Raw genomic sequence first — 57035 nt, forward strand, 5'->3', positions numbered from 1 at the left:
CTGACCGTCGGGCGTGCTGTTGAGCTTGTTGACCAGGATGCCGTCGCGGTCCTGCGCGAGCAGCGGGTCCCAGCTGCGGTCCCACACCAGCTTGATGACGTTCCAGCCGGCGCCGCGGAACTGCGACTCCAGCTCCTGCATGATCTTGCCGTTGCCGCGGACCGGGCCGTCGAGGCGCTGCAGGTTGCAGTTGACGACGAAGGTCAGGTTGTCCAGGCCCTCACGGGCGGCGATGGACAGCTGGCCGAGCGACTCGGGCTCGTCCATCTCGCCGTCGCCGAGGTAGGCCCAGACGTGCGACTTGGAGGTGTCGGCGATGCCGCGCGCCTCCATGTAGCGGTTCATCCGTGCCTGGTAGATCGCGCCGAGCGGGCCGAGGCCCATCGAGACGGTCGGGAACTCCCAGAAGTCCGGCATCAGCCGCGGGTGCGGGTAGCTGGACAGGCCGTTGGGGGCCTTGGACTTCTCCTGCCGGAAGGCGTCGAGCTGGGCCTCGGACAGCCGGTCCAGGAGGAAGGCGCGGGCGTAGACACCGGGCGAGGCGTGGCCCTGGAAGAAGATCTGGTCGCCGCCGTCGCCCTCGTCCTTGCCCCGGAAGAAGTGGTTGAAGCCCACGTCGTAGAGGGAGGCGGAGGAGGCGAAGGTGGCGATGTGCCCGCCGACGCCGATGCCCGGGCGCTGGGCACGCGAGACCATGACCGCGGCGTTCCACCGGGTCGCGTTCAGGACCTTGCGCTCGATCTCCTCGTTGCCCGGGAAGAACGGCTCGTCCTTGGTCGCGATGGTGTTCACGTAGTCCGAGCTGCGCATCTCGGGCACGGCCACCCGCTTCTCGCGCGCGCGCTCGATCAGGCGGAGCATGAGGTAGCGGGCACGTTCCCGGCCCCGCTCGTCGACGGCCGCGTCGAGCGAGTCGAGCCATTCCTGGGTCTCTTCGGGATCGAAGTCCGGGACCTGGCTGGGAAGGCCGCCAATGATGATCGGGTTTCGATCGGATCCGGAAGCCACGCTGTTCCTTCGTGTTCGGTTCGTTTCGTGCTCTGCAAGTGATTGCTGCGGTGCACGGGACGAATGCTGTCGCTGCCTTGGTGTCGCGCCGTCTTCCATCGTGTACCGAGCCACTGGGATACGTCACCTCTACCGATGGGTAACCCATCCGTAGAGAGATGGCGCTGAAAAGGCCGATTTCTCGGGTCGGCCAAATCGCAACCATACGCCCATGTCGAAAGTGCTTCGCGTACGGACGTGCGGGCCCCGGAACCGGGCCCGTGATCGGCCGCCGCCCCCCGAAGGGACCAGTCCCGCGCAAGTACCCGATAAACTTCACAGAAAGCTGTGGCGTGAATCACTACAGCCTGGCCCGCGGGGGTCGTGCTTGCGGCGAGACGCCTCGAAACGTCACCGTTTCGGCGGTCTGGACCGCCGGGTACTTGCGCGATCCGCCCGGCCCGTGTGGACTACGCCCAATGCTCCGCGCACGCGCGGGGTCCCCGAGCATTTCCGAAACATGACAGGAGGCAATCCGTGAGCGCGACCGCGGACCACGCGGAGGAGCGGACCAACCCTGCCGCCAGGCTGGGGTTCGAGCCCGGACAGGTGGTCCAGGAGATCGGCTACGACGACGACGTCGATCAGGATCTCCGCGAAGGCATTGAGACCGTGATCGGCCAGGATCTCGTCGACGAGGACTACGACGACGTGTGTGACGTCGTGCTGCTGTGGTTCCGCGACGAGGACGGCGACCTCACGGACGCGCTGGTGGACGCCATCGGGCTGATCGACGAGGGCGGGCAGATCTGGCTGCTGACCCCGAAGACCGGCCGTGACGGCTACGTCGAGCCCAGCGACATCAATGAGGCCGCGCAGACCGCGGGTCTGTCCCAGACCAAGAGCATCAACGCGGGCAAGGACTGGGCAGGCAGCCGACTGGTCACGCCCAAGGCCGGCAAGCGCTGAGCCGCACGGTCTCACCATCCGCCACCGAGCCCCCTCCGCCTGTTCCGGAGGGGGCTCGGCCCTGTTCAGGACGGGTTCCCCGGACGTGCGCCGCGGCGCGTAGGGTTGGCCGCGTCCTGTTGAGCGTGAGCGGAAGGGAACCACCCCATGGCGATCGAGGTCGGCACGAAGGCTCCGGATTTCGAGCTGAAGAACCAGCACGGCGAGCTGGTCAAGCTCTCCGACTTCCGCGGCGAGAAGGCCGTCGTCCTCCTCTTCTACCCCTTCGCCTTCACCGGCGTCTGCACCGGCGAGCTCTGTGCGCTCCGTGACGAGCTGCCGAAGTTCGTCAACGACGACGTCCAGCTGCTGGCGGTCTCCAACGACTCCCCGTTCTCGCTGCGCGTCTTCGCCGAGCAGGAGGGGCTGGAGTACCCGCTGTTGTCGGACTTCTGGCCGCACGGCGAGGCCTCGCGGGCGTACGGCGTCTTCGACGAGGAGAAGGGCTGCGCGGTGCGCGGCACCTTCATCATCGACAAGGAGGGCGTGGTGCGCTGGACGGTCGTCAACGGCCTGCCCGACGCCCGTGACCTGAACGAGTACGTCAAGGCGCTCGACACCCTCTGAGGCGGCGCACTCTCCCCGGCGCCCCCCTCGTGCCTCCTGCGCCCACCGGACCGAATCCGCACTGATCCAGGTGCGATATCTGCAATCGGTGGGAACCGGTCACTAGGATCAATTCGTTGATCCGATGCCATGCACGATGGGGGCGCAATCTTTACGTACCCCTCGAATCTATGGGAGGACTCGTGGGAGTCAGCCTCAGCAAGGGCGGCAACGTCTCGCTGACGAAGGAAGCCCCCAATCTGACCGCCGTCGTCGTCGGTCTGGGCTGGGACGCGCGTACGACCACCGGTACGGACTTCGACCTGGACGCCAGCGCCCTGCTGACGAACGACCAGGGCAAGGTGGCCAACGACCAGAACTTCGTGTTCTTCAACAACCTGAAGAGCCCGGACGGTTCGGTCGAGCACACCGGTGACAACATCACCGGTGAGGGCGAGGGCGACGACGAGCAGATCAAGGTGAATCTGGCTGCGGTGCCGGCCGATGTCTCCAAGATCGTCTTCCCGGTGTCGATCTACGACGCCGAGACCCGCCAGCAGAGCTTCGGCCAGGTCCGCAACGCCTTCATCCGCGTGGTCAACCAGGCCGACAACAACGAGCTGGCGCGCTACGACCTGAGCGAGGACGCCTCGACCGAGACCGCCATGGTCTTCGGCGAGCTGTACCGCAACGGCGCCGAGTGGAAGTTCCGGGCCATCGGCCAGGGCTACGCCTCGGGTCTGCGCGGCATCGCGCAGGATTTCGGCGTCAACGTCTGACCGACCGGAGCCGACGGGACCCGTGGGGATCCGACGGGATCCGTCATCCGACCGTCGACGTCCAAACCGGGCAGCACCACCACAGGGGCTGCCGGGCCAGGAGTGACCGCGACCGGCGCCGTACGCCCCGCCCGGGGAGTGCGGCGCCGGACGTGCAAGGGACACGGGCCGCGCCGCACACGGCCCGCACGGACACAGGGGAGGAAGCGCACGATGAGCGTCACGCTCGCCAAGGGGGGAAATGTCTCCCTTTCCAAGGCCGCTCCGAATCTCACGCAGATCATGGTCGGCCTCGGCTGGGACGCACGGTCCACGACCGGGGCACCCTTCGACCTCGACGCCAGCGCGCTGCTGTGCCGGTCGGGCCGGGTGCTGGGGGACGAGTACTTCGTCTTTTACAACAACCTCAAGAGCCCCGAGGGCTCCGTCGAGCACACCGGGGACAATCTCACCGGCGAGGGAGAGGGCGACGACGAGTCGGTCCTCGTGGATCTCTCGCTGGTGCCCGAACAGGTCGACAAGATCGTTTTTCCGGTCTCGATCCATGAGGCCGAGGCGCGCGGCCAGAGCTTCGGCCAGGTCAGCAATGCCTTTATCCGGATCGTCAATCAGGCCGACGGCAGCGAACTCGCCCGTTACGACCTCAGCGAGGACGCCTCCGCCGAAACCGCGATGATCTTCGGCGAGGTGTACCGCCACAACGAGGAATGGAAGTTCCGGGCGGTGGGACAGGGGTACGCGTCGGGTCTGCGGGGCATCGCTCTAGACTTCGGGGTCAACGTTTCGTAAAGCGCCGCGCGCTGCGCGCGGGGGACCCCATACAGCGAGGGATTGGGTAGGCAGTGCTCCTGAAAACCTTTGGCTGGTCGTTCGCCATCACGGTGATAGGCCTCGCCTTGGCGGGCGTGCTCTGGGGGTGGCAGGGGCTCGCGATCGTCGGGATCCTGTCCGTCCTGGAGATCTCGCTCTCGTTCGACAATGCCGTGATCAACGCAGGCATCCTGCGCAAGATGAACGCCTTCTGGCAGAAGATCTTCCTTACCGTCGGCATCCTCATCGCGGTGTTCGGCATGCGGCTGGTGTTCCCGGTCGTCATTGTCGCGATCACCGCGAAGCTGGGACCGATCGAGGCGGTCAACCTCGCCATCAATGACAAGGCGCAATACCAGGAACTGGTCACCAGCGCGCACCCGGCCATCGCGGCCTTCGGCGGAATCTTCCTGCTGATGATCTTCCTCGACTTCATATTCGAGGAGCGCGACTACAAGTGGCTTTCCTGGATCGAGAAGCCCATGGCCAAGATGGGCAAGCTCGACATGCTGTCGGTCATCATCGCGCTGGTCGTCCTGCTGGTGAGCGCGATGACGGTGGCCACCGACGCCGCGCACGGCGCCGGTGACAAGAGCGCCACGGTCCTGCTGTCCGGCGTCGCGGGCATGATCACCTATCTCGTCGTCGGCGGCATCTCCGGCTACTTCGAGGACAAGCTCGAAGAGGACGACGAGGACGACGAGGACGACGAGGGGGCCGCGGCGGCTCCCGCGAAGAAGGGCACCGGCGCGGCCGTGGGCCTGGGCGGCAAGGCCGCGTTCTTCATGTTCCTCTACCTCGAGGTGATCGACGCGTCCTTCTCCTTCGACGGCGTCATCAGCTCCTTCGCCATCACCAACGACATCTTCATGATGGCGCTGGGCCTGGGCATCGGCGCGATGTACATCCGCTCGCTGACCGTCTTCCTGGTCCGCAAGGGGACCCTGGACGACTACGTCTACCTGGAGCACGGCGCCCACTACGCGATCGGCGCGCTGGCCGTCATCCTGCTCGCCACGATCAAGTACGAGATCCCCGAGGTCGTCACCGGCCTGGTGGGCGTCGCGCTGATCGGTCTCTCCTTCGCCTCGTCCTTGGTCCGGAACCGACGTGAGGGCAAGCCGGGAGATTCCTCCGGGGCACCGTCGGAAGTCGCGCACCGCGTGTGACGCGACGCTGATTGAGGAACGCTCTCTGCGGGGCGGCTGCGAGGTGCGGACCTCGGGCCGCCCCGCAGTGATGTGGGGCCGAGCTATGGGGTGGGCAGAGTGTCGTTCCTGGGGAATCTGTGGCGCGGTGGCGCCGCGAAGTTCGACTTCGACAGCGGCGGAGCGTCGTACGTCGTCGAGCTGACGAAACGCAATCCGGCCGTCTCCCTGACCAAGCAGGGGGCGGCCACCGGACATCTGCGGGTCAATCTGCACTGGCAGATGCGGCCCTCGGACCTGCACGAGCGGAGCGGGCAGGGCAGGGGCGGCCTGCTGCGGCATCCGGGCAAACTGTTCAAGCCCGAGATAGTGCAGGCGCAGGGGCCGGCCGTGGTGAATGTCGACCTGGACCTGGCCTGTCTGTACGAGCTCACGGACGGCACCCGGGGCGTGGTGCAGCCACTGGGAAACTTCCTGGGCGATCTCAACGGGGCGCCCTTCGTCAAGCTCAGCGGTGACGACCGCTTCGGTTCGGGATCCGGCGAGACGCTGTACATCAACCTGGACCACCGCGACGAGATCAAGCGCATGCTGATCTTCGTCTACATCTACGACGGCACACCGGCCTTCGACCGTACGCATGCGGTGGTGACGCTCTATCCGAGCAGCGGACCGCGGCTGGAGGTCAAGCTGGACGAGCGGGCGCCACAGGCGCGCTCCTGCGCCGTCTTCATGCTGGAGAACGTCAAGGGCGAGCTGACGGTGCGCCGCGAGGTGAAGTACGTCTACGGCTTCCAGGCGGAGCTCGACCGGCTGTACGGCTGGGGGCTGCAGTGGGGGCGGGGCTACAAGACGAACGCCTGAGCCGGGCACGCCGCGGCCCGCCGCCGGTGCGGCCCGCCGCCGGTGCGGCGCGCCGCTGGTTCCGGCTCCGGCCCCCGCGGCCGCCGGTCCGCGCCGCGTCCCCACGGCTATTCGTCCGTGCCGCGTCCCCGCGGCCTCACGTCCGTCCGTGCCCCCGGCTACCCGTCCGTGCCGTGCCCCCGCCGCCGGGGGCCTCCGCCCGGCCTCCCTAACGGCGCTGGAACTGCGGGCCCTGGGGCGGCAGGACGAAGGACGGGTCCGGCACGAAGGGCTGCTGTACCGGGTAGCCGTACGTCGAGGCCGGCGGATGCTGCGTCGGGTGCGGAGCGCCGTACGGGGACGGCGGCTGCTGCGGCTGGTACTGGGGCGGCGGTCCCGGGTAGCCGTAGGCGGGCTGGGCCGGGGGCTGCGCCGGCGGTGGCGGAACGTTCTGCGGATAGCCGTAGCCGCCGCCCGTGGGGGACGTTCCCGGCGGCTGGGGCGCCACGGTGGGTGGTGGGGGCAGCGGTGCGGACGAAAGGGGCTCCGGCATGGCGTCCGGCACATGCTGGGTGACCGCCTCCGGGTCCGATGCCGAAGCTGCCTGGGGGTCCGCCGCGGACGGGGGGCCGGAGGCCTCCTCGGGCCAGGTGCTGGGCGGCGGGGTCGCGGCGGAGGCGGCGGGGCCGGTCACCGCCGGGCCGGGGGCGGCCGTGGCGGCAACGGTCGGGTCGCCGGACGGGTCGGGGGCGGCAACGGTCGGGTCGCCGGACGGGCCGGACTCACTCCCGGGGGCCGGGGCGGTGGTCGCCGCCGGCTCCGGGCCGGGAGGTGCCGACACCGGGGCTTTTGAAGCCGGCGGAGCGTCGGCGGCGGCTTCGTTCTCCTCCACCGAGATCCCGAACTCCGTCGCCAGGCCGACCAGCCCGCTCTCGTACCCCTGCCCCAGGGCGCGGAATTTCCAGCTGTCGGCCCGCCGGTACAACTCCCCGCAGATCAGGGCCGTTTCCTCGCCCGTCTCGGGCACCACATCGAAGACCGCGATCGGCTCGCCGTCGCTCTGCGCCGCGTCGTACAGCACGACCCGCAGGTCCGTGACGCCCGCGAACGCGCCACCGTCCGACGACGCGGCCAGCACGACCCGGTCCACCGACGCGTCCAGCGCCGACAGATCCGCCTCGATGGTGTCGGTCAGGCTCTCCGCGAGCCGGGTCTTGGGCAGGTGCCGCACCAGACCGCTGGGGTGCCGTGGCTGGTTGTAGAAGACGAAGTCCTCGTCGGAGTTCACACGCCCCTCGGGTCCCACCAGCAGGGCCGAGGCATCGACATCGGGGACACCGGCGCCGGGGGTCCAGCGCAGGACGGCCCGGACCGCCGTGGCATCGAGGGGTACGTTCGACCCTTTCAGCATCGCGTGCGTCATGCCGCAATCCTGCCTTCCCGGAGGTCGCAGCGACAACGCGGGGGGCCGCGAGCCGTTCCCGGGGCGCGGCAGCGGATACCCGGGCGCCTCGTGGGGGTTAGGTGATTTTCCTGCACGCGGGAACTAACCGTGCCCCCACACACGTACGATTACCGGCTGGATCCAGACAGCGAGACGCAGCGGGGATGCCGGATCCCGCAGGGAGACGGGGAGTTGTATGCGTCATTTTGGGTACCTTCCGCCCGACATCCGGAAGGCACTGTTCCACCAGGAGCCGGTGGAGTTCACCGCCGGCTCTCCGGCCCGCACGCTCGCGGTCGCCCTGGGGGCGACGCTCTACAGCCCCGCCACCCGTCCGCGACTCGCCGCCGATGTCCTCAAGCAGGCCGCGTGTGGCGTGACCTCCATGGTCCTGTGCCTCGAGGACTCCATAGGCGACGGGGACGTCGAGGCCGGGGAGGAGAACCTGGTGCGGCAGCTCGGCCTTCTCGACGAGGCGGCCACCGCGGGCGCCGATCTCCCCCTGCTGTTCATCCGCGTCCGCGCCCCCGGCCAAATACCGGATCTGGTCCGCCGGATGGGCCCTGCCGTGCACAGGCTGTCCGGATTCGTACTTCCGAAGTTCACCGAGGAGCGTGGCATCCCGTTCCTGGAGGCGCTGAACGAGGCCGAGGGCGACCGCGCCCGGCGGCTGTTCGTGATGCCGGTACTGGAGTCGCCGGAGCTGCTGCATCTGGAGAGCCGCGCCGACACCCTTGCGGGCATCGCCCGGACCGTGGACAAATACCGGGACCGGGTGCTTGCCCTGCGGCTCGGCGTCACGGACTTCTGCTCCGCCTACGGCCTGCGCAGAGCCCCCGACATGACGGCCTACGACGTCCAGATCGTCGCCTCCGTGATCGCCGACGTGGTGAATGTGCTGGGGCGGGCGGACGGCACGGGCTTCACGGTCACCGGCCCGGTGTGGGAGTACTTCCGGCTGCAGGAGCGGATGTTCAAGCCGCAGCTGCGCCGCAGCCCGTTCCTCGGACGCGCCGAGGAGCTGCGCACGGCCCTGATCGAGCACGACATGGACGGCCTGCTGCGGGAGATCGAACTCGACCGCGCGAACGGTCTGCAGGGCAAGACCTGCATCCACCCCTCGCATGTCGCGCCGGTGCACGCCCTCTCGGTCGTCAGCCACGAGGAGTTCAGCGACGCGGTCGACATCCTGCGGCCCGAGCAGGGCGACGGCGGGGTGCTGCGCTCCTCGTACACGAACAAGATGAACGAGGTGAAGCCGCATCGCGCCTGGGCCGAGCGGACCCTGCTGCGCGCCGAGGCGTTCGGGGTGGCCCGGGAAGGCATCGGCTTCGTGGAGCTGCTGACGGCGAGCCTGCCGCAGACGTGAGCGAGCGGGCGTGGGCCGGCGTGAACGGAACTGAGCAGACATGAACAGACATGAGCAGGCGTGACCTGCGGGAAACAGCTGAACGGTACGACGGAGGAGACGGAACACGTGGTCTGGACGGGAGAATGGGTCGCCGGCCGGCTCGGGGTCTCGCTGAGCGGCGGGGACGAACTGCCGGAACTGCTGGGGCTGGCGCTGCGGCGTAACCCCAAGCGGGCCCATTTGCTCGTGTCGAACGTGCTCGGCAAGCACGTGCCCCAGCGGCCGGGTGTGGTCCATGGCGCAGGCGTCGGACTGGGGCGCCGGGTGCGGAAGCTGCTGGGCGACGAGGCCGCTGCCCGCTCCGTCGTCCTCGGCTACGCCGAAACCGCCACCGGCCTGGGGCATTCGGTGGCCGACGGCCTGGCGCTCGCGCCGTATCTGCACTCCACCCGCCGGCCGGTCGCGGGCGTGGCGCAGGTGGGCGGGTTCGAGGAGGAGCACAGCCACGCCACCTCGCATCTGCTGCTCCCGGAGGACCGTGCACTCCTCGCCGGGGACGGGCCGCTTGTGCTCGTCGACGACGAGTTCTCCACCGGCCGGACGGTCCTGAACACGATCACCGCGCTGCATGCGCACTTCCCGCGCGAGCGGTACGTGGTCGTCGCCCTGGTCGACATGCGCTCCGAGGCGGATCGCGGCCACCTGGAGAAGTTCGCGGCGGAACTGGGCGCCCGCGTCGACCTCGTGGCACTGGCCTCGGGGGGCGTGGACCTTCCCACGGACGTCCTGACCCGCGGACAGGAACTCGTCGCCGCGCAGGAGGGCCTTGCGGCGCGGGCGGCCGCGGACACCCCGGCGGCGCCCGGCGCGGACGTCGTACGGGTCGGTCTCGACTGGCCCGCCGGGCTGCCGGACGGCGGCCGGCACGGCTTCACACCGGCGCACCGCGCCCGGCTGGAGGCCGCGCTGCCCCCTATGGCGACCCGGATCGCCCGGCAACTGGACGGCGCCCGCCGCATCCTCGTCCTCGGCAACGAGGAGTTGATGTACGCGCCGCTGCGGATGGCCGAGGCCCTGGACACCCTCCTGGCCGGGGAGGCACGCGGCGCCGGGCCGGCGCCGCAGGTCTTCTTCTCCACCACCACCCGGTCGCCGGTGCTCGCCGTCGACGACCCCGGATACGCGATACGGACCCGGCTGTCCTTCCCCGCTCACGACAGCCCGGCCGACGGACCGGGGGAGCGGTACGCCTACAACGTGGCGGCCGGTGCCGGCCCGGAACGCGGCTTCGACGCCATCGTGGCCGTCGTGGACTCGCACGGGGACCGCCCGGAACTGCACGCCACCGACGGTCTGCTGCACCGGCTCGCCGAGCACACCGGCCGGCTGCTGCTCGCCGTCATTCCCTCGTACGCCCCGCAGCCGCAGCCGCAGCCGCAGTCGCAGCCAGGGCCCAACCCTCATCCCGCACCGCAGGCCCGTTCCCTGGCCCTCCCCGAGCCGCTGCGCGGCCCCGCCTTCTCCTCCTACACCGCTGACGAGGTCGGCTGGCTGCTGCAGGACCTCTCCGACGTCACCCTGGAAGCGCCGACCGAGGAACGCGAGGAGGCGATTCAGCGCGGCGGAGCTCACTACGCCGAGTCGCTGCCGGTCGAATACCAGCCGAGCGAGCGGTACCAGGAGCTGTTCCACAGCGCCCTGCTAACCTCAGCGAGCCGGATCGCCCGGGCGGTCGGGACCGTCACCGGGACCGTGCTCGCCGAACGCGGCCCTCGTCCCGTGCTGGTGTCGCTGGCACGGGCCGGCACCCCCGTCGGGGTGCTGATGCGCCGCTGGGCGCTGCACACCCACGGCGTGGAGCTGCCCCACTACACCCTCTCGATCGTCCGCGGCCGGGGCATCGACACCACCGCGCTGCGCTGGCTGGCCGACCGTCACGATCCGGCGGATGTCGTCTTCGTGGACGGCTGGACCGGCAAGGGCGCCATCACCCGCGAACTCGCCCAGGCCCTGGCGGACTTCCCGGGCTTCGATCCGCGGATCGCCGTGCTCGCCGACCCCGGCGGCTGCGTCGAGACCTATGGCACCAGGGACGACTTCCTCATCCCGTCCGCCTGCCTCAACTCCACCGTCTCCGGCCTCATATCCCGCACCGTCCTGCGCGACGACCTCGTGGGGCCGGACGACTTCCACGGCGCGAAGTTCTACCGCGACCTGGCGGCGGCCGATGTGTCGCACGCGTTCCTGGACGCGGTCACCGCCCGTTTCGACGACGTGGCCGCGGAGGTCGCGGCGGAGGTGAAGGAGCTGGCCGCCGCCGACCGGACCCCCACCTGGGAGGGCTGGGCGGCCGTCGAGCGGATCAGCGAGGAGTACGGCATCCACGACGTCAATCTCGTGAAGCCCGGTGTCGGCGAGACCACACGCGTCCTGCTGCGCCGGGTCCCCTGGAAGATCCTGGCCCGGCGGGGAGCCGGGGCCGATCTCGACCATGTGCGCCTCCTGGCGGAACAACGGGGCGTGCCGGTCGAAGAGGTGGGCGAATTGCCCTATACCTGTGTGGGGTTGATCCACCCCCGCTTCACCCGTGGGGCCACGGGCGCCGACGGCAAGGCGGTGGCCTCCTGATGAGCGGCCGGCCCCTCGCCCACCACCACCCTTCCCCGGAAGCGCTGCGCGCTGGCCCTCTTCTGGTCGCCAGCGACCTCGACCGCACACTGATCTATTCGGCCGCCGCCCTGGGCCTGGCCATGCCGGACGCCGAGGCTCCGCGGCTCCTGTGCGTCGAGACCTATGAGCGCAAGCCGCTGTCCTACATGACGGAGACGGCCGCCGCCCTGCTCGCCGAACTGGCCGCCACCACCACCTTCGTCCCGGCCACCACCCGCACCCCCGAGCAGTACGGCCGCATCCACCTCCCCGGGCCCGTCCCCGAGTTCGCCGTCTGCGCCAACGGCGGCCGTCTGCTCGCACGGGGCGAGTCCGACCGGGACTGGCAGCGCACCGTCGCCGGGCGCCTCTCCGCGCAGTGCGCACCCCTGGACGAGATCCGCGCGCACCTGGTCCGCACCGCCGACCCGGCCTGGCTGCGCAAGGAACGCGTGGCCGAGGACCTTTTCGCCTATCTCGTCGTGGAGCGACAGTTGCTGCCCGACACCTGGGTGAAGGACCTGACCGGCTGGGCGGACGAACGCGGCTGGACCGTGTCCCTGCAGGGCCGCAAGGTCTACGCCGTGCCGCGGCCGCTGACCAAGAGCGCAGCCGTGGCGGAAGTGGCCCGCCGCACCGGGGCGTCCCAGGTCCTCGCGGCCGGCGACTCCCTCCTCGACGCCGACCTGCTGCTGGCCGCGGACCGTGCATGGCGGCCCGGACACGGCGAACTGGCGGACTCCGGCTGGCACGCCCCCCATGTCACGGCACTCGACGAACGGGGCGTCGCCGCGGGCGAGGAAATCGTGCGGGCCTTCCTTCGCGGGTGAGACCGGGGAGAGAAGGGAGGCACGAGGGGAGGGAGCGAGCGCAAAGCGGTGGGTGAAGGGGGTGGCTCGGTTAGTCTCGCCGAGGCGGTTGGCTGCATCGTCCGGTGATCGCCCGAGACCGCGATCCTTGACCCAGGGGAGAGCCAGTGACCGAGTCCAAGAGCACGCCGATCACGGCGGAGATGTACGAGTACGTCCTCGCCCACAACCCACCGTTGAACGCCGCGCAGCGGGACATCGTGGAGCTCACCCGGCAGCAGTTCCCCGAGGCGGCGGGGATGCAGTCAGCGGAGGAACAGGGGCCCCTGCTGGCGTTCCTGGTGCGGCTGACCGGGGCTCGGCATGTCGTCGAGGTGGGCACGTTCACCGGGTTTTCGGCGCTGTCCATGGCCCAGGCGCTGCCCGCGGACGGCACGCTGATCGCCTGTGACATCTCCGAGGAGTGGACGGCGTACGGCCGGGAGGCATGGGAGAAGGCCGGTGTCGGGGACCGCGTCGAGCTGCGGATCGCGCCCGCGCTGGAGACGCTGCGGGCGATGCCGGCCGAACCGCATATCGATCTCGCCTACCTCGACGCGGACAAGGGCGGCTACATCGCGTACTGGGAGGAGCTGGTGCCCCGGCTGCGGCCGGGCGGCCTGATCGTGGCGGACAACGTCCTGTACCACGGGGAGGTCGCCGACCCGGCGGCGACCGGGTCGGCCCTGGCGATCAGGGCCTTCAACGACCACGTCGTGGCGGACTCCCGTATGGAGGCGGTCATTCTCACGGTGGCGGACGGCGTGACCCTGGCACGCAAGAAGGCGTGACCCCGGCACGCAAGAAGGAGCCGCCGGGCCCCAGCCCCGTGGTTGCCGTCCGTACTAGCCGCCGCAGCAACCGCCCCCGCAGCAGCCGCCGCCACCGCCTTGCGGGGCGGCAGCGGCCGCGGAGCCGCCGACGGCGACCGCGGAGAGGAGCTTCACGGTGTCCTCGTGGCCCTCGGGGCACACGGCCGGGGCGGAGGACTCGGCCATCGGCCGGTTCAGCTCGAAGGTGGAGCCGCAGGGGCGGCACCGGTATTCGTAACGAGGCATGGGCACAGATTAACCGCGCCGCCGCTCAGCGGACGACGGTGCCGGGCGGCGCGCCCAGCATGCCCAGCTCCGCACGGGCCGGCGCGCCCTCCCAGTCGCCAAGGGACGCGACCGCGAACGCTCCCGTGGTGACGGCCCGCTCCAGGCGTGCGGCCGGCCCGTCACCGTCCAGCAGCGCCGACAGGTAGCCCGCCACGAAGGCGTCGCCGGTCCCCACGGCATCGACGGCCCGTACGGCCTTGGCGGACCGGTGCAGGGAGCCGTCGTGGGTGAAGGCCGTTGCCCCCTGCGCGCCGAGTTTGACCACGACCTCGCCGACGCCCAGCTCCCGCAGCCGCCCGGCCTGGGACGCGATGCCGGCGGCGGAGCCACCGTTGCCCTCCCGGGGCGGCAGGCACAGCGGAAGCTCGTCATCGGAGGCGATGAGGAGATCCACGGAGGGGATCCACTCACCCAGGACCGCGGCGGCCTCCTCGGCCGTCCACAGCCGGGCGCGGAAGTTCACATCGAGGCAGACCGAAGAGCCGTACTCGCGGGCCAGTCTCAGGGAGTGCAGAGCTGCCGAGCGAGCCGTGGGGCTCAGGGCCGGGGTGATGCCCGTCAGGTGCAGAACGCGGGGCGGGGCGGCACGGAAGGCGCGCTCGATCGCGTCGGCCGTGAGCCGCGAGCCAGCCGATCCCGCACGGTAGTAGTGCACCCGGGTGACGTCGGGCAGCCGCGGCTCGAAGAGGAGCAGCCCGGTCGGGGCACCCGGGTCGGCCGAGGCACCGGACACCTCGACGCCCTCGGCGCGCAGCGTACGCAGCACCAGCTCCCCGGCCTCGTCCGCACCGACCGCACCCGCCCAGTGGACCTCGTGCCCGAGCCGGGCCAGCCCGATCGCGACATTGCTCTCCGCTCCGGCGATGGAGACCCGCATCGTGCCGCCGAGCTTCAGCGGGCCGCTGCCGCGTAGCGCGACCATGGTCTCGCCGAAGGTGAAGACGTCCGGACGGCCCGGTTGCCGGGGAGGCCGTGGACGGCCCCGGGCGGTGGTCCCGGCGCGGGCACCGGCGCCGCCCCCGCGCTGCGCGTCCCCGCCCCTTTGTCCGTACGCGTCCCCGTGATCGTGATCGTCCCCGTCCCGCTGGGCTTCGCCGCCCCCCGCAGCCGACTGCCCCGTCATCGTGCGCACACCGCCCTGAACTCCGCCGCGCGCTTGCGCAGCCCGTCCAGGTCACCGCCGTCCGCCGCGTCCCCGACCAGCGGCGAGCCGACACCCACCGCCACCGCCCCGGCGGCGAAGTACTCCTGCGCGGCGGCGGCGTCCACGCCTCCGACCGGCACGAACGGCAGCTCGGGGAAGGGCGCACGCAGCGCCTGCAGATACGCTGGTCCGCCGGCCGAGGCCGGGAACAGCTTCAGGGCCGAGACGCCCAGCGCGTCCGCCGCGATCACCTCGGACGGCGTCATCACCCCGGCGAGCGTCGGCAGCCCCTGGCGTACGGACTCCTCCAGGCCGGCCCCGAGGCCGGGGGTGACGATGAGATTCGCCCCGGCTTCGGCGGCGCGGCGGGCGTCCGGTGCGGTCAGGACGGTGCCGGCGCCGAGCCAGGCCGCGTCGCCCAGCTCGGCGCGCGCCCGCCGGATCACGGTGAGGGCGTCCTTCCCGCTCAGCGAGATCTCGATCAGCACAAGACCCGCCTCCACAAGCGCCATGACGGTACGGAAGGACGCCTCGGCATCTCTGCCCCGGATGATGGCGAGCAGTCGCTCGGTCCGGAGCGCTGTGCTGAGGTCCATGGCGTTTCCTGCTTTCTCCTGCACCCCGCCGCGTGGGTGACTGCGCGGCTGGGTCGTTCGGGCGCGCGAGTGACACCCTCGATTATTCCGGGCCGCACCGGCAGGTGTACCGGGCGTGCCGGATGAACCGGGTGTGGTGGATGCGGCGGATGTGCTGTGCCTGCCGTGGCTGCCGTGTCTGCTGTGCGTGCCGTGCCGTGCCGTGCCTGCCGCGTGTGCCGGATGCGCCGGGGCAGGCGGCTACTTCCCCTCACCATTCGGCGAACGACCCGTCCTCATGGCGCCACACGGGGTTCCGCCAGGCGTGACCCCGCTCATCCGCCGCCCGCACCGCGGCCTCGTCCACCTCCACACCGAGCCCGGGGCGGTCGGTCCGCAGCAGTGACCCCCCGTGGAAGCGGAACGGCTCCGGATCCGCCACATAATCCAGCAGCTCGGCGCCCCGGTGGTAGTGGATCCCGAGGGACTGCTCCTGGATGAGGAAGTTCGGGGTGGTGAAGGCGACTTGGAGGCTGGCGGCGAGCGCGACCGGACCGAGCGGGCAGTGCGGGGCGAGCTGTGCCCCGTACACCTCCGCGAGCGCGGCGATCCGGCGCAGCTCGGAGATGCCGCCCGCATGCGAGATATCGGGCTGGAGGATCGCGACGCCGGCTTGGAGGGGAGCCAGGAACTCTCGCCGGGTGAAGAGACGTTCACCGAGTGCGAGGGGGATGTTGGAGGCGTTGACGAGGCCGGGGAGGGCGTGCGGGTAGTCGGAGAGGACGGGCTCCTCGACGAACATCGGGGCGTAGTCGGCCAGCAGGGGGAGGAGTCTGCGGGCGTTGGCGGGCGAGACCCGGCCGTGGAAGTCGAGGCCGAAGTCCCGTGCGTCGCCGAGGACTTCGCGGGCGGTCTCGGCGCGCAGCAGGCATGCTCGTACCTCGGCGGGGGTGGCCACCGGCGTCATCCGGCCGCAGCCGTTCATCTTGACGGCGGTGAAGCCCGCCTCGATCTGGGCGGTGACCGCGTCGCGGACGGCGTGCGGCTCGTCGCCGCCCACCCAGGCGTAGGCGCGGATCTTCTCGCGGACCGGTCCGCCCAGCAGCTGGTGGACGGGGACACCGTGCCGCTTCCCCTTGATGTCCCACAACGCCTGGTCCAGGCCGGCGACGGCGGACGACAGGACGGGCCCGCCGCGGTAGAAGCCGCCTTTGGTCATGACCTGCCAGTGGTCCTCGATGCGCGCCGGATCCCGGCCCAGAAGGTATTCGGACAGCACCTCCACCGCCGCCCGTACCGGCTCGGCCCGCCCTTCGACCACCGGCTCGCCCCAGCCGACGACGCCCTCATCGGTCTCCACCCGGACGAACAGCCAGCGCGGTGGCGCCAGGAACGTCTCGATGCGGCTGATCTTCATGGACCGGCTCCGTCCTGTCGGGGTGCGGGGCGGCGCCCCGCACACGGGCGGAGTCCGCTCTACCGGACCGACGACTTCCCGCCCCGGCCCCTGCGGATGCCCCCGCGTCACCCGGCCTCTGCGAATGCACCGCGTCAGCCCCTACGGATGCCCCCGCGTCAGCCCCTACGGATGCTCCCGCGTCAGCCCCTACGGATGCTCCCGCGCCGACAGATCGAGCAGTTCGAGCATCGCCATATAGGCCCCGTCGACGTCCCGGCTCCGTACGGCCTCGACCACCGCGGCATGGGCCGCATGAGGATTTTCGGACACGCCGTCCGCGGCGAGCACGGCCCGGTCGCGCTGGACGATCACCGGCACGATCACCCGGTGCATCTGCGCGTAGAAGCGATTGTTCGAGGCGATCAGCATCGCCGTGTGGAACGACGCATCGGCGCGGATGCGCAGTGCCGGATCGGTGTCGGTCGTGGCCATCGCACCGAGCGCGGTGTCCAGTGCCGCCAGATCCTCATCCGTGCGGCGCTCCGCGGCGAGCGCGGCCGCCGCGGGCTCGATGGAACGGCGCAGTTCGAGCACATCGGCGAAGAAATCGGACGAGACACCGGCCGCGAGCTTCCAGCGCAGGACGTCCGGGTCCAGCAGGTTCCAGTCCGCCCGGGGGCGGACGAACGTGCCCCGCTCCTTGTCGGCATCGAGGAGGCCCTTCATGGTCAGCACCTTGACCGCCTCCCGCAGCACGGTCTGGGTCACGTCCAGCTGCGCCATCACCTCCGGCAGCACGAGGCTGTCGCCCTCACCGTAAGTGCCCTCGACGATCCGCCCGGCGAGCGCTTCGACCGCCTCGTGCTGCACCCCGTGCCCGCCGTGCCCGCCGGCGGAGGAGGCGGTGTGCTCCGAACGGCTCATCGTGTGCTCCCTGCTCTCCCCGTGTCCGCCGACCTGCCCCCCCCCGCAACCCACGCGGTGCCGCCGGGCCGCCGTCGGCCGGCCCACTTCCGCCCCGCCCACCACTGCTGCCCCCCCCGCGCTTGCCGGCCTGCCCGCATGCCCACCGCTCGGACGGCACAGCGCACCTGCCCTGCCGCCCGGTTCCCGCCATCAGCCGTCAGGGCGTACCGAGCACCCCATTCCCACCTCGGTACGCCCTGACGTCTCTCTCCTCGCCCCGGCTCAGGGCCTCTTGCCGGCCGTACCGGCGTCCGTGCCGGTGCCGCCGGAGCTCGTGCGGGTGCCGGAGCCCGCACCCACACCCCTGGTACCGGAGGAGGCAGTACCCGTTTCCGTGCCCGTACCCACGCCCCTGCGGGATCTGCTCCCGCTGGTGCCGGCGCCGAACGAACCGCGCCCGGCATGCGAGGCGCCTTGGACATTGACCCGCGCCGCCTGCCGTGCGGCGGTCATGCCGGAGACCGGACGCAGCTGGCCGCGGTCGAACCGTTCCGCTTCCTCCGGGTGCCGGGCGCGCCAGTACGGATTGTCGTGCGAGAGGCCGCCGCTGACCCGTCCGTACATCCCGAATACCAGCAGCATCAGCCCGACCACAAAGCTGAAGAGAACGTTCTGGAGCCGGAAGGCGAGGAAGTTCGCGCCGGTTTCCAGCAGCGCCAGGTTCACAAAGCCGCTCAGGAGGAAGAGGACGCCGAACACGATATTGAGGGTCGAGGCGAAGTTCCCGCCGATCACCATCCCGGCGACGAGGATCGCGCCGACGACGATGGAGAGGATGCTCAGGGAGCCGTTGGTGTTCAGCCCGGCAACGGTGTCGCCGCCGGTGTCGAAGAAGCCGATGTGGTGGGTCAGCCCGAGGATGCCGAAAGCGATCAGCACCAGGCCCATCAGCCCCGCGCCGATGCGGTAGACCTTGCTGAGCCGGTGGTCCACGGGCAGATGCTCATCGAGCCGGGTGTGCTGCGTCTTCGTCCGGTGAAAGGGGTTCGAGGGCCCGTGCAGGGTCTGGCCAGTAGCCCCAGTAGCCATCTCCGGCCTCCTTCGCGCAGGTGTGCCGCCTGGGCCGTACTTCCCTCCAGGATCCGCCCACGTGCGACATCACGCCATTGCACCCGGGGTGACGGGTGGATGACCGCGGTAATGAGTGCATACGTGGCATCCGGGCCGGGGGCCGCCCGCCGGCCTACTTTGGAGCCTCAGCGCCGCGCCGCCCGGAGCCTCAGCCATGCCCTCCGCGGTCACAGCCGTCGCCGGAGGTTCAGCCGCTCACGCTCTCGCTCTCGCTCCCGCAGCCTCAGCCGGTCCCGCCCCCTGCGCCACCCCTGGCCCCCCGGATCTCCTGCACCACCCGGGCCGCCGTCTCCCGTACCGCCTCGGTCTCCGTCAGGAAATGCCACCAGTCCGGATGCCGCCCCTCCAGGCCCGCGACCGCACGGTCCAGCCGCGCCACCGCCTCGTCCAGGGGGCCGGCATGCCGCGGGTCGGGGGTGCTGCGCCCGGCCATCGCCAGCCGCTGCGCATCCCGGACCGCGAAGCGCGTCCGTTCGACCTCCTTCTGCCGGTCGAACGACACCGCGTCGAGCCGCCGCAGCCGGTCACCGGCCGCCGAGACCGCCTCGTCGGTGCCGTCCAGCAGCGCCCGTACGGTGGCCAGCAGGCTCGTGGCATCCGCCCAGCGCTGCTCGTCCCGCGCCTGCTGGGCCTCCCGCAGCTTGACCTCGGCCTGCTGGACGGACTGCGCGGCCCGTTCCGGTACCTGCTGCAGGTCCTGCCAGCAGGCCGCGCTGTACCGCCGCCGCAGCTCGCTGAGGACCGGGTCGACCTTCCCGGCCCGCGTCGTGATCGCCTGTGCCCGGGTCCGCAGCGACACCAGCCGCTTGTCGGTCTCCGCCGCCTTCTCCGGCAGCCGCTCGGCCTCGGCCCGTACGCCCTCGGCCTTGCGCAGCATGTCGTCGGCGCGCCGGATCGTCTCCTGTACGCCGTGCTGCCCGGCGCCTTGATTGAGCCGGGTCAGCTCGGGCCCGAGCGCCGCCAGCCGGGTCGCGAGATCATCGGCCCGCAGCCCCCGCGCACGGACCGCGTCCAGCGCATTGCTCGCCGCCAGCAGCGCCTGCCGCGCCCGCTCCACGGCAGGGGCCAGCCGCGCCAGCTGTGTCTCGGCGGTCTGCAGCAACGGTCCGAGCCCTTGCGCGAACCGCTCCAGCTCGCTCCGGACGCGATCCAGCTCCTCCTTGGCCCGCGTCAGGTCCGCTCGCGCCCGCGCCACCGCGGCACCGTCGAGATCGTCACGGTCCAGATCGTGGGAGTCGACCGCGGTGATGTACTGCTGGCTCACCTCGTCGATCCGCCGGCCGAAGCCCTCGTAATCCTCCGCGGCCTTCCGCGCGGTCGGCGAATCGTCGACCGCGGTGATCGTCTCTATGGAGATCCGCAGGTCACGGTGTGCGGTGTCCAGCTCGTAGAACGCCGCCGCCGCGGCATCCTTCGCGGCCTGCGCATCGGCCCGCTGACTCTCCCCGCGCCCGAACCAGCGACGGGTCCCCCCACCCGCGAACGACACCGGCACCATCGCCACCAGCAACGGCAACGGCAGCAACACGAGCCCCACCACATCCCGGAGCGGACCCCCACGGACGCGACGGCGTTCTCGCTGCTCATGCGGCTGCGTCTCTGTCGCCGTCACTTCCCTCTCCCGATCGGATCGCCCCAGGACCGAATGTCATTCTCCCACTCACCGGAAACGAACACACCGGCCGGTAAGTTCGGACTTCGAGTACGGGTTTGCCGTTCAGCCCCAAAGGCAAGGTAGTCTGTCGGCTCGGCCAGGGCGCATAGCTCAGCGGTAGAGCGCTGCTCTTACAAAGCAGATGTCACAGGTTCAAATCCTGTTGTGCCCACAGAGAAATAGCAGGTCAGAGGGCCCTTCGCGTCGACACGTGGAGGGCCCTTCGCCTGGCGGCGCACATGCAGTACACCGTGGCCGGTACGCCTCGGCGTGACCGGGCCGCCGGAGACGGGCGGCCTGCCATGATCTTGCAAAGGAATCATGCCGCGGGGGCTTGGCGTAGAGGGACGGAGGCGGGTGGCTGCATGCGGCTACCCGCCTCCTCGCTTTGTCCGGCGGCTGTCGACCCTTGGCGCAGGCGCGCGTCCAGTCGGTCAACTTCTGCGATACCTCGATCATGACCCTCTGCTTCCGTTCCGGCATGAAGGGTCAGCAAATCCATGCCGGCGCCGACAGTAAGACCAACAGCAGCAGGGGCAGGAGCGAGAGCGCAGGGAGAAAGATCCTCAACACGCCAGGAGTGAGCACGACGTGTCCTTTTACTCGAAGGATTCGAAGTGCGACACCGTGGCCCACTCCTTGCGAGCTACCTTTCCGCAGCGCCAGTTCAGCGCTCTGACCAGGCGAGCACTGCGAACTTGGGCGAATTGCAGGCGGGTTGGAGACTGCATGGCTGAGGGCGAAAGCCGGTGCAGGTGCTTGGGCCCTGCCCGGCCGCCCGGCCACGTTACGAGCGCGCCGAGGCCTCCGGTGCAGACGACCGACGAAGTTGCCGAGCGCTTCGGGCGTGACCGTGAGGGCATGGGCGTCCGCGCGCCGGTTGTGCTCGGCGAGGATCGTGACGGCAGGTCGCGGGCGGCAGCCAGGGGTTCTTCGTTCATCGTGCCGAGGTCGGGGAAGAGTGGACGGCAGGCGTGGGGGAGAGCAGGAGCCGGGCGGGGCGGCGATACCGCGAGGGCACCTCGATGGACGGCGTCCCAGCCGGCGCCACAAGGGATCAGTAGAGATGGGAAGTGGGACGGCCGCTATCGCATTTCAAATCTGCCGTGAGGGCTCCGATGAGTCGGGCTCGCGAAACGAAGATACTTGAAGAGCGGCCACGAGCTCCCGACAAAGACGAGACCGTTCCCTCGGTGAGCAGTCGTTCATCAAGCCTCGGATATGGCGTACGATTACCAGGTCTCGATAAAGCGATACCAGGCGAACCGCGAAGTGCAGAAAGGCGCCGACGACGAGAAGGGTAACAAGTGTCATCGGGTGTACCTCTCCCGGATCGAGGCTCTGATTTTCTCTGCCACACCCTCGGAGATATTGCAACCAGAGAGTCGGCGGACGTAGGCTCGCCCGGACCCGAAGTAAAATGTTTCAGAGTGCTTGAAATCTGGATCGGGGCGCATGTGCATGCCCGGCGGTGTCGTCGTCAGCCCACTCCGCAGGAATTTCGACATCACTCGCCGAGGGTCTTCGCCGCAACACCACTCCATGACGACATCTTCATAGGCGTGAGTGTATGTATTCGCCCAACCGTGGGATTTTCCGGTCATATTTGCAAGGGCGGATCTCCGGAGGATCCTGCTGAGTAGCCAATTCCGTTCAATAACATCCCTCCTGCGAGAAGAGGGCTCCATATTCCAGAATCTCAGCTCCTCGTGCTCCAGGGGATCGAGAGTTTCCTCAGACCTCCAAAGCTGGCGAACCTCCTGATCATCCTCCCGGTCTGCGGTCGTGCCGCCAGGGGCTACGTTGGCAGGGAAGGTCGGTTGCCAGTCCCCGCGCTCGCTCACAAATCGCACCCGTGCCCCTGTCCCGACAAGGCGAAGATCCAGGCCGCCTTCAGGGGAAGGAGCAGGCCGTAGACCGGGGATGCCCTTGATTCCCCCGTACCCTGCTTCGAACCTCGGAAGGACTTCAGAAACGACCACATTGGCCATTTCTGCATGAAGGTAGAAGACGGGGAACGACGGCAGAGGTCTGACGCGAGTAACCCCGAAAACTGCACTGTCAAGCTGCCCGTCTCGTAGTGCTTCGGCTAGTACGTGCACTACGAAGGCCTCTAGGTGACGCTGCTCCGCACTTGACGCGTCCGGAATCGGGAGGGAGGTCGAGATGAAGCCCTGCTCCGCCCACTTCAGACATTCTTCCGTGGGCCAGCCTGTCGCCTCCGCGCGCAATTCGGCGACGTAATCGGAGGGCTCATCCTGGCGCTTCGGAAAGGGGCGACGAAGGGAAATGAATCCCTGCTTTGCCCAGACTCGAGATGTTTCGTAGGGCACGCCCGTGGTCTTGGAGAAAGCGCTAGCAGCTCGGCCGTGCTTGTCCTTCTTGGACATACCTCACCCTTCTTCGTGCTGTTTCCGGCCCCAGCGTTAAAGAGAGAGTTCCGTACATCCATTGCGGTGCTACTGCGAGCCACGGGACTACAGGAGAGTCCTTTGCCTCAACCAGAAAGGCCGGTTCCTGGTTCCTGAGGACGAGCCTCCGTGAAGGCTGGCAGGAGAATAGCGAACAAGCCCGGATGCGCACAAGTCTCTTGGCGGAAAGGTGCTTGATCTGGTCCTGTCGAACAGGCGGCCGTTGCCAATGGCGGCGGCACCCTTCGCTGGATGAACGGGGTCGATGTTTTTGTTGGCCGCGACCATGGCGAAGGGCGTCCGTTGGCTGTTTGTGCCTGCCGGCCTGGACGCCCTTCTGGCGGCAGCATGAGACCATCGACGGCCGCGTGGGTCCCTTGTCGCCGAATTCGGCGGCCCCGAAACTGATGGATGCCGAACCGCGCGCCTGGCTGTGGCCCAGTCCCTTTGCAAGGCGTTGGCTCCGCTTCGCCCACGGCCGGCTGGGGCGCTTCTTTCGCGGCCTCTCCAGCAATCCGCCTGCGGCAGGCGGGGGAGGATCCGAAAGCGCGCGCCCTGAGTAGTCCTTCCTAGTCCTCGCCGGTGGCGACGATGACCACGGCGTGCCCGTTGCCGATGCCGACCACGGCCGCGTCGAAGGTGGCCTCGGTGACCGAAGCCCAGGAGTATTTGCGCTGGTGATTCTCCCGGTACGCGGCGTAGCCGTTGGCGCGCCAGTCTGCGTCCGGACCGAGCAACGTGATCAGCCCGTTGGCGAGGGCGTCGGCCACGGGGCGCATCGGGCCGCCGTCACTCCAGTAGACGAGACTGCAGATGAGCGTGGCGGCTATCCAGGGCGAGAGCTCGTCCGGGGGGATCCGGAGGCCCAGGGCGGATTCCATCTTCTGCGGGTTCCGTGGGCCGCCATGTCCGTGCTTGCAGTGCCCGCAGTGCGGTGCGAGCAGCCCGGTGGGTGCCAGGGTGTCCCAGCACAGCTGTCCGTGGCTTCGGCCGTCGTCCGGCCCCAGGTGAACGATCCGGTCCGCGTACTCGGCCCACTCCGTCAGCCACGAGCCGAGGTCCGGATCCGGTCCCAGGTCGTACGGCGGTGGTGGCTCGAACGACAGATTCATGATTTTTCCTCCCCCTGTGCGGCCACCCTAATCGAGCTGGTGGCAGCCACAGAGAGGGCCCTCGCGAGGGCGGGCCTGTGTGCTGCGTCTCTCTCCGTATCAGCGAGTTGCCGGGGCGAGGCGGTGCGCTGTCGGATCAGGTGGTCGGGAAATGCGGCGATCGCTGCCGGTAGTTGACCGCATGTCATGTCATGGCCCGGATCTGGAGGGGCCGGTCTGGGTCCTGCGGGGACGGCGTCGGAAAGTGGCCGGAAAACGGCCGGATACCGGGCCGAGGGCTCTGGGCAGGGGTGGGGCCGGTGGGGTAGATCAGGAGGGGGGAGGCACGGTGGCCCCTGGCGGTGTCGTGGCTGGTGATCGGAGAGCAGGCTGCATGTCCGTACAACGTCTGAACCACGCGGTGCTTTACGTCCGTGATGTGGGGCGGTCGGTGGCCTTCTACACCGAGGCGCTGGGGCTCACGGTGGGGATGGAGGTGCCGGGACGGGCTGCTTTCCTCAGTGCTCGCGGCTCACTCAACGATCACGATCTGGCACTGTTCGCGGTGGGAGCACAGGCACCGGGACCCGAGGCCGGGCGGGTCGGGCTCTACCACCTGGCCTGGGAGATCGGCACGCTCGGTGAGCTGGTCGCGGCCCATGCGCAGCTCGTCGAGCGGGGTGCGCTGGTGGGATCGAGTGATCACCTCGTTGCCAAGTCGCTGTACGCCAAGGATCCGGACGGCAACGAGTTCGAGGTGATGTGGCGGGTCCCGCGGGAGGACTGGCCGGGACCGGACCAGCCGGAGCGGCTGCGGCCACTCGATCTGGCGGAGGCGCTGCAGCGCTGGGGACCGGATCTGGCGACGGGGGCGGCGGCCGGCTCGGCCACCTGAAGGGGCGGCGGTGTCCCGGCGCCACTACGGGCGCCGGGAGGTCTGCGGGGCGTAGGGCCCACGCGCCTCAGGAGTCCGGCGTGGCAGGCCCGTCCGGGTCCGCCTGCTCCGTCGGCCGGGTTCGCTGTGCTCGTTCCGCCCGCTCCGCCCAGCGCTTTTCGACGCCGGTCAGTCGCCAGTACGCCAGCGCCGCGGCCCACACCACCACGAACAGGCCGACGATGAGGAAGCCGACATTGTCGAGGTCGAGGCCGGAAATCCAGCCGGTCAGCGGGTCGTTGAGGGCGAGTTTCTCGTGCAGCACGGTCACCAGCTCGATCGTGCCGATGAAGAAGGCGACGGCGATCGACAGGCCGGTGATGGTGAGGTTGTAGTAGACCTTGCGCACCGGGTTGGAGAACGCCCACTGGTAGGCGAAGTTCATGAAGGTGCCGTCGAGGGTGTCGAAGAGGCTCATGCCGGCGGCGAAGAGCAGCGGCAGGCACAGCACGGCGTACCAGGGCAGGCCGGCCGCGGCGCCGCTGCCCGCCATCACCATCAGCGTCACTTCGGTCGCGGTGTCGAAGCCGAGCCCGAAGAGGAAGCCGAGCGGGAACATCTGGCCGGGACGGGAGATCGAGCGGGTGAACCGTCCCAGGAAGCGGTTCATGAAGCCGCGCGAGTCGAGGCGCTGCTCCAGCTCGGCCTCGTCGTAGTGGCCGTTGCGCATACCGCGGAAGACCCGCCAGATCCCGGCCAGCGCGATCAGGTTGAGGGCGGCGATGAGGTAGAGAAAGCTCCCCGAGATCGTGGTGCCGATCGTGCCGAGGATCTGGTGCGTACGGGACTCGTCGTTGAGCAGCGTGCCGGCGAGCTGGGCGCCGCCCGTCACCAGGGCCGCCATCACGACGACCACGCTGGAGTGGCCCAGGGCGAACCAGAAGCCGACCGAGACCGGCCGCTTGCCGTCGGCCATCAGCTTGCGGGTGGTGTTGTCGATGGCGGCGATGTGGTCGGCGTCGAAGGCGTGCCGCATCCCGAGGGTGTAGGCGGTGACGCCGAGCCCCACGCCGAATACCTGGCTGCCCACGGCGTAGTGGTGCGGCACCACGAGCAGGAAGAGCACGCCGAAGGCGATGACGTGGAGGCCGGTTATGACGGCCATCAGGCCCGCGGTGCGGACGGTGTCCTGCCGGCGCCAGCGGAACGCCGCGGAGGCAGGGGTGGTCGGGGTATCGGTGGACAGGGCCATCCGGCGGTCACGCTCCAGCACCTCGTGGATCACTTCGTGAGATGCCGTGGCCGGTCTCCTGGCTTACGGGTGCACGCGCCCGCCCCGCCTTCCCGGCCGCGGTCGCGGTCAGTGGCGCCGCAGGCGCGCCGTGCGCCTGCGGAAGGGGCGGAAACTCCCCGATCACAGTGGCGAGGGCCGCTCCGGTCTGGAACCCCAAGGTCCGTCACCGGCTTCCCGAACACCACGGCCCGGTCACTCTAACTGCCGGGGGGTGGTCGCTGCGGCCCCGGTCGCCTTTTGCGCCGGCGGTCTCGGGGAGGGAGTCGTGGTCCGCGGCGGAGCAGCAGACCGCGGCAGTCCTCAGCAAGCCTCAGCCTCAGCAGGCCGCAGTGGGCCCCAGCGGTCCGCAGTGCCCTCAGCAGCCCTCAGTAGTCCAGGGAGGAGAGGAAGGCGTGGAGTTCGTGGTCGAAGAGTGCGGTGTTCTCCAGATTGACCATATGCGCCGCGCCCGGTATCCGGACTCTTCGGGCGCCGGGAACGGTCAGCGTGATCGCATGGGCATTGGCGGAGATGTCCCTGCTGTCGAGGTCGCCGTCGAACACGACGGTGGGCACCCGTATCTCGCTCAGGCGGTCGGCGGCGCCGGCTTCAAGGGGTATGCCGGCGCCCGCACCCTCGGCATGGACCTCCACATTGGCCTCGGCCGAGGCGCGCATCCGCTCACGGAATCCCGGGTGCACCGCAAAGGGCTCGCGGTGCGGTCCGTCCACCCACATCCGCAGGAAGTGCTCGACATAGCGTTCCGCGCCGTCCGGTGCGCCGATCGCCGCCACCTGCGCCTTGATGTGTTCCAGGAGGAAGGGGTCGGTGAAGGCGCGGCCGCTGATGCCGGGGGAGGCGAGCGCGAGGGCCGTCACCCGCTCCGGGCGGGCTATGGCCGTGTCGAGCGCGACCCGCGCGCCATGGGAGAGGCCGACGAGGACGGCGTCGGGAACATCGAGGGCGTCGAGCAGGGCGCACAGGTCGTCGTGGTTCGCGTAGTCCCCGGTGACGGTCGAGGACAGGCCGTGACCGCGGAAGTCGTAACGGATCGCGCGCAGGCCGGAGTTCACCAGCCAGGCGAACTGCTCGTCCCACATGTGCTGGTCGAGCATGCCGCCGTGGAGCAGCACCACCGCGGGGCCCGAGCCGGCCGTTTCGTAGAACAGCTCACCGTCGTCGACCGGCACGAGCCCGTTGTCGATCTCGGACCAGTCGGTGATTCCTCGGGTCATCTTGCGGGCCGTCCTTTGTGTACCGGATGCGATGAGGTGGGCGTGATGCCATTGTCGTCGCTCTTGCCGCTGCTGCCGCAACTGCCGGTTTCCTCCGGTGTTACGCGTGAACCGTCCGCCAGCTGCCGGAACTCCTCGCCGAGCCGGTCCAGAACGTGCAGCGTCGTGCGGACGTCCTCGGCGGACAGGTCGGTCAGCCGCTGCCTCAGCTCCGCCGCCTCGGATTCCCGGACACCGCGTATCGCCTCCGTGCCCTCGTCGGTGAGCCGGATCAGGGACGAGCGGCGGTGTGCGGGGTTCGGGGCGGTCACGACCAGGCCCAGCTCGACGGCGTGGTTCACCCAGCGCTGCACCGGCTGCCGGTCGAGCCCCATCCCGCGCGCCAACTGCGGCACGGTGCGCGGGCCTTCGGCGCGCAGCGCGTCCAGCAGCGCGTGCTCGCCGGCGGTCATGCCCGTGCCCACCAGCTCGTGTTCCACCGCGCGGACGACCGTGCGATGCAGCGGCCACAGGCGTCGGAGGACGCCGTACAGCAGGTCTTCGGTGGGCGACGGCTCTCCGCCGTCGGCGTTTTTCGCGTCTCCGGCAGGCTTCTCACTGACACTCATGATGTCAGGATGACATCGCTGATGTCGTTTGGGAAGGGGGGCTTCGCGGAAAGAAAGAGAAAGGAAGAGGAGGGAGAAGGCGGCGGGGTGACAGGGGCTCGTGCGGCCGGTCGATGGGGAGCAGTCGCTGAGAAGCGACGAGGGAAAGAGAAGGGGACGGTGGATGAAGGTCGGTTTGTTGCGTGCGGTCGGGGTGGCCACGGCCGTGTACGGAGTGGCGGTGGCGGCGCTGCCCGAGCTGCTGGCCCGGCCCTCCGGGCTGGCCGACGCCCGGGGGCGGACCGGGCCGGCGACCCGTACCGCACTGCGCCCGCTGGCCTGGCGGGACGCGGTGAGCGGGCTGGCGATGACGCTGGCTCCGGAAGGGCCGGCTCTGCGTACCGCCGCGTATGTGCGGATCGCGGCGGACTTCGGGGACGCCGTCCTGCTCGGTGCGACGCTGCCGGGGCGCGGCCGGAAGCTGTCGGCGGTGGCGGTGTCCGTCGGATGGGGTGCGCTGTCGGTGGCCGGGCTGCTCGCCGACCGGCGGCGGTGGGGGAGCGGGGTCATGCGCTCGGTGGAGGTGGGGCCTCTTCGGGTGCGAAGGTGATGACGAGGTCGGCGCGGTCGCGGGTGGCCGCCACCACACGGGCGTTGGCCTCGTCCGAGGTGTGTACGAACCGCTCGGCGTCGGCGCGCGGACGTCCGAACCGCTCGTGCCGGCCGACCAGCCGCCGGATCCGTTCCGGGGTCTCCAGCTCCACGTACCAGACCTCGTCGAGCAGCGCCCGGACCCGCGGCCACGGGGCGGAGTCGAGGAGGAGGTAGTTGCCCTCGGTGACGATGAGGGGGATGTGGGGCGCGACGGGGATGCTGCCGGCCACCGGCTCCTCGATACGGCGGTCGAACGCCGGGGCGTAGACGGCGGTGTCCGGTTCCGGGGAGCGCAGACGTGCCAGCAGCGCGGCGTAGCCGGCCGGGTCGAAGGTGTCCGGCGCGCCCTTGCGGTCCGTACGGCCCAGGCGGCGCAGCTCCGCCTCGGCGAGATGGAAGCCGTCCATCGGGACGAGCGCCGCCTGACCGGCCAGCTCCGCCACGAGGTGGGCGGCGAGGGTGGACTTGCCCGCGCCGGGCGGGCCGGCGATGCCGAGCAGCCGCCGCCGGCCGGGGGTCGCGGAGGCGGCGAGCCGGCGGGCGCGGGAGAGGAGGAGCCGGGGATCCATGGTGCGTCCATCGTGCCTGACGAGGTGTGTTCCCGGTGCCTGACGGGGTGTGTCCCGAGTGCCTGACGGGGTGGCCGGCAGGTTCTGGCGGCGGGGTGCGTTTCTCGTGTCCGGGACAGGGTGCCGATTCGGGCTTGCGGTTTCCGCCGCGTCAACTTCTACGGTCATTCGTGGGGCCGGAAAGACCGGCCCGGCGAGGGAGGCACGGCAATGGCCTGGTCGATCGCGGAAGTGGCCCGGATGTCCGGGGTGACGTCCCGGACGCTGCGGCATTACGACGAGATCGGTCTGCTGCCGCCTGCGGGGACCGCCGGTAACGGGCACCGCTACTACGAGGAGGCCGATCTGCTGCGGTTGCAGCAGATTCTGCTGATGCGGGAGCTGGACCTGGGACTGCGGGAGATCCAGGCGGTTCTGGACAGCCAGGTCGACCGGGTGGCCGTACTGCGCGAGCACCACCGGCGCCTGCGGAAGGAACGGGACCGGCTGGAGACGCTGGTCCGCACGGTCGGGCGGACCCTCGCCGAACTGGAGGAAGGCAAGGACAACGGCATGGCAAAGATCAACAGGCCGGAGAACCTGTTCGAGGGCTTCGAGACCTCGGACGCCGAGGCCGAGGCCGAGGTGCGCGAACGGTGGCCGGAGCAGTGGGAGCAGGCCCGGCAGGCCAGGGAGGCCATGACCCCCGAGGAACAGGAGCGGTGGCAGCGTGAGGTGACGGCGCAGATGATCCGCACAGCGGAGTTCATGGTGGCCGGCACACCGGTTGCCGATGCTGCGGTGCAAGCCGAGATGCACGCCCACTACCAGGGCATCTGCCGCTTCTGGACCCCGAACGCGGTCGCCTACAAGGGGCTGGCCCAGACCTACGTCGACGACCCGCAGATGCGGGCGAACTACGACTCGATCGCCGAGGGGCTGGCCGTCTACCAGCAGCAGGCGATGGTCGTCTACGCCGAGGCCCGGCTGAGCTGAGCCGGCCGAGCTGACCGGGCCGGCCGAGCTGACCGGGCCGGCCGAGCCGGTTGAACCGGCCGACGGCTCTCACTGCCGGGGGGCTGCAGCCCCCCGGCGGCAAGCGGCTCCCGTCCCCGAGCGGCTCCCGTCCCCGAGCGGCTCTCGTCCCCTCCCGCGCTCGGACCGTACGGCCCGCCGGACGTCCTCAGGGAGTGCCGGACGTACCCCGGTCCGCGGTGCCCAGGCGCCACAGGGAGGTGACCTCGGCCGCGCGGGCCACGTGGAGCGGGTCGGAGGTGTCGCGGGCGCGTGGATGGCGCGGGGTGATGTCGTGCCGGCCCAGGATCGTCAGGCCGGCCTTGGCGAAGGCGTCCAGCAGCTCGTCGTGCGTGCGCAGGCCGAGGTGTTCGGCCAGGTCGGAGAGGATCAGCCAGCCCTCGCCGTCCGGTGTCAGATGGTCCGCCAGACCGTTCAGGAAGCCGTACAGCATCCGGTTTCCCGGGTCGTACACCGCGTACTCGACGGGTGAGGTCGGTTTCGCGGGCACCCACGGGGGGTTGCAGACGATCAGCGGGGCGCGGCCGGCCGGGAAGAGGTCGGCCTCGACCACTTCCACCTGTCCGGCGACGCCCAGCCGTTCGGTGTTCTCACGGGCACAGGCCAGCGCGCGGGGGTCCTGGTCGGTGGCCACGACCCGGCGGACGCCGCGCCGGGCGAGGACCGAGGCCAGTACGCCGGTGCCGGTGCCGATGTCGAACGCCAGCTCGTCGCCGGGCAGCGGAGCCTCGGCCACCAGGTCGACGTACTCGCCGCGGGCCGGGGAGAAGACGCCGTAGTGCGGATGGATGCGGTCGCCGCCGAGCGCCGGGATCTCGACGCCCTTCCTGCGCCATTCGTTGGCGCCGATGAGACCGAGGAGTTCGCGCAGCGAGACGAGGGAGGCGGTCGGCTCCGTGCCCTCGGCGGCGGTCGCGGTGGCCTCGGTCTCCCCGGCGGTCTCCCCGGTGGCGGGCTCGGCGGGGCCGTACGCCCTGGTGCAGGCCTCGCGGACATCGGGGGCGCGGTGCAGCGGGACGGCGAGGGTCGCATCGAGCGGGACCAGCAGCATGCCCAGGATGCGGGCGCGGTGATTCTGCGCGGCGCGGTGCACATGGAACGCCTGGGTGACATCGGCGGGCGGCGCCTTGCGGGGACGGCGGTCGATGCGGCGGGCCAGTGCCGTCAGCAGCTGGCGGGCGTTGTGGAAGTCGCCGCGCCACAGCAGCGCGGTGCCCTCGCAGGCGGCTCTGTACGCGTCGTCGGCCTTCGTCCGGTCGTCCGCGATGACGACGCGGCGGGGTGGCGGGGTGCCGTTCTCGGAGCGCCAACGGGCGGAGCGGGGCTCGTCGGCCTCGGTCCATTCGACGACCGGCGGTTGGTTCACCGAAATGTGCCTCTGTGTGTGATTCGGGCCCGTCCCAGGGGAGCCGCTGGGGTGCGGCGCCGGTCCGGCGCCGGAGGGAGCGGCCAGGCGCTCGCGGGAGACGGTGGGCGGGGTGGTGACGGTCGACTTTACTCCGTATCGCTCTCGGACCGAGCCGCCCCTGCTGTCGGCAGCGCACGGCGCAAGCCCCGGGCCGGGCGGGGCAGGCGATGCCGAACGCCGCGGCGTAGCGCACCGTGGCCCACCCGTGCCGGTCCACTCGGGGCCCGGTCCGCGACGCGTCCACTGCACGACCTCTGCAAGAGCCGGGCCTGTCGGAGCCGCTCGGCCTGGCCATTGACGTGGGCCCGGACGACGACCACCGTGGCGAAGTTCAGGAACGGCCGAAGGCGGCAGTAGGGGTCTCGCCGTTCAGCACCTGCTGGGCCCGGGTGGCAACTGTATGGCTGAGGGCGCTGAGCGTGTCGAGATCGACGCTGCTCCCGTGCTCGTTCAAGACGTAGATGCTGAACATGACAGTCCCGCAGTGGACGACGCTCCGTGCCTCTCCTCTGTCCACGCCGTCGAGGATGCCGGGGTAAACCGTGCTGAAGAAGGCTGAATTCTCGCAGTAGGAGGGCAACCTTTCTTCCGTCACGCCGCCGGACGGGTTGTTGGCCTCCTCCGCTTTCTGACCGAGGTATCCCTGAGCGGCGGCGTCATGGCTGGAGTACGTCACGACCTCGATGTGCACCTTGTCGAAACCGGCCGCGGCTCCCGGGGCGTACCACGCTGTCAGGTCCAGCAGCGAGCCCTTGCAGATGTAACGGAGCGTCCCATCTTTCTCAGTGCCCACACGGCCGTTGCCACACGTGGCCTTCTGCGGTGAGCCGTCGGCGAAGGCCCAGCCGTCCGGCAGGCTCCCCGGACCGGGAAGGATCTTCTCCGCCGAGGCCGCATTACGTACTACCGGGCCGGACGCGCCACCGGACGGCGACGGCGCCGGCGGGGCGGAGGACGCCGCGCGGGGACTTCGCGGAGAAGCACCGCCGGGTACCCCGGGAGAGTCGTCGCCGGCCATCATCTGTGCCCCGCCGTATGCGGCCAGGGCCAGCAGCGCGAGCAGCAGCGCGGCGGCCGCGGTGAGGGATACGCGAGCGCTCCGGGTGTTGTTGATCGTCAGCGGGCCCAGTGAGATCTGGCTCCGCCGCACCTTGCTGCCGGCGCCGATGACGATACTGTGCTCGTACGAGTGGCTGAGCGTATAGGCGGGGGGAGACGCCGGAGAGGGTCCGGCCATTGCTGCCGCCACGCGGCCCTGGAACTCGGGGTCGGCCGCGATGGCCTCGCGGATCGCCTCCTGGAGCCCCTGTACCGCCGCCGGATCCGCTGGGTCGGCGCTCACCCTGGCCAGAGCGGCCCGGCCCTCATCCGAAGTGCCCAACCGCGCCCGTACCACGTCTCCTAACGCCCGGCCTGCCTCGGTCCCTGCCCCTGTCGCCATGGCGGTCAGTACCTGTACAGCCGATAACGCCATGCTTCCCGCTGCGTCCATGCGCCCCCCACGTGTCGGGGCTCTGAGACAACCACGGCAGCCGCCGGCCCCGCTAGATGTTCTGGGCACGTGCCGGCCACGCGCAGGTCCTCCACCGTCGTTTCCGCGGCCCCATCCGGCCCCCGTCCGGCCCGCTGAGGCCGAGGTCCTCCGGCGCGTCCGGGGCGACGGCGGAATCGACACCGCCGACGTCGCCCGGCGCCAGGCCCTCGACGACAACGTCGCGAACAGCCTGCGGATGCTCTCCGAGCCGTCACCGCCCACTGACACACCTCAGGTCGCCGACCACTGACATCTCGTGTCGTCAGCTGCGGCCTCGGTCAGCCCGCGGCCCCGTGTTCCGGACGGCGTATCAGGAAGGCGGCCGCGGACCCGGCGGCGAAGAGGGCCATCACGGAGAGGGCGGTGCTCACCCAGGACGTGCCGAGCCATTGCCCGCCGAAGTAGCCGAGGCTGACGCTGTAGACGGCCCAGGCGAGGGAGGCCAGCGCGGACCAGGGAAGGAACTCGCGGACCGTACGGTGCGCGACGCCGGCCCCGAGGCTGACCACGGAGCGCCCGGCGGGTGCGAAGCGGGCCAGGACGACGATGCCGCCGCCGCCTCGCGTCAGCGCCGCGCCGAGTCGTTTCCGCGCCGCCGTCAGACGGCGGGAGCGGCCGATGGCGCGGTCGAAGCGGTCGCCGCCGCGCCGGGCGAGCCGGTACGCGGCCAGGTCGCCGAGCACCGAGGCGGTGGCCGCGCACAGCATCAGGGAGAACATCTCGGCCGGGTGCGTACCGGTGTGGACGGATGAGGTGACGTCGACACCGCCCACCGCCTCCGCCGCGGTGCCGGTGCCGGCGGCCGTGGTGGCCGCGGCGATCACCAGGACTCCGCTGGGCAGGATCGGCACGAACACATCGAGCACGATCGACAGACTGACGATCACATACACCCAAGGGGTGCCGCTGAGGAACCCCAGCTTTTCCAGCAACGCCCTGCTCCCGGTCCGAACCCCGCCGCGACGTCGCTCGGTGCGGCAGGGGCGGCCCTACAGCCATACAGCGTACGCCTGGGCTCTGCGGGCACCGGGCGGGGGTGACGGTGCGCCGTCCGCGGCCCGTACAGCGGCATTGCCGCACCGCCGGTACCACGGAGACGCCGCACGGCCCGCACGACGGAGATGCCGTACGGCCCGCACGACGCAGATGCCGTACGGGCCGTAGGAGGAGCGGGCGGGGCCGGGGTTCACCGTCCCCGCCCGGCGCGTGCGTCAGGCTGCGGAAGGCTCCTGGCGCGCGGTCGAAAGCTGCTCCTGCCGGCCCTCGCCGAAGAAGACCCGGTCGAGTGCCCACGTTCCGGGGCCGGAGAAGAAGATCAGCAGGAAGGCCCAGCAGAACATCACGGAGGCCTCACCGCCGTTCTGTATCGGCCACAGCGCGGAGCCCTGGTGCATGGAGAAGTACGCGTACGCCATCGAGCCGGAGCTGATGAACGCCGCGGGGCGGGTGCCCAGGCCGAGCATGACGAGGAGGCCGCCCGCCAGCTGGATCACCGCGGCGTACCAGCCCGGCCAGGCGCCGGTGGGGATGGTGCCGCCCTGGCCCATGGCCCCACCGAGGACGCCGAAGAGGGAGGAAGCGCCGTGGCAGGCGAAGAGCAGGCCGACGACGATGCGGAAGAGCGCGTGCACGTGCGGGGCTGATCTCTGGATGAGCGAGGACACGGGTGTGGACATGCGGGGACTCCTACGGTTTCTGGGGACGAGGTAACCGCCGGAGACCGAGGTTAGGGACACCTAAGCTGTACTTGCAAGTTCAACTTCTGGCCGAATCGGACCTTTGGCCGGAAACCGCCGAGCCGGCCACGGTGACCGCGTCCGTCCCCGTCTTCGTCCTCATGGCCGCGCCCTCCCCCGTGACCGGGTCCGCCCCCCTTCCCGGCCCCGTTCCCACCCCCGTCACAGCCGCCCGCAGCGCCGCCCGCGCCACGGCGTCCGTGTCCGCCAACGTGACCGATCCCACCCCTGGACGGGCCCCCGCCGCCGTCACCCAGTGCACGCCCTCCGTGGGCACCCCGACCGCGAAGCGCCGCGGGTGGCGCGCGCCGTCGGCCCCGACGAGGTGGTACGGGCTGGGCGACACATCGAGGCCGCCGGTTTCGTAGCCGTCCGCGGTGTGCGGCCGGCAGCCGCCCTCGGCCAGCAGCCGGGCCAGCAGCGGGTCCGCCGTGTGCCGCAGATCGGGTTCCGGCAGCCGCGCCTCGATCAGTGCCGTCGCCGTCACCTCCGAGCCCGCGACGTCCGGCGAATGGGCCGTGAAACCGGGCCCGCGGCCGTCGGCGCCGCCGAGCCGGACGGTCATCCGGGGGCCGATCACCTCCAGCACCCCTGCCTCGATCAGCGCGGTCAGCTCCTCGATCCGGCGCCGCGGCGGCCCGATGGACAGGAAGGCGTTGAGCGGGGTGTACCAGCGGTCCAGGTGCCGGTGGCGGGAGGCGCCGGCCAGCCCGCCGTGGTCGACGATCTGCCGCAGCTCGTTGCGCAGATCCCGCAGCACGTCGAGGGCCGCCTTGAGCGGGCCGGACACATTGTCCTGCCGGGCGTGTGCGACGTCCTGGCGCAGATGTCCCAGCAGCCACTCCCGGAACGCGGCCCGGCCGGCGAACGACCGCTCCGCGTGCGGCCGGGCGATCCGGTCCCAGTCCCAGCGATCGGCCGGTGCGATCCCGGAGGCGTCCAGGGCGGCGGCCTCGTCGGTGCCGCGGTGCGCGCTGCTCAGGAAGCGCTCCCGGAAGCGGCGCCGCGGCTCCTCGCCCGCACCGTGCCGCCTCAGCAGCGCCTCGTAGTAGACCGCTTCCACCTCCTTGGCCACCAGGGGCCAGACCTCCGTCAGGAAGTCGGGCGGATCGCCGGAGTCCGCGCGCTTGCGGAAGGCCGCTATCACGTCCGGCGTCAGCAGCAGCGGCAGATGACGGCCGTGCGCGCCCTTCGCGTTGTCGCCGCGCGCGTGGTACGGGATGCCGCGGCGGGAGCCCGCGTACAGCCGGGGCTCGCGGCCGGACGGCAGATAGGTCAGAGCGCCGTCCGCACCGTCGGCGAACCGGCCGCCGCGGGCCGTGGTCAGCAGTGCCATGTGATCGAAGAAGTTGAGACCGAGACCGCGCAGCAGTACCGGGCGGCCCGGGGCCAGTTCCGCCAGAGGGGCGGAGAGGTCGGCGGGGTTGGCGGGCGGGAGGTAGTGCAGGCCGTGCGCGGCGGCGTAGTCGGCCAGGCGCTGTTCCTCGGGGCCCACGGCCGGCAGATGGCCCTGGGCGAGCACCACCGCCCCCAGCCCGTGCAGCGTCCGCCCGTCGTCGAGGGTGAGCGACTGCGCGCCGTCGGGGGCCTCGGCCAGGTGCACCGCGCGGGCCCGGTGCACCACCACCGTCACCTCTTCGGGAGCGGTGCGCACGGTACGGCCGAAGACCCACTCCAGATAGCGGCCGTACAGCGCGCGCCCCGGATACTCGTCCGGGCCGACCTCACAGCCCTCCCAGGCGTACAGGCTCGGCCCGGTGCGTATCGGCCCCGCGCACTCGACGCTGTCGTCCGTGAACAGCGTGACCTGCGAGGCCACGGTGTTCATCAGCAGCTCGGGGGGCTGGGCGGTGCGCCACACCTGGCCGGCGCCGGGCGGCGCGGGGTCGACGACATGGACGGTCAGCCGGGCACCCGGGGCCAGTTCGGCGGCCGAGGCGCAGATCCGCTCCAGCACGCTCGTCCCGCGCGGCCCCGCACCGACGAGGGCGAGAGCGGGCCGGGGCTGGCGGTCGAGATGGTCGGCGGCCAAAAGGGGCTCTCCCTGGGGCGGCGGACGGCCGGCCGCGCGGGCGCGGCCGCCCGAGAGTGCGGGCGACGGGCAAAGGTGCGCCCCATCATCACCGCCCGATCCGCCGTTGCAGCACCCGGGGGTGGGCAAAAAATCCGCCGGAACCCCGGGGTGATCGCCCGGCCGCCCCGCCCTGCCGGACACCCGCCGGACGGCTACCGGAACCGGAGCGTCCGGATCATCCGGTCTTCGGTCATTCGGTCCCCGGGACGCGCCCGCCCGCACCACCCGATTTCCCGGCAACCCGCGCATCGGACAACGCCGCCCGCCAGACCGTGACGAGCCGGACGCCGCCCCTCTTCTCCCGGCGGGCCTGGTCCAGGGCGAGGCGCGCCGTCCGGCCCGCCAGCGTCAGCGTCATCAGCTGGTTGCCGAACCACGGGCCGCCCGTACGCCGCCACTTCACCGCCGGGCGGGCCAGCCGGCCGTGCCGGGCCAGCAGCTTCCCCAGCCAGCGGCCCGGCCGGCTCCAGCCGAAGCGGAAACCGGCCTGCAGCGAGCCGGGGATGCTGTTGTGAACGGGGGAGCAGGTCAGCTGCAGCACCCGGCTCGTGGGGTGCGGCCCGGCGCCGCGCCAGTGCGGCTCGGCCACATAGGCGTGGTGCACGTCCCCGGACAGCACACAGACCGTCGCCGGAGCGTCCGCGCCGCCACCGGCCTCGGCGATCAGCTCGGTGAGCGCGGTGAACGAACCGGGGAAGGCCGCCCAGTGCTCCAAGTCGGCGCGCTGGCGCAGGAATTCGCTTCTGCGGGCCCAGCGGGGGCCGCGCTCGCCGGCGCACAGCGCGGCGTTCCAGCCCTCCGCGGCGTGGACGAGATGCGGCAGCAGCCAGGGCAGCGAACTGCCCAGCAGCAGATGGTCGTAGCCGCCGCGTCCCTCCAGCACCGCCTGCCGCAGCCATTCGCCCTCGGTCTTGTCGAGCATCGCGCGGTTGCTCTCGTCCAGCACGCGGGTGGCCCGGGTGTCGATCATGACCAGTCGCACCCGGCCGAAGTCGCGGCGGTAGCTCCAGTGGGCGCGGGCCGGATCGGCATCCGCGCCGGCCGCGAACTCCCGCACCGCCTCCGTCGCGTCCGGCAGCGCCCGCACCCGTGCGTACAGCTCGTCGGCGGCCAGCTCGGCGGGCGAGAGATTGCCCAGGTGCTGGTGGACCCAGTACGACATCAGACCGCCGAGTATCCGCTCCCGCCACCAGGGGGTCGCCCGCATACGGGCCACCCAGGCCGCCGAGGTGTTCCAGTCGTCGATCACATCGTGGTCGTCGAAGATCATGCAGCTGGGGACCGTGGAGAGCAGCCAGCGGACCTCCGGGTCGAGCCAGGACTCGTAGTAGAGGTGGGTGTACTCCTCGAAGTCCGCGACCTGCTTCCAGGGCGGCTCGCCGAGGTCGCGGCGCCCGGCCAGCACCCGGGCGGTCGCCTCGGAGGTCTGGTCGGCGTAGACCTGGTCGCCCAGCAGGAGCAGTACGTCGGGGCGCGGCCGCCCGGGATCGGCGGCCAGCGTGGCGGCGAGGGTGTCCAGGGCGTCCGGGCCCACCGGGTCGTGCGCCGCGTTCGAGGGCGTCGCCGACCAGCGGCAGGAGCCGAAGGCGAACCGCAGCGGCTCGTCGGGGGAGGCGGGCAGCGTACGGATGGTGCTCGCCGGGAAGCGGCTGCCGGGCGGCGGCCAGACCTGCTCCCCGCCGTCGCCGGGCGAGGCGTCCGGCTCGTCCAGCAGGACCTGGTAGGGCGTCTCGGTGCCGGGCGTGAGGCCGGTCACCGGGACCAGCGCATAGTGGTGCCCGGCCACCTGCCAGGTCCGTTCCGCGCCGGCCGCCCCGTCGTCGCCGCGGACATGCACCACGCACGGCTCATCGGTCTCCACCCACACCGTCGCGCTCCGCGCGTCGACATAGCGCAGCAGCGGCCCCAAGCGCAGTCCGGCCATCGGTGTCTCCCCACTCGTCGTGGTCAGAGGATAGGAGCACACCGGGCGCTGCGGGGGGCCGGGGGCGCGGCGCGTCCGCCGACCGGGGAGGACGGCCGGCGGACGCAGGGGACCGGTCCCGCGGGCATCCGCGGGACCGGGCCGCTCAGCAGCCGTCCAGGATCTTCTTCAGCGCGGCCTTCTCCGCCGAGTCCGCGGTCATGCCGTACTCATGCTTCACCGACACCCACATCCGGGCGTACTCGCAGTGGTACGAGGCCTTCGGCGGCAGCCACTTCGCCGGGTCCTGGTCGCCCTTCTCCTGGTTGAGGTTGTCGGTGACGGCGATCAGCTGGGAGTGGGTGAGGTCGTTGGCCAGCTCCTTGCGGCGCTCGGTGGTCCACTGCGCGGCGCCCGACTTCCAGGCCTCCGAGAGCGGTACGACGTGGTCGATGTCGAGGTCGGCCGGGTCGGTCCAGGTCTTGCCGTCGTAGGCCGAGACCCACTTGCCGCCGGTCGTCTTGCAGCTGTCGTCCTGCTTCACGTCCGTGCCGTCGCGCTTGAGCACCACTTCGCGGGTGTTGCAGTTCTTGCCCTGGTCGATCCAGTGCGGGAACTTGTCGCGGCTGTAGCCGTCCTGCGGGCCCTCGGGCTGTTCCTTGAGCTGGGTGAGGTACGTCCGTGCGGTGGCCGCGTCCGGCGGGCTGGGCGGTGCCGCCTGGGCGGTCTGGCCGCTGAGTGCCAGCGTGCAGACGAGCGCCGCCGCCGATCCCGCGGCGAGGGAAACTCGACGCGCGTAGACCTTTTTCATCGAAACTCCCGGATTGTGGGGGGAAGTTACCGTGCGGTGCCGCCTCATCGTGGCGACGTGGGGTTTCCACGAGATGGGCACCAGGTAACAGAGTGGCGACATGCCCACGTCAGTTCAAGGGGATCTGACGGTGCACCACAAATGCATCACGGCACTCCGGTTGACCGGCTCCCGCGTGTGCGCCCCGGTCGCCGCCTTACAGTGAGCGCGTGCTGCTGCCGGTCAACGTCACCCTCGGGGCCGTCCTCGCCGTCCTGCTGGCCGCCGCGGTGGCCGTTGCCGCGCTGGCGCGCCTCGGCCATGCGCGGGCCATCGCCGTCGCCGGACTGCGCGCCGCCGCCCAACTCGCCGCCGTCTCCTACCTCATCGGCTGGGTGGTGCACGCCCTGCCCTGGCTGCTGAGCTTCCTCGCGCTGATGTTCGCGGTGGCGGTGCGGACCGCGGGCCGCCGGATCACCCGGAACCGCACCTGGTGGTGGGCCGCCGCACCGATCGCCGCCGGGGTCGTCCCGGTCGTCGCTCTGCTGCTGCTCACCGGTCTGGTGCCGCCGCGCGGCCTGACCCTGATCCCCGTCGCGGGCATCCTGATCGGCGGCGCGCTGACCGCCACCGTCCTGGGCGGGCGGCGGGCGCTGGACGAGCTGGCGACGCGGCACGGGGAATTCGAGGCGGGTCTCGCGCTGGGGCTGGCGGACCGCGAGGCCCGGATGGAGGTCGCCCGCCCGGCCGCTTCGGACGCCCTGCTGCCGGGGCTCGACCAGACCCGGACCGTGGGATTGGTCACGCTGCCCGGAGCCTTCGTCGGCATGCTGCTGGGCGGCGCCTCCCCCGTACAGGCGGGCGCGGTGCAGCTGTTCGTGCTGGTCGCGCTGCTGGCGGTGCAGGCGGCGGCCTGCGCGACGGTGCTGGAGCTGGTCGCGCGCGGACGGCTGCACCGCGTACCCTTGACGGCAGCAGAAGGGGAGTAGCTCTCTGCCGGACCGTCGACATACTGCCCTCCCGTTGCCCGCCCGCCCTTCCAGGCGGAGCGCCTGACCGGCGCTGGGATGACGGGGGAGCCGGCGCCCGGAGCCCGTGCGTACGCGTACGTGGCCAGCGAGACCTTCGGCCGCAGTGTCTGACGCTGCCGTGCCGAAGCGACCCCTCTCCCGGGCCCCTTTGGCGCGGCCCGACCGATCGAGGTATCCCACCCCGTGTTCAGCCTTACCGTCGCCGCAGTCGTCTTCGGCGTCGTCTTCCTCGCCGAACTGCCCGACAAGACCGCCCTCGCCGGCCTGATGCTCGGCACCCGCTACCGCGCCTCGTACGTCTTCGCCGGCGTCGCCGCGGCCTTCCTGGTGCATGTGGCGCTCGCCATCGCCGCGGGCAGCGTGCTGACGCTGCTCCCGCACCGCTGGGTCCAGGGCGTGGTCGGTGTCCTCTTCCTGGCGGGCGCCGCCGTGCTGCTGTTCAGGAAGGACGACGACGAGGAAGAAGTGAAGAAGCCCGCCGACCAGAGCTTCTGGAAGGTCTCCGGGGCGGGTTTCATGATGATCCTGGTCGCCGAGTTCGGTGATCTGACGCAGATCATGACCGCCAACCTCGCGGCCCGTTACGACGACCCGCTCTCGGTCGGCATCGGCGCCGTCCTGGCCCTGTGGGCGGTGGCCGGACTGGGCATCCTGGGCGGCCGGACGCTCATGAAGTACGTGCCGCTGAAGCTCATCACCAAGATCGCGGCCGGTGTGATGCTGGTACTGGCGGGCTTCAGCCTGTACGAGGCGGCTTCCGGCTGAGCCGTGCGCGGGCCGGGGCGGGCGGGGGCTCCCGGTGGGGGCTCCCGCTTCGCCCGCTCGTCGCTCCGCGCTCGTCGCCCCGCGCTTCTCGTCCGGCGAGGGGGCTCAGCCCGTGAGATGCACCGCGATCATGCCGTCCGCCAGCGCCTCGACGCGGATGCCGGTGAGGTCGCGCACCTGCACGGTGGGGGCGAAGGCCGCGGCCCGGTCGCCGACGCCGACCACCCGCATACCGGCCGCCCGGCCCGCCTCGATGCCCGCCTCGGAGTCCTCGAAGACCAGGCAGTCCTCGGGCGCGTAACCCAGCTCGGCCGCGCCCTTGAGGAAGCCCTCCGGGTCGGGCTTGCTGGCGCTCACGCTCTCCGCCGTGATCCGCACGGCGGGCATCGGCAGCCCGGCCGCGCCCATCCGGGCGTCGGAGAGCGGGATGTCGGCGGAGGTCACCAGGGCGTGCGGCACGGTGGCGAGGGCGGCCATGAAGGCGGGCGCGCCGGGCACCGGCACCACGCCGTCCGTGTCGGAGGTCTCCTGTGCCAGCATCCGGCGGTTGTCGGCCAGGTTGAGTTCCATGGGGCGGTCCGGCAGCAGCGCCGCCATGGTGGCCCAGCCCTGCCGGCCATGGACGACCTTGAGGACCTCGTCCGCGTCCAGCCCCTGCTCGTCGGCCCAGCGGCGCCAGCAGCGCTCGACGACCGCCTCGGAATTCACGATCGTGCTGTCCATGTCCAGCAGCAGGGCGCGGGCGGTGAGCGTGGTGGTGGCCGGCATCGGCGGGCTCCTGGGCGCTACGGGCATACGTACGGATGGTGCCGCGGTATGCGGACGGTCATCGGATGGTGCCGCCGTTTGCGGACGGTCATGCGGACGCTGCGGATCGCACGGGGAACACAAGCGGTTCCGCCCGCCGGTCAGGGAGTGCGGGCGGAACCACTTTGTTTCTTCACGATACAAAACGCATCCGGGTGCCGACAACCGGGCCTGGTCAGAGCCTCGCGCCGGGGCCTGTCCACCGGGCCAGGGCGGGTCGTCCGCCAGGTCAGGGCGAGCCGTCCGCCGGCTCGCGGGTGCGGGACTCCAGGGACGCCCGGGTCGGCGCGCCGTAGACGCCGTCCGGGTCGCCCGTCACCCCGTAGGCCCGCTGGTAGCGGGATACGGCGGCCCGCACCGCCGTGCCGTAGCGGCCGTCGTCCGGGCCCGCGTAGCAGGCCAGCTGCCGCAGCCGCTCCTGCAGCTCGGTCACTTCCGGGCCGGTCGCCCCCGGGCGCAGCACGATCGGCCCCGTGGGCGGGGCGCTGGGGACGGCGCTTCCGGGGGAGGGCGTCGGGGAGCGGGTGACGCTGCCGGAGGCCCGGGTGGGAGCGGGGGCCGGTGCCCCGCCGGACCGGTAGCGCTTCCCGCCGGCCGTGGGGCGGGGGATGCCGGTCGCGCCCGGCGACGGCGAGCGGACCGCGGACCGGGAGGGGGCGGCGCTGCCCCGCGCGGGGGCGGAGGCGTCGCCGCTGGGGAGGCCGGCGCCGGGCGAGGCGGTGCCGCGGTCGGGTCCCGCCGCCCGGTCCCTGGGGTCGCCGGACAGGGCATCGGTGGTGATCAGGACCGCGGCGGCGGCCAGCGCGGCCCCGGCGACCGCGAGGACGGCGGGGAGGGCGCGCCGGCGGCCGGGAGTGGAGGCGGAGGCGGAGGCGGAGGCACCGGCGGGTACGGAGCCTCGTGTGGGTGCGAAGCCTTCCGCGGGTACCGAGCCTTCCGCGGGCGCGAAACCTTCCGCGGGCGCGAAACCTTCCGCGGGCGCGGAACCTTCCGCGGATACGGAGTCTTCCGCGGGTCCGGGGCCGCCGGCCCGGTGCACGGCGGCGTCCACCCCGGGTAAGTCGTCCAGCCGGTCGCCCCGGCTCGCAAAGAGGGCGTGCGACCCGCCGTAGACCTCCTGCGCGCCGCTGTACGCACCGCCGCCCCCGCCGCCATACGCACCCCCGCCCTCGCCCCCGTCCCGGCCCGAGCCGTCACCGGTGTCCTCTTCCGCGTCGCCGGGCAGTGACACGTACGGCCGGACGCGCAGCGGATCAAAGTCGTCCGCATCGACCGCCGCACACAGACAGGCCGGCCGGCCGTCGCCGCGTACGGGGGCGGAGCAGTGCGGGCACAGCGGTGCCGTCATGAGCGGTCCCCTCCCTGGAGGCATCGAACCGGCAGCGATTATCCAAAGGGCGCACCCGTTCGCGCAGGCGCTCGAAGACATCCGTACGGCATACCCCGGGTGTCCCCCGGACGGCCCCGGATACCGGACGCCGTCCGGCGGGCCACATCCGTCCGGACCGCCCAGGATGGGAGGAGCCCGAAGGGCGCTTCGCGACGGAAAGGGCGGCCCGGCGGAACAGAGGGAGACGCTCATGGTGCAGGACACCGGCGCTCCTGCCGTCCCCCGTGAGGACGGGGCACGGCGGACGGTCCTCGTCGCGATCGGCGCGCTGCTGCTCGGCCTGCTCATCGCGGCGCTCGACCAGACCATCGTCGCCACCGCGCTGCCCACGATCGTCAGCGAGCTCGGCGGCCTCGACCACCTCTCCTGGGTGGTCACCGCCTACCTCCTGGCCTCGACGGCCGCGACTCCCCTGTGGGGCAAGCTCGGTGACCAGTACGGCCGCAAGAGACTGTTCCAGACCGCCATCGTGATCTTCCTGATCGGGTCGGTGCTGTGCGGCGTCGCGCAGAACATGGGCCAGTTGATCGCCTTCCGGGCTCTCCAGGGGCTGGGCGGCGGGGGCCTGATCGTGCTGTCGATGGCGATCGTCGGCGATATCGTGCCGCCCCGCGAACGCGGGAAGTACCAAGGCCTGTTCGGCGCCGTCTTCGGCGGTACGAGCGTCCTCGGACCGCTGCTCGGCGGGCTGTTCGTGGACCACCTCAGCTGGCGCTGGGTGTTCTACGTCAACGTCCCCGTCGGCATCGTCGCGCTCGCCGTCATCGCCGCCGTGCTGCACATCCCGCGCCGCCGCACCCCGCACCGGATCGACTACCCGGGCACCGCCGTGATCGCCGCGGTCGCCGCCTGCTTCGTCCTGATGACCTCGCTCGGTGGCGTCACCCACCCCTGGGCCTCGTGGCAGATCGTGGGATGCGGCGTCCTGGGTGTCGTACTGCTGGGCGCGTTCCTCGTCATCGAGCGCCGGGCCGCCGAACCCGTCCTGCCGCTGCGCCTGTTCCGCAGCCGCACCTTCACGCTGACCGCGGCCATCGGCTTCGTCGTCGGCTTCGCGATGTTCGGCCCGATGACGTACCTGCCGACGTTCCTGCAGGTCGTCCAGGGGGTGACACCGACCATGTCCGGGGTGCACATGCTGCCGGTGGTGGCCGGGATGCTGCTCGCCTCCACCGGCTCCGGGCAGCTCGTCAGCCACACCGGCCACTACAAGGTCTTCCCGATCGCCGGCACCGGTGTCACCGCGCTCGGACTGCTGCTCCTGCACCGGCTCGAACCGTCCAGCGGGGTCGCGGGGATGAGCGCCCGCCTCTTCGTCTTCGGCTTCGGGCTCGGCCTGGTCATGCAGGTGCTGGTGCTCATCGCGCAGAACGCCGTCCCCTACCGGGACCTGGGCGTCGCCACCTCCGGCGCCACGTTCTTCCGCTCCATCGGCGCCTCCTTCGGGGTGTCCCTCTTCGGCACGCTCTTCACCAGCCGGCTCCGGCCGCGGATCGCCGACGCCGTCGCCGGAGCCCACCTGCCGCCGGGCGTCGACCCGTCCAGGATCGCCGAGGATCCGCGGACCGTCACCCGCCTGCCGCCCGGTCAGGCCGCCGGGGTCCTCAACGCCTACTCCGTCTCGATCACCGACGTCTTCCTCTACGCCGTCCCGGTCGTCCTGGCCGCGTTCGTGCTCGCCTGGTTCCTCAAGGAGGAGCCACTGCGCAGCAGCGTCACCGCCCCCGACACCAGCGAAGTGCTCTCCTCCAACCCCGTCGAGCGGTCCTCGCACGACGAATGCGCCCGCGCCCTGTCCACACTCGGCAGCAGGGAAGGCCGTAAGCACATCTACGAGAAGATCATCGCTCGGGCCGGGCTGGACCTCGGACCGGCGGCCGGCTGGCTGATCCTGCGCATCCACCGCTACGGCGCGGTGGAATCCGCGCTGCTCGCCGAGCGCTGTACCGTCCCGCCGGCGGTGCTCTCCGCGAGCATCCGCCAGATCGAGGAATGCGGACTCGCCACCCGTGACGGGCAGTTCCTGCGGCTCACCGAGCGCGGACGGGAGGTCGCCGGCCGGCTCGCGGCGGCCCGCCGGCAGTCGCTCGCGGAGATGCTGGGCGACTGGTGGACCCAGGACCGGCCCACCGATCTCACCGCACTCGTCCGGGAGCTGACGACGGAGCTGTGCGGCTCGGACGCGGAAGAGCCCCGCCACGGCCCCGCCCGCCGACCGTTGCCCCGCACCCCTCCGCACACACCACAGCCACCTGACCTGGCGAAGTGAACTTTTCCGAAGGCGAGTTGGCGGCTCAGGGCCGCCGACTCGACGACTCAGGGCTGCCGACTCGACGGCTCAGGGCTGCCGACTCGACGGCTCAGGGCTGCCGACTTGGCGGCTCAGGACCGCTGTCGGGGCGGGCGCCTGGCTGGTGCGTGCGCACATCCGTCGCGGTGATGCGTGCGCACAGCCGTCACGGAGTTGACGGCCCGGGCCCTCCCGGCCGGTCAACGCCCCTCGTCCAGCCGCTTCTCGAAGAAGATCTCCGCGTAAGGGTCCTCGTGGTACGGATCGATCTCCACGAAGCCGTGCCGCCGGTAGAGCGCGACGGCCTCCACCAGATCCCGCCGGGTGTCCAGCCGGATCCGCTCGGCGCCCAGCTGCGCCGCGACCCGCTCGGCGGCTGTGAGCAGCACGCCCGCGCCACCCCGGCCGCGCCGGTCGGCCCGTACGAACATCTGCTTGAGCTCCGCGGTCCGTGCGTCCAGCATCCGCACGCCGACGCAGCCCGCCGCCACCGCGCCGTGGCGGGCCACCAGCAGCCTGCCGTGCGGCGGCGTCAGATCGGTGCTGGGGTACTCGGCCACCCCCTCGTCGATCTCCTGCGGAGTCGAGCGGCGGCCCTCGTGCAGGGCGAAGTAGCGGTCCGCCACCTCGGTGTAGTACTCGCGCAACAGCGCCTCGGCATCCGGCGAGCCGACCGGCTCCGCGGAGACGGCCCAGGGAAGGCGGAGGGCGGCGGCGTCACTCATGCCGCCATTGTGGCGGCCGCTGCGGCACATGGCGCAACGGTTTTCCGAGTGACGCCGCCGAGGTCGCTCAGCCCTGCTTCGGACCGGTCTGCTGCACCACCTCGAAGGACCACAGGGTGGACCCGGACGCGGCAGGCTTGGGCCGCTCACCGCCCGCGTCACCGCCCTGCTGGTGCGCGGCCTTCATGGGACCCTCCATCCACGCCTGGAACGACTCCTCGTCCCGCCACCGGGTGTAGACGAGGTACTGCTCGGTGCCCTCCACGGGGCGCAGCAGCTCGAACCACTCGAAGCCGTCCGAGGAATCCACCGTCCCGGCGCGCGACGCGAAGCGCTTCTCCAGCACCTCGCGCTGCTCGGCGGGCACGGTCAGCACATTGATCTTGACTACGCTCATGCCCCCATCTTGCCGCACGGCCGCCCCGCGGCCACGAGCGAGGCGCGCCGCCTGCGCGATGGCGATTCCGTGGCAACTTCCGCGGCCCGGCGGAGCGGCCTATCAAGTACGCGGGATCCAGATATCAAGCCTTCGAAGGCCCCAAGGGCAGCGCAAGAGCTACTGCCGTGCGAGGTCCCACGGGGGGTTCGGGGGGCGTCGGTACCAGTACCACGCGCGATCGGTGATCGGTGTGCCTGTGGCCCTGGCGAGGTTTTCCCCGCCGTCTTCGTGGGTGAGGGAGCGGTACGTCCGGTCCACCTGTTCCGTGGCTTCCCTGACCCGCTGCTGGTCTTCCGGAGAAAGCTGTGCGATCACGGCGTCGAGTTGGTCGCGCAGTTCGAGGTCCTCCACATACATCGAGGCCGGGTACCACGACGAGGGAGGCCAGTCTGCTGCCATACGGGCTGTGAGCCGTTCCCAGTTGACCAGGGGGTAGAAGGCCTCCCGCTGAGGGTGGCCCTTGGGGACACAAGCATCGGTGATGGGGGTTGGCAGCCGCAGAGGTTTGATGATCTCTGGGATGGGCCGCACTTCCGCTTCGGGAAATGCCGGGATGAAGATTTCGGAGACGGCGACTGTCCACCGTGGAGGGTCGTCTTCCGACTCAATGGTGTTGATGTAGCACACGTCCCCTTCGGGAGTGGCGGCACGGTCGATCCACGAGATGTCCGGGTAGTCGGAGGAGAAGACGACGACGATGCCGAGCGAACGCGCTACGGTCAGTGCGAGGACCTCCTCCGTGAGCTGCGATGCGTCGTCGTCGGAGGTCGCGATGGCCAGCGACCAGCTGAGATCTCCGCTGAGCGGCGCATACTCACAGGTGACGGAAGCATCCCAGTTCCGCGAGTCGAGATCCCACAGGTCGCAAATGTCGACCTCGGAAATGGGGAGACCGAAGAACGAAGCGAGGACCGGGGCGATTCGATCAGGTATCCTGTCGCCGGTCGTGAGCAGTGTGCACATCATGAGGTGTACATCCTATACAGGTCAATCGCCGTCTGAATGGCGCCGGGTTCCTTTTGGAACTGTTTCGCGTTGGCGAAGAATTTCTCCAACTGGCTCAGGTCGCCGTTGACGCGCATTATTTGCCCCAGAGCGCCGTATTCGGCGCGGGTCAGAGTGACGAGCCCCGGCCCGGACTTCGGGAATACGGTACCGCTTGGTTCGATCGTGTAAGAACGGCCATTGATCTCATATACCTGGTCATCCGGGTTCCATCTCGCTTTACCGGCGGCTATATCCGCGATCTCTTGTTTGACTGCCTCGTTGTGTCCCGGAAGGACAACGGTGTTTTCATTATTTGGAGTTCCGCGCTTGACCCCGCTCCAGAAGTGCCGCGGATGTGGACTCCTGAGGGTCTTGCCCCGGGCGGCTCCTGGGATGTTCTCGCTTGCTTCCCAGGAGGATCGGCCTCCCGAACCAGCCGACTTGCCGGCTCCGGCCGCCCCTTCAGCGTTACGCATCAAGGGACCGGCCGGGCCGACTGGCCCCTCGCCGGCCATGGCCAGCCGCGGGCCGCCCAAGTTCGGCATGGATATCTCAAAGTTGCGCAACGGGTTTGTGAAGTTGTCCAGGCCGTCCAGCTTCATCTTGCCGAGGACGTTCTTGACCCCACCCGCGTCGGCAAGGGCCTCGGCGCCGCGTCCGGCTGCGCCGAAAGCACCACCGAGGAGCATGCCGGAGGTGCCGGCGTTCTCGACTTCGGCGAGGTTGATGCCCTTCTGGTCGCCGAGGAGGTTCCGCCCGCCCTGGGCCACGACCACGTCTACGGTGATGGCCTCGATGCCGCCGATCGCTGCGGTGGCCAGGACGGTTCCTGCGATCTCGGCAACCGTGGCGGAGACAGCAATACCGGCCGCACTGGACGCCGCGAGGATTTCCGCCGTTGCCGCGCCGGCGGCGGCTTCGCTGATGCCGCCGGTGAACAGCGCAAGGGCTGTTCCTGCGACGATGACGGCACCGGCGATCTCCAACTCGTGCTCGAGCTTCTTCTTGGCTTCTGCTATCTGGTCCGCGAACTTGTCCAGCGCCTTGGCCATGTCCTGCGCCGCATCGGCAACGTCGTCCAGATAACCCTTGCCGCCACCGTGGTACTTACGCCAGAAGGATGCGAAAGCCTCGATCGACTGGCCCTTGTTGTTGTCGATGACATCTTGCGCCGACTTGTGCGTCGCCCAGGTGATGTCCTTTACGTCGTCGGCGAAGGTCCGCCAGGCCCGTGCGGCTTCCCGAAGCTTGTCCTCATCACCCTCCGGCCACCACATGCCGGTGAGGTCCTGGACGATCTCCTTGGCCTTGTCCCCGGAGCTCAATGCCCACCGCCGCCGTGGTGCTTGAAGGCTGAGGCGTTGGAGTGATCCGCGGCCTCGTGGTTGTCGGCCATGTCCTTCATGGCTTTGGTGATGCTGCTCAGCCCCTTCACCAAGGCGCGGGCGGCGCGCTCGACCTCGCTGCGATGCGGGCTGTAGACGTGCTCGAACTTCTTCCCTTGCTCGTCGTCCCCCCAGGGCGTTCCGAGCGCATCGAGTGAGTGCTTCAACTTCTCTGTCGCTTTTGCCAAGGCAACAGATTCCCTGTGAAATTTCGGCGCTTCACTCTTCAGTTGATGTGTGTCTATGTCGAACCCAGAAGCGGCCATGAGTCCCCCTCAACGCTCATCTCAGTCCGCTACGAACCCACCCTGCACCACTGACAGTGCACTTAGTTGGCCTGCGGCCTCAACCCGTTAGCCGACTTCGCCGTGATTGCGCATGTCACGTCCGATCGAATGCAGCCAAGGCGTGGCCAGAACTCGTCAGTGTGGTGTCTTGTTCAAGTAACGCAGAGGACTGCTGAAAGGGGTGATGACGCATCGGGCTGGTGTTCTGTTTATCCCAACGGAGCAGTGATTCGAGCCTGTCGGGCGCTTGCCGTGAAGCGTTTGGACCCCAGTCGGCCTCACGGCCGTGCATGGAGTGGTACGCGCGCACGGGTGAGGCCTGGTGGGGTGTGCCTAGGGTGCGTGCCTCGACGGCTCCTTGGCGCTGTACGGGCCGAGCGGAACTCAGGGCAAGGCCTGCAGGCTCGGTTGTTCAGTTGTCCAGTTGTTCAGCCGTGCAGTTTCAGGCCCTTGGTGATTTTGTCGATGATGCCGCGTGGGCCGTGGACGGCGAGTCCCACCAGGTCGAGGTCGGCGATGGGCACCGCCCGTACCGCTGCCCGGTTGTCGTCGTCGTTTCCCGTGCGGAACATGTCGGCGGTGTACAGGGCGGTCGGTACGCCGCGGCTGAGGGCACGGGCGTGGGTACGGGACAGTGCCCGGGAATCGGCGGTGTAGCACAGCACCGGCTCGCGGAACAGCGCCAGGTAGTCCTGTCCGGAGGCGTCCTCGTAGGGCTTGCCCATGATGTCGTCACGGACGTGCGCGATACCGCTGGCGAGGAAGGCGGTGACGTTCAGCTTCTGCCAGACGGCGAGGTCGTCCCGGACGATCACGGCGATCTTGGTGTCGAAGCGGGCCGGGGCCGGGACCGGGGCGGTGTCAGGGGATGCGGTCGGGGTCGTGCCGGGGGATGCGGTCGGTGCAGTCGTCATACGGGGAGTGTCGTCCGGCATCCGGACGGCCGTCTTGAACGCTGGTGCGGCGCGGCAGACTGGACTGATGAGCAGGCAGCACGGCGGGGACTGGGCGCGCTACTGGCGCGACCCCGAGCGGCCCCTGGAAGCGATGCATGCGCACTTCGTCCGCCATGTCTTCCACCCGCACAGTCATGACGCCTACTCGTTCGCCGTGACGGAGACCGGCGCCCAGCGCTTCACCTGCCGCGGTGCGGGACACACCAGCGCGGCCGGCATGGTGATGGCGTTCAATCCGGACGACCCGCACGACGGCGAGTCCGCCGTCGAACTCGGCTTCACCTACCGGATCATGCACATCGGCCCGGACGTGGTCCGCGACGTTCTCGACGACGTCACCGACGGCCGGGGCGCCATGCCGCTGTTCGCCCGTCCGGTCGTCGACGACCCCGTGCTGGCCCGCGCCCTGCGCCGGCTGCACCCGGCACTGGTCGGCGGCGCGGACCCGTTGGTGCGGGAGGAACGGCTCACCGCGGCCGTCGAAGCCATGGTGCGGCGCAACGCGTCCCGCGGCGCCACACCCGCAGGACCGCGCGAACTGCCCCCGGGCGCACAGGCACCGGCGGCGCGCCGCGTCCGCGAGCTGCTGATGGCGGCCTACGACCAGCCGCTGTCCGCGCAGGACCTCGCCGATGCGGCGGGCTGCAGCCGCTTTGCGCTCTACCGGGCGTTCCGGGCCGAGTACGGCATGGCGCCCAGCGACTTCCAGCGGCTGCTGCGGCTGCGCCGCGCCCGCACGCTGCTCATCGACGGCCGGCCGACCGCCGAGGCGGCGACCGAGGCCGGCTTCGCCGACCAGGCGCACTTCCACCGCTGGTTCGTGCGCTGCTTCGGTGTCACGCCGGGTGCCTTCCGCGGGGCCGGGGCCGGGGCGCGGACGTGAGGCGCGTGATGTGAGGCGCGTGATGTGAGGCGCGTGATGTGAGGCGCGTGATGTGAGGCGCCGCCTGACGTGAGGTCGAAGGCGTGAGCCCGTACACGTGAGGCGGTAGACCTGAAGCGGTAGACCTGAGGCCCTGCACAGCACTCCGCCCCGCCGGTTGGGCCGGCGGGGCGGAGTGCAGCGGCAGTGCTGAAGGACCCGGTTGGGCCGTCGTCTGCCGGGGCGCGCGGTGCGCTCCGTGCGGTGTGCGGTCAGGCTGCCGAACCGGCCGTGGCCGCGTTGCGGACCTCGCGTGCCTCCGCCTCGGTCTCGACCGCCGGCGGGGAGCCGGGCAGCGGCTTGCGGGCGCTCTCCGGCATCAGCAGGACGGCGATGCCGCCGATCACGGCTGCCGCCATCATGTAGTAGGCGGGCATCATCTTGTTGCCGGTCGCGCCGATCAGGGCGGTGACCACCAGCGGCGTCGTCCCGCCGAAGAGCGACACGGACACGTTGAAGCCGATCGACAGCGAGCCGTAGCGCACCTTGGTCGGGAACAGGGCGGGCAGCGCGGACGGCATGGCCGCGGTGAAGGTGACCAGCAGCAGTCCGAGGGCGGCCATGCCCAGCGCGATGGCGGCCAGCGAACCCTGCCGGATCAGCAGCAGGGCCGGCACGGACAGCACCAGGAAGCCGGCGCAGCCCGCGCCGATGACCGGACGGCGGCCGAAGCGGTCGGTGAGCCGGCCCGCGAACGGCTGGACGCCCATCATCAGGACCATCACCGCGAGCACGACCAGCAGTCCGTGCGTCTCGTCGTACTTGAGCTCCGAGGTCAGGTAGCTCGGCATGTACGACAGCAGCATGTAGTCCGTGACGTTGAAGACCAGGACCAGCCCGACGCAGAGCAGCATCGACCGCCACTGACCGAAGATCATCTCGCGGATGCCGATCCGCTTCTCGGCCTCGCGACGCGCCTTCTCCTTGGTCCGCGCCTCCTTCTCCAACTGGGCGAAGGCCGGGGTCTCTTCCAGTCGCATCCGCAGGTAGAGGCCGATGATGCCCATCGGTCCGGCGATCAGGAACGGGATGCGCCAGCCCCAGGAGTTCAGGTCGTCGGTGGACAGCAGCGCGGTCATCAGCGTGACCAGGCCGGCGCCGCCGACGTAACCGGCCAGAGTGCCGAACTCCAGCCAGCTGCCGAGGAATCCGCGCTTCTTGTCGGGCGCGTACTCGGCGATGAAGGTGGAGGCGCCGCCGTATTCGCCGCCGGTGGAGAAGCCCTGTACCAGGCGGGCGACGAGCAGCAGGATGGGCGCCCCGACGCCGATTGAGGCGTAGGACGGGATCAGGCCGATGGAGAAGGTGCCCGCGGCCATCATGATCATGGTGATCGCCAGGATCTTCTGCCGGCCGATCTTGTCACCGAGCGGCCCGAAGACCATGCCGCCGATGGGGCGGACCAGGAACGCTGCCGCGAACGCCCCGAACGTCGACAGCAACTGCGCGGTCGGATTCCCGGACGGGAAGAAGACGTGTCCGAGGGTGACCGCGATGTAGCTGTACACGCCGAAGTCGAACCACTCCATCGCATTGCCGAGCGCGGCCGCCGACACGGCACGCTTGACCATCGCGGGATCGACGACGGTCACCTCGCCCGATGGCTGCTGTGCCGGATCCCCGGCCCGCTCACTTTGCGGATCGGATGCGGTATCGGCACGGCTGCCGACGGGGTTACGGGGCCCGGGGGCGACGGTGGAATGCGTCGGCACGTGCTCGCTCGCCTGCGCTCTCTTTGGACGACAACATGACTCCGCCCGCCACGGGGTGGCGGGCCAAAGCCCGCCGTGGAGCGGCGGGCAAAGGTCGACCATAGGGGCAGACCGGATCATCACGGACAGTGCGCGGACGACCGCGCAGGTGGCCGTATACCCGCTCCTTGCTGGGTAAACGCCCTGTCGCGCGGCAATCCACGGCACTTATGTCTGTGATCCATATCGCGATGATCCGCTGCAACCTTCGGCGGATTGTGAGGTGTGCCACGTGTGGGTGGGCCCTGTGTGCGGGGGAAGAGGGGGTGGGCCCGGACGGTGCGGAAGCGGCGCGGGCCGGCATGGAAGCGGCGCGGCGGCACACTTCCGACCGCCGCGCCGATGTGGATCGTCGCGTTCCCTCAAGGATCAGCCATGACCCCCGGCCCCGCCACTCGGGCGCGGTCCCGGCGCCCGCCATGGCCCGCGGCCACGCCCCCTCGCGGCCACAGCCCCGGCATCCACGCCTCAGGGCGTCCATGCCTCAGGGCAGCCGCGCCTCACGGCATCCACGCCTCGTACGACATGACCTCCCCCGACTTGATCCTGAAGTCCGGCGCGTCCTTGGTGAAGGTGATCTCCAGCCCCAGGAGTTCGCCGGTGCGCGCGTCGAGGATCACCATCTGGCGGGTGGAGTTCGCGGCGCCGTCGGGCCCGTCGTACACATACGCCTGCCCGCGCCGGCCCAGCCGGTCGGTGACCACGCCGGCCTGCCGCAGCCCGTCCGCTTCGGCCAGCATCCGGACGATGGCGGCCGTCTCGCGCGGCCCCGGCGTCCACTGCTGGCGGAAGGAGGAGAGCGCCGACAGGAGTTCCGGGGTCGTACGGGTGCCGCCGGGACCGCCGTACAGCCATGACAGCTGTTCGCGCAGTGCCGCGGGGTCGGTCGACGGCCTCGTACGGGAGGCGAGGCCGCTGTGCTCGGCCTCCGAGCCCGCCGGATAGGTCTTGCGGTGCAGCACCTTGCCGTCGCTGACGGTCTGCCAGTGGCCGTCGTTGTCGTGGATCACCGGGCGGCCCGGGTGCCGCGGGTCGGTGGCCACGGCCAGTTCCGAGCCGCTGCCGTCGTCGTGCCAGCGGGTGATGCGCTCCTCGGGCACGGTGACGGGCGGATCGGCGTCGGGGCCCGATTCCATGCTCATGTACCAGCTCTGCAGATGACTTCCCCGGCTCGGCCCGTCCGCGGCACCGGCCGCCCGCGCCCTGGCCTCCGCCCTGCGGGCGAGGACGTCCAGCGAGACGGACGGCGCATCGGCGTGCAGGGCGAGGGCGACGGGCGCCGCGACGGCGGGGCCGCTGCCGGCGCCGGCGAAGGTGAGTACGAGGCCGGCGACGACGGCCGACGACACGGCGGTCAGGCCCAGCACCAGACGGCGACGGCGGACGGGACGCGGACGGCCGCGGGTGATCGCGCTCGCGCCGGTCGTCAGTGCCTGCAGGCGGGCCTCGGCCGACGCGGTCAGCGGGCGGTCGCGCCAGGGCCCCTCCTCGGCGGAGACGGGGTCGGCCTGCCGCAGCAGCTCCAGTTCCTCAGTCATGGCGGCGGCCTCCGGCTCGGGTCGGTACGGGGTGGTGGGTCACTCTGGGCGGTGTGGGTGGTGAGGGGGCCTGCGCGGCTGGTGAGGGGGGCCGCGCAGGGGGAGATGGTGGCTGCGCGGGAGGTGCGTCGAGCCGTGACGGGGGCGCGTCGAGTCGTGACGGGGGCCCGTCGAGTCGTGACGGGGGCGCGTCGAGTCGTGACGGGGGCCCGTCCGGCCGTGATGGGGGCCCGTCCGGCCGTGACCGGGGCGCGTCGGGCCGGGCGGCGCCTCTCTGCCGCATCCGCTCGATCTGCGTACGGAGCCGGCCGCGTGCCCGGTGCAGCCGCATGGCCGCCGCGCTCCGGCCGCAGTCGAGCGTCACCGCCAGCTCCTCGACGGTCAGTTCCTCCCAGGCCGTCAGGCGCAGCACCTCCCGGTCGGCGGGGGAGAGCCGGGCCAGCGCCTCGTGCACCCAGGAGCCGGGCCGCTCCGCGTCCGGGCTCTCCACGGTCTGCTGCTGGTGCGCCGCCTCGTGGTTGCCGAGCCGGTGCAGCAGCCGCCGGTAACGGCCCAGCCCCCGCACCGTATTGGCCAGACAGTTCCGGGCCACCCCGTACAGCCAGGGCAGTGGCGCGTCGGGGAGTTCGGTGCGGCGTCTCCAGGCTATGGAGAAGACCTCCGCCACCACTTCCTCGACCTCGTGTGCCTGCCCGTCCAGCCGTCGCGCGACGAAGCGGCTGACCGCCCAGTAGTGCGCGCGATAGGCCTCGGCGAAGGCGTCGTCCGTGCTCATGAACCCTTGGTGTCCGGCATGGCCCCGATCGTCACACCTCCCGGGGTGAGACTTGCCACCGGCCGTCAGGGCCCGTCGGTCCCCGCCCCCTGTGACGTCCGCTGCGGCTGCGGACACCTACGGGGCATGAGATCTCCCGTGAAGTGGCTGACGACCACCGACCACAAGACGATCGGCACGCTGTACCTGGTCACCGCCTTCGCGTTCTTCTGCGTCGGCGGAGTGATGGCGCTGCTGATGCGCGCCGAGCTCGCCCGTCCCGGTCACCAGTTCCTGTCGAACGAGCAGTTCAACCAGGCGTTCACGATGCACGGCACGGTCATGCTGCTGATGTTCGCGACGCCGCTGTTCGCCGGCTTCGCGAACTGGATCATGCCGCTGCAGATCGGCGCGCCCGATGTCGCCTTTCCCCGGCTGAACATGTTCGCGTACTGGCTCTATCTCTTCGGTTCGCTGATCGCGGTGGGGGGATTTCTGACGCCTCAAGGGGCGGCGGACTTCGGCTGGTTCGCGTATGCACCGCTCTCCGACGCCGTGCATTCCCCCGGTATCGGCGGCGATATGTGGATCATGGGTCTGGCCTTCTCGGGCTTCGGCACGATCCTCGGTTCGGTCAACTTCATCACGACGATCATCTGCATGCGGGCTCCCGGCATGACGATGTTCCGGATGCCGATCTTCACCTGGAATGTGCTGCTGACCGGTGTGCTGGTCCTGCTGGCCTTCCCGGTGCTGGCGGCGGCGCTGTTCGCACTGGAGGCGGACCGTAAATTCGGGGCGCACGTCTTCGATGCCGCGAATGGCGGCGCATTGCTCTGGCAGCACCTCTTCTGGTTCTTCGGCCATCCAGAGGTGTACATCATCGTCCTGCCGTTCTTCGGCATCATTTCCGAGGTCATTCCGGTGTTCTCCCGGAAGCCGATGTTCGGTTACATGGGTCTGATCGCGGCGACGGTGTCGATTGCCGGTCTGTCGGTCACGGTGTGGGCGCACCACATGTATGTGACGGGCGGTGTGCTGTTGCCGTTCTTCTCGTTCATGACGTTCCTGATCGCGGTGCCGACCGGTGTGAAGTTCTTCAACTGGATCGGCACGATGTGGAAGGGCTCGCTGTCCTTCGAGACGCCGATGCTGTGGACGATCGGCTTCCTGATCACCTTCACCTTCGGTGGTCTGACCGGTGTCATCCTGGCCTCGCCGCCGATGGACTTCCACGTCTCGGACTCGTACTTCGTGGTGGCGCACTTCCACTATGTGGTGTTCGGTACGGTCGTCTTCGCGATGTTCGCGGGTTTCCATTTCTGGTGGCCGAAGTTCACCGGCAAGATGCTGGACGAGCGGCTGGGCAAGATCACCTTCTGGACGCTGTTCGTGGGCTTTCACGGCGCCTTCCTCGTCCAGCACTGGCTGGGCGCCGAGGGCATGGTGCGGCGTATCCCCGACTATCTCGCCGCGGACGGATTCACCGCCCTGAACACCGTCTCCAGCATCTTCTCCTTCCTCCTCGGGCTC

50 protein-coding genes, 1 tRNA gene, 1 pseudogene and 1 riboswitch (2 of these 53 running past the window's edge) are annotated in these 57035 nt (G+C 70.6%); of the genes and pseudogenes, 19 read left to right on the forward strand and 33 right to left on the reverse strand.

The features are described from left to right. A protein-coding gene (gene aceE, locus ABZ851_RS07100) for a pyruvate dehydrogenase (acetyl-transferring), homodimeric type (RefSeq protein ID WP_311626145.1) crosses the window boundary here: on the reverse strand, window positions 1-1008 show its start. The gene continues 1725 nt to the left of window position 1, outside the view; 1008 of the gene's 2733 nt are visible here — the first part of the coding sequence; it begins with the start codon at window positions 1006-1008; the stop codon falls past the left edge of the window. A 516-nt stretch (window positions 1009-1524) separates the two neighbouring features. Here aceE and ABZ851_RS07105 point away from each other — a divergent pair. From ABZ851_RS07105 to ABZ851_RS07130, 6 genes are all read left to right on the forward strand, one after another. Beyond that, on the forward strand, window positions 1525-1956 hold the full coding sequence (locus ABZ851_RS07105; protein WP_030081424.1) for a DUF3052 domain-containing protein: 432 nt from the start codon (window positions 1525-1527) through the stop codon (window positions 1954-1956). Between the two features lie 147 nt (window positions 1957-2103). Further along, window positions 2104-2562: a peroxiredoxin gene (locus ABZ851_RS07110; protein WP_033268712.1), complete on the forward strand. Its 459-nt coding sequence runs from the start codon at window positions 2104-2106 to the stop codon at window positions 2560-2562. Between the two features lie 182 nt (window positions 2563-2744). Further along, a complete protein-coding gene (locus ABZ851_RS07115; RefSeq protein ID WP_086721103.1) occupies window positions 2745-3320 on the forward strand; it encodes a TerD family protein in 576 nt (191 codons plus the stop codon). A gap of 213 nt (window positions 3321-3533) precedes the next feature. Next, a complete protein-coding gene (locus ABZ851_RS07120) occupies window positions 3534-4109 on the forward strand; it encodes a TerD family protein (RefSeq protein ID WP_336052720.1) in 576 nt (191 codons plus the stop codon). 53 nt (window positions 4110-4162) lie between these two features. Next, window positions 4163-5299 carry a DUF475 domain-containing protein gene (locus ABZ851_RS07125; RefSeq protein WP_361123238.1) on the forward strand — a complete coding sequence of 379 codons (1137 nt, stop codon included), beginning with the start codon at window positions 4163-4165 and terminating at the stop codon, window positions 5297-5299. A 99-nt stretch (window positions 5300-5398) separates the two neighbouring features. Continuing rightward, the gene (locus ABZ851_RS07130) at window positions 5399-6142 is read left to right on the forward strand and encodes a Tellurium resistance (RefSeq protein ID WP_311626142.1); all 744 of its coding nucleotides are present in this window, start codon (window positions 5399-5401) and stop codon (window positions 6140-6142) included. Between the two features lie 208 nt (window positions 6143-6350). Here the strand turns inward: ABZ851_RS07130 and ABZ851_RS07135 are convergent, their stop codons facing one another. Next, complete coding sequence (locus ABZ851_RS07135; RefSeq protein ID WP_361123241.1) at window positions 6351-7544, reverse strand: TerD family protein; 1194 nt, start codon at window positions 7542-7544, stop codon at window positions 6351-6353. Window positions 7545-7761: 217 nt separating this feature from the next. Between ABZ851_RS07135 and ABZ851_RS07140 the strand changes: the two genes are divergently transcribed. The 4 genes from ABZ851_RS07140 (at window position 7762) to ABZ851_RS07155 (ending at window position 13204) form a co-directional block, all read left to right on the forward strand. Continuing rightward, entirely contained in the window at window positions 7762-8934 is a 1173-nt protein-coding gene (locus tag ABZ851_RS07140; protein ID WP_361123244.1) for an HpcH/HpaI aldolase/citrate lyase family protein, read from the forward strand. A 108-nt stretch (window positions 8935-9042) separates the two neighbouring features. After that, the gene (locus ABZ851_RS07145; protein ID WP_361123247.1) at window positions 9043-11544 is read left to right on the forward strand and encodes a phosphoribosyltransferase; all 2502 of its coding nucleotides are present in this window, start codon (window positions 9043-9045) and stop codon (window positions 11542-11544) included. A gap of 122 nt (window positions 11545-11666) precedes the next feature. Beyond that, window positions 11667-12395: an HAD family hydrolase gene (locus ABZ851_RS07150; RefSeq protein WP_361123793.1), complete on the forward strand. Its 729-nt coding sequence runs from the start codon at window positions 11667-11669 to the stop codon at window positions 12393-12395. Between the two features lie 146 nt (window positions 12396-12541). Beyond that, entirely contained in the window at window positions 12542-13204 is a 663-nt protein-coding gene (locus ABZ851_RS07155; RefSeq protein WP_361123250.1) for an O-methyltransferase, read from the forward strand. Between the two features lie 54 nt (window positions 13205-13258). Here ABZ851_RS07155 and ABZ851_RS07160 read toward each other — a convergent pair whose 3' ends face one another. The 7 genes from ABZ851_RS07160 to ABZ851_RS07190 form a co-directional block, all read right to left on the reverse strand. Then, window positions 13259-13471 carry a zinc ribbon domain-containing protein gene (locus ABZ851_RS07160; protein ID WP_336052713.1) on the reverse strand — a complete coding sequence of 71 codons (213 nt, stop codon included), beginning with the start codon at window positions 13469-13471 and terminating at the stop codon, window positions 13259-13261. 25 nt (window positions 13472-13496) lie between these two features. Further along, on the reverse strand, window positions 13497-14645 hold the full coding sequence (locus ABZ851_RS07165) for a sugar kinase (protein WP_361123253.1): 1149 nt from the start codon (window positions 14643-14645) through the stop codon (window positions 13497-13499). After that, on the reverse strand, window positions 14633-15253 hold the full coding sequence (locus ABZ851_RS07170) for a bifunctional 4-hydroxy-2-oxoglutarate aldolase/2-dehydro-3-deoxy-phosphogluconate aldolase (protein ID WP_361123256.1): 621 nt from the start codon (window positions 15251-15253) through the stop codon (window positions 14633-14635). The genes ABZ851_RS07165 and ABZ851_RS07170 overlap by 13 nt, the downstream gene beginning before the upstream one ends. A 250-nt stretch (window positions 15254-15503) precedes the next feature. Beyond that, the gene (gene dgoD, locus ABZ851_RS07175; protein ID WP_361123259.1) at window positions 15504-16649 is read right to left on the reverse strand and encodes a galactonate dehydratase; all 1146 of its coding nucleotides are present in this window, start codon (window positions 16647-16649) and stop codon (window positions 15504-15506) included. A 189-nt stretch (window positions 16650-16838) separates the two neighbouring features. Next, complete coding sequence (locus ABZ851_RS07180) at window positions 16839-17555, reverse strand: FCD domain-containing protein (RefSeq protein WP_361123262.1); 717 nt, start codon at window positions 17553-17555, stop codon at window positions 16839-16841. Window positions 17556-17819: 264 nt separating this feature from the next. Beyond that, the gene (locus ABZ851_RS07185) at window positions 17820-18530 is read right to left on the reverse strand and encodes a DUF4383 domain-containing protein (RefSeq protein ID WP_361123796.1); all 711 of its coding nucleotides are present in this window, start codon (window positions 18528-18530) and stop codon (window positions 17820-17822) included. Window positions 18531-18891: 361 nt separating this feature from the next. Further along, entirely contained in the window at window positions 18892-20208 is a 1317-nt protein-coding gene (locus tag ABZ851_RS07190) for a hypothetical protein (protein ID WP_361123265.1), read from the reverse strand. 214 nt (window positions 20209-20422) lie between these two features. Between ABZ851_RS07190 and ABZ851_RS07195 the strand changes: the two genes are divergently transcribed. After that, window positions 20423-20494, forward strand: a tRNA-Val gene (locus ABZ851_RS07195). A gap of 1138 nt (window positions 20495-21632) precedes the next feature. On the opposite strand, the gene ABZ851_RS07200 is transcribed toward ABZ851_RS07195, so the two are convergent. Continuing rightward, window positions 21633-22712 (reverse strand): hypothetical protein, encoded by a 1080-nt coding sequence (locus ABZ851_RS07200; RefSeq protein WP_361123268.1) that lies wholly within the window; start codon window positions 22710-22712, stop codon window positions 21633-21635. Window positions 22713-23302: 590 nt separating this feature from the next. Further along, window positions 23303-23845: a hypothetical protein gene (locus ABZ851_RS07205; protein ID WP_361123271.1), complete on the reverse strand. Its 543-nt coding sequence runs from the start codon at window positions 23843-23845 to the stop codon at window positions 23303-23305. Between the two features lie 373 nt (window positions 23846-24218). Between ABZ851_RS07205 and ABZ851_RS07210 the strand changes: the two genes are divergently transcribed. Beyond that, window positions 24219-24719 (forward strand): VOC family protein, encoded by a 501-nt coding sequence (locus tag ABZ851_RS07210; RefSeq protein WP_361123274.1) that lies wholly within the window; start codon window positions 24219-24221, stop codon window positions 24717-24719. 67 nt (window positions 24720-24786) lie between these two features. Here the strand turns inward: ABZ851_RS07210 and ABZ851_RS07215 are convergent, their stop codons facing one another. From ABZ851_RS07215 to ABZ851_RS07225, 3 genes are all read right to left on the reverse strand, one after another. Further along, window positions 24787-25983 (reverse strand): HoxN/HupN/NixA family nickel/cobalt transporter, encoded by a 1197-nt coding sequence (locus tag ABZ851_RS07215; RefSeq protein WP_361123277.1) that lies wholly within the window; start codon window positions 25981-25983, stop codon window positions 24787-24789. Beyond that, a riboswitch (cobalamin riboswitch) is annotated at window positions 25981-26193 on the reverse strand. (Overlaps the previous gene by 3 nt.) A 164-nt stretch (window positions 26194-26357) precedes the next feature. Then, the gene (locus ABZ851_RS07220; protein WP_361123280.1) at window positions 26358-27206 is read right to left on the reverse strand and encodes an alpha/beta fold hydrolase; all 849 of its coding nucleotides are present in this window, start codon (window positions 27204-27206) and stop codon (window positions 26358-26360) included. Then, a complete protein-coding gene (locus tag ABZ851_RS07225) occupies window positions 27203-27814 on the reverse strand; it encodes a MarR family winged helix-turn-helix transcriptional regulator (RefSeq protein ID WP_361123284.1) in 612 nt (203 codons plus the stop codon). Before ABZ851_RS07225 ends, ABZ851_RS07220 begins: the two co-directional genes overlap by 4 nt. A gap of 163 nt (window positions 27815-27977) precedes the next feature. Between ABZ851_RS07225 and ABZ851_RS07230 the strand changes: the two genes are divergently transcribed. Further along, window positions 27978-28403 carry a hypothetical protein gene (locus ABZ851_RS07230; protein WP_361123287.1) on the forward strand — a complete coding sequence of 142 codons (426 nt, stop codon included), beginning with the start codon at window positions 27978-27980 and terminating at the stop codon, window positions 28401-28403. Here the strand turns inward: ABZ851_RS07230 and ABZ851_RS07235 are convergent. Further along, window positions 28360-29016, reverse strand: a complete 657-nt coding sequence (locus tag ABZ851_RS07235) for a nucleoside/nucleotide kinase family protein (protein ID WP_088797472.1) — start codon at window positions 29014-29016, stop codon at window positions 28360-28362. The two genes, ABZ851_RS07230 and ABZ851_RS07235, sit on opposite strands and share 44 nt — an antisense overlap. A gap of 210 nt (window positions 29017-29226) precedes the next feature. Here ABZ851_RS07235 and ABZ851_RS07240 point away from each other — a divergent pair, with 210 nt between their 5' ends. Next, entirely contained in the window at window positions 29227-29991 is a 765-nt protein-coding gene (locus ABZ851_RS07240; protein ID WP_361123292.1) for a MerR family transcriptional regulator, read from the forward strand. A gap of 187 nt (window positions 29992-30178) precedes the next feature. On the opposite strand, the gene ABZ851_RS07245 is transcribed toward ABZ851_RS07240, so the two are convergent. The 7 genes from ABZ851_RS07245 to ABZ851_RS07275 form a co-directional block, all read right to left on the reverse strand. Next, the gene (locus ABZ851_RS07245; protein WP_361123295.1) at window positions 30179-31396 is read right to left on the reverse strand and encodes a class I SAM-dependent methyltransferase; all 1218 of its coding nucleotides are present in this window, start codon (window positions 31394-31396) and stop codon (window positions 30179-30181) included. A gap of 373 nt (window positions 31397-31769) precedes the next feature. Further along, window positions 31770-32780, reverse strand: coding sequence for a hypothetical protein (locus tag ABZ851_RS07250; RefSeq protein ID WP_361123298.1), 1011 nt, complete (start codon window positions 32778-32780; stop codon window positions 31770-31772). A 470-nt stretch (window positions 32781-33250) separates the two neighbouring features. Next, complete coding sequence (locus ABZ851_RS07255; RefSeq protein ID WP_361123301.1) at window positions 33251-33904, reverse strand: VTT domain-containing protein; 654 nt, start codon at window positions 33902-33904, stop codon at window positions 33251-33253. Between the two features lie 279 nt (window positions 33905-34183). Further along, a complete protein-coding gene (locus ABZ851_RS07260) occupies window positions 34184-34648 on the reverse strand; it encodes a DoxX family protein (protein ID WP_361123304.1) in 465 nt (154 codons plus the stop codon). 79 nt (window positions 34649-34727) lie between these two features. Further along, on the reverse strand, window positions 34728-36740 hold the full coding sequence (locus ABZ851_RS07265) for an FAD/NAD(P)-binding protein (protein ID WP_361123307.1): 2013 nt from the start codon (window positions 36738-36740) through the stop codon (window positions 34728-34730). Window positions 36741-36972: 232 nt separating this feature from the next. Next, window positions 36973-38706, reverse strand: a complete 1734-nt coding sequence (locus ABZ851_RS07270; RefSeq protein WP_361123310.1) for an alkaline phosphatase D family protein — start codon at window positions 38704-38706, stop codon at window positions 36973-36975. A gap of 145 nt (window positions 38707-38851) precedes the next feature. Continuing rightward, window positions 38852-39496, reverse strand: a complete 645-nt coding sequence (locus tag ABZ851_RS07275; RefSeq protein WP_336052683.1) for an HNH endonuclease family protein — start codon at window positions 39494-39496, stop codon at window positions 38852-38854. A 209-nt stretch (window positions 39497-39705) separates the two neighbouring features. Between ABZ851_RS07275 and ABZ851_RS07280 the strand changes: the two genes are divergently transcribed. Both ABZ851_RS07280 and ABZ851_RS07285 read left to right on the forward strand, forming a co-directional pair. Further along, on the forward strand, window positions 39706-40464 hold the full coding sequence (locus ABZ851_RS07280; RefSeq protein ID WP_361123313.1) for an ABC transporter permease: 759 nt from the start codon (window positions 39706-39708) through the stop codon (window positions 40462-40464). A gap of 225 nt (window positions 40465-40689) precedes the next feature. After that, window positions 40690-41271, forward strand: coding sequence for a TMEM165/GDT1 family protein (locus ABZ851_RS07285; protein WP_336052681.1), 582 nt, complete (start codon window positions 40690-40692; stop codon window positions 41269-41271). 105 nt (window positions 41272-41376) lie between these two features. Here the strand turns inward: ABZ851_RS07285 and ABZ851_RS07290 are convergent, their stop codons facing one another. Both ABZ851_RS07290 and ABZ851_RS07295 read right to left on the reverse strand, forming a co-directional pair. Next, entirely contained in the window at window positions 41377-42039 is a 663-nt protein-coding gene (locus ABZ851_RS07290; protein WP_361123317.1) for an HAD-IA family hydrolase, read from the reverse strand. Window positions 42040-42307: 268 nt separating this feature from the next. Further along, the gene (locus ABZ851_RS07295; RefSeq protein ID WP_361123320.1) at window positions 42308-43426 is read right to left on the reverse strand and encodes a peptidoglycan-binding protein; all 1119 of its coding nucleotides are present in this window, start codon (window positions 43424-43426) and stop codon (window positions 42308-42310) included. Between the two features lie 232 nt (window positions 43427-43658). Between ABZ851_RS07295 and ABZ851_RS07300 the strand changes: the two genes are divergently transcribed. Continuing rightward, window positions 43659-45737 carry an MFS transporter gene (locus ABZ851_RS07300; RefSeq protein WP_361123323.1) on the forward strand — a complete coding sequence of 693 codons (2079 nt, stop codon included), beginning with the start codon at window positions 43659-43661 and terminating at the stop codon, window positions 45735-45737. Between the two features lie 221 nt (window positions 45738-45958). Here ABZ851_RS07300 and ABZ851_RS07305 read toward each other — a convergent pair whose 3' ends face one another. The 6 genes from ABZ851_RS07305 to ABZ851_RS07330 form a co-directional block, all read right to left on the reverse strand. Then, complete coding sequence (locus ABZ851_RS07305) at window positions 45959-46483, reverse strand: GNAT family N-acetyltransferase (RefSeq protein ID WP_361123326.1); 525 nt, start codon at window positions 46481-46483, stop codon at window positions 45959-45961. 67 nt (window positions 46484-46550) lie between these two features. Continuing rightward, window positions 46551-46880, reverse strand: coding sequence for an antibiotic biosynthesis monooxygenase (locus tag ABZ851_RS07310; RefSeq protein WP_311627787.1), 330 nt, complete (start codon window positions 46878-46880; stop codon window positions 46551-46553). 159 nt (window positions 46881-47039) lie between these two features. Further along, entirely contained in the window at window positions 47040-47888 is an 849-nt protein-coding gene (locus ABZ851_RS07315; RefSeq protein WP_361123331.1) for a hypothetical protein, read from the reverse strand. Continuing rightward, window positions 47885-49234 carry a WXG100 family type VII secretion target gene (locus tag ABZ851_RS07320; protein WP_361123334.1) on the reverse strand — a complete coding sequence of 450 codons (1350 nt, stop codon included), beginning with the start codon at window positions 49232-49234 and terminating at the stop codon, window positions 47885-47887. The genes ABZ851_RS07315 and ABZ851_RS07320 overlap by 4 nt, the downstream gene beginning before the upstream one ends. Beyond that, a complete protein-coding gene (locus tag ABZ851_RS07325; RefSeq protein ID WP_361123337.1) occupies window positions 49231-49560 on the reverse strand; it encodes a hypothetical protein in 330 nt (109 codons plus the stop codon). Before ABZ851_RS07325 ends, ABZ851_RS07320 begins: the two co-directional genes overlap by 4 nt. Window positions 49561-50009: 449 nt before the next feature. Beyond that, window positions 50010-50495, reverse strand: coding sequence for a DUF2000 domain-containing protein (locus ABZ851_RS07330; RefSeq protein WP_361123340.1), 486 nt, complete (start codon window positions 50493-50495; stop codon window positions 50010-50012). A 67-nt stretch (window positions 50496-50562) separates the two neighbouring features. On the opposite strand from ABZ851_RS07330, the gene ABZ851_RS07335 reads away from it, so the two are divergent. Beyond that, window positions 50563-51420 carry an AraC family transcriptional regulator gene (locus ABZ851_RS07335; RefSeq protein ID WP_361123343.1) on the forward strand — a complete coding sequence of 286 codons (858 nt, stop codon included), beginning with the start codon at window positions 50563-50565 and terminating at the stop codon, window positions 51418-51420. 251 nt (window positions 51421-51671) lie between these two features. Here ABZ851_RS07335 and proP read toward each other — a convergent pair whose 3' ends face one another. The 3 genes and pseudogenes from proP to ABZ851_RS07350 form a co-directional block, all read right to left on the reverse strand. Continuing rightward, the gene (gene proP, locus ABZ851_RS07340; RefSeq protein WP_361123799.1) at window positions 51672-53051 is read right to left on the reverse strand and encodes a glycine betaine/L-proline transporter ProP; all 1380 of its coding nucleotides are present in this window, start codon (window positions 53049-53051) and stop codon (window positions 51672-51674) included. 659 nt (window positions 53052-53710) lie between these two features. After that, on the reverse strand, window positions 53711-54748 hold the full coding sequence (locus ABZ851_RS07345) for a CU044_5270 family protein (RefSeq protein WP_361123346.1): 1038 nt from the start codon (window positions 54746-54748) through the stop codon (window positions 53711-53713). A gap of 274 nt (window positions 54749-55022) precedes the next feature. Next, window positions 55023-55523: pseudogene (locus ABZ851_RS07350) on the reverse strand (sigma-70 family RNA polymerase sigma factor); the annotation flags it as partial. A 126-nt stretch (window positions 55524-55649) separates the two neighbouring features. Between ABZ851_RS07350 and ctaD the strand changes: the two are divergent. Continuing rightward, window positions 55650-57035: the 5' portion of a cytochrome c oxidase subunit I gene (ctaD, locus tag ABZ851_RS07355; RefSeq protein WP_361123349.1), read on the forward strand. 264 nt of this gene lie beyond the right edge of the window; the window shows 1386 of its 1650 coding nt (coding positions 1-1386); the start codon lies at window positions 55650-55652; its stop codon lies beyond the right edge, outside the window.

Origin of the sequence: Streptomyces sp. NPDC047049 (assembly GCF_040643995.1) — a bacterium.
GTDB lineage: Bacteria > Actinomycetota > Actinomycetes > Streptomycetales > Streptomycetaceae > Streptomyces > Streptomyces mooreae.

Coding starts and splice junctions, on each gene's coding strand:
- ABZ851_RS07305 (WP_361123326.1), bottom strand. CDS start 46,483: ATGAGTGACGCCGCCGCCCTCCGCCTTCCCTGGGCCGTCTCCGCGGAG.
- ABZ851_RS07220 (WP_361123280.1), bottom strand. CDS start 27,206: ATGACCCGAGGAATCACCGACTGGTCCGAGATCGACAACGGGCTCGTG.
- ABZ851_RS07170 (WP_361123256.1), bottom strand. CDS start 15,253: ATGGACCTCAGCACAGCGCTCCGGACCGAGCGACTGCTCGCCATCATC.
- ABZ851_RS07120 (WP_336052720.1), top strand. CDS start 3,534: ATGAGCGTCACGCTCGCCAAGGGGGGAAATGTCTCCCTTTCCAAGGCC.
- ABZ851_RS07210 (WP_361123274.1), top strand. CDS start 24,219: ATGTCCGTACAACGTCTGAACCACGCGGTGCTTTACGTCCGTGATGTG.
- ABZ851_RS07345 (WP_361123346.1), bottom strand. CDS start 54,748: ATGACTGAGGAACTGGAGCTGCTGCGGCAGGCCGACCCCGTCTCCGCC.
- ABZ851_RS07315 (WP_361123331.1), bottom strand. CDS start 47,888: ATGATGTGCACACTGCTCACGACCGGCGACAGGATACCTGATCGAATC.
- ABZ851_RS07230 (WP_361123287.1), top strand. CDS start 27,978: ATGAAGGTCGGTTTGTTGCGTGCGGTCGGGGTGGCCACGGCCGTGTAC.
- ABZ851_RS07295 (WP_361123320.1), bottom strand. CDS start 43,426: ATGACGGCACCGCTGTGCCCGCACTGCTCCGCCCCCGTACGCGGCGAC.
- ABZ851_RS07335 (WP_361123343.1), top strand. CDS start 50,563: ATGAGCAGGCAGCACGGCGGGGACTGGGCGCGCTACTGGCGCGACCCC.
- ABZ851_RS07140 (WP_361123244.1), top strand. CDS start 7,762: ATGCGTCATTTTGGGTACCTTCCGCCCGACATCCGGAAGGCACTGTTC.
- ABZ851_RS07150 (WP_361123793.1), top strand. CDS start 11,667: ATGCCGGACGCCGAGGCTCCGCGGCTCCTGTGCGTCGAGACCTATGAG.
- ABZ851_RS07270 (WP_361123310.1), bottom strand. CDS start 38,706: ATGGCCGGACTGCGCTTGGGGCCGCTGCTGCGCTATGTCGACGCGCGG.
- ABZ851_RS07200 (WP_361123268.1), bottom strand. CDS start 22,712: ATGTCCAAGAAGGACAAGCACGGCCGAGCTGCTAGCGCTTTCTCCAAG.
- ABZ851_RS07225 (WP_361123284.1), bottom strand. CDS start 27,814: ATGAGTGTCAGTGAGAAGCCTGCCGGAGACGCGAAAAACGCCGACGGC.
- ABZ851_RS07330 (WP_361123340.1), bottom strand. CDS start 50,495: ATGACGACTGCACCGACCGCATCCCCCGGCACGACCCCGACCGCATCC.
- ABZ851_RS07205 (WP_361123271.1), bottom strand. CDS start 23,845: ATGAATCTGTCGTTCGAGCCACCACCGCCGTACGACCTGGGACCGGAT.
- ABZ851_RS07290 (WP_361123317.1), bottom strand. CDS start 42,039: ATGCCGGCCACCACCACGCTCACCGCCCGCGCCCTGCTGCTGGACATG.
- ABZ851_RS07260 (WP_361123304.1), bottom strand. CDS start 34,648: ATGTCCACACCCGTGTCCTCGCTCATCCAGAGATCAGCCCCGCACGTG.
- ABZ851_RS07310 (WP_311627787.1), bottom strand. CDS start 46,880: ATGAGCGTAGTCAAGATCAATGTGCTGACCGTGCCCGCCGAGCAGCGC.
- dgoD (WP_361123259.1), bottom strand. CDS start 16,649: ATGAAGATCAGCCGCATCGAGACGTTCCTGGCGCCACCGCGCTGGCTG.
- ABZ851_RS07110 (WP_033268712.1), top strand. CDS start 2,104: ATGGCGATCGAGGTCGGCACGAAGGCTCCGGATTTCGAGCTGAAGAAC.
- ABZ851_RS07300 (WP_361123323.1), top strand. CDS start 43,659: ATGGTGCAGGACACCGGCGCTCCTGCCGTCCCCCGTGAGGACGGGGCA.
- ABZ851_RS07240 (WP_361123292.1), top strand. CDS start 29,227: ATGGCCTGGTCGATCGCGGAAGTGGCCCGGATGTCCGGGGTGACGTCC.
- ABZ851_RS07135 (WP_361123241.1), bottom strand. CDS start 7,544: ATGACGCACGCGATGCTGAAAGGGTCGAACGTACCCCTCGATGCCACG.
- ABZ851_RS07160 (WP_336052713.1), bottom strand. CDS start 13,471: ATGCCTCGTTACGAATACCGGTGCCGCCCCTGCGGCTCCACCTTCGAG.
- ABZ851_RS07325 (WP_361123337.1), bottom strand. CDS start 49,560: ATGGCCGCTTCTGGGTTCGACATAGACACACATCAACTGAAGAGTGAA.
- ABZ851_RS07180 (WP_361123262.1), bottom strand. CDS start 17,555: ATGAGCCGTTCGGAGCACACCGCCTCCTCCGCCGGCGGGCACGGCGGG.
- ABZ851_RS07235 (WP_088797472.1), bottom strand. CDS start 29,016: ATGGATCCCCGGCTCCTCCTCTCCCGCGCCCGCCGGCTCGCCGCCTCC.
- ABZ851_RS07275 (WP_336052683.1), bottom strand. CDS start 39,496: ATGAAAAAGGTCTACGCGCGTCGAGTTTCCCTCGCCGCGGGATCGGCG.